Genomic DNA, 47,226 nt, shown 5'->3' with positions numbered 1-47,226 from the left:
CCCGGGTTTTCTTGCATAAACGAAGTTTTCACTGGTGCTGTCATTCAACAATGACGACCCATGTTCAAATTTGAACATGGCTAGCTGTAGATTGATGTATATAGTCCCTCTCTCAAAAAATGCATTCCCAACCAAACCGATACGACCACAAGATTCGAGGGAATTAATCTTCTTGATCGCATCTTCCGGGATAGTCACATTCCGGTAAATTGATCCGACTTGCAGGGAAACGGTTACTAATTTGCCGCCCAATTTAAATTCTCTCGTAAGTCCAAACGCATAATTTGCGCCGGTATCAAGCTGTACATAGCAGTCAATATTATTTAATTTTGCGGGTAAATTAATCGCTGCATGACTAAATACATATCCTGAGCTTGTAAAGTCCTCCCAAACAAACGGCTCCCATCCTTCAGGCATTTCTGCGGCTTTGACTGGACTTGTCAGCGACATACAAATAACGAGGAAATTAAATAATTTTTTCAAAACCATATCCCATGGGGGTGACGTAAATTTCAAACAAAGTTATTTGGATGTGAATCTTATTTGCTGAAAATTACGTACATTAAGAAACTCACTTTTTTTCAATCTTACCAAGTGAATTTGAGCATTATTATGGAACAAGGGCACAGCCTATTTTGTCTGATGAGTTCGTGGAAGCATTTTGATATTTTAGTAACAAACCGAAAAGCGGGTCAATCTGTTGCAGCGATCACACCAAAAATTTTCCGCATATATACTATTTTTTTAAATTTCTTTCGTAACCGCGCAGCGCGTGTAGAGAGGGCATCCTATGAGCATTACTTTTAAAATTGGCGATATTGTCCAACTCCGTGATGGTGGGGAGTTGATGACGATTGAGGCTATTCTTGGTAATAAACATGATCTGGCTGAGTGTACTTGGGGAGCTGGCGCGCAGTCGCAACTGAAGGTATTTACGCTGGACTCGCTTGTGCATGTGACGCCTGCCGATGCTCATAAATCCAATCAAGCCGTTTCAAGATATGAGGAAGGTTTAGACCCTAATGATCTAACGGTACAGCTATCTGAATTGTTGGTTGCGACTGCGGATACGTCGGATGAGTTGATTCATCACTCGGTTCAGGAAGTCTTAAAAATTGTGCTGGAAAAACTTAAGATGGATGTTGTGTTTGTGTCTGAATTTGTGGATGGCATGCGGGTGATACGACAAGTTGAATGTCGCGACAATGCGCCGATTTTGAGTGCCGGCCAAGCCGATCCTTTGGAGGCGACATGGTGCCAGCGGATTGTGGATGGACGCTTGCCACAAATTATTAATGACGCGCAGAAGCTAGCCCAAGAGATAGAAATACCGAAGACGCATCTGAAGATAGGCTCTTATCTTGCCACGCCGATTATTCTGTCTGATGGCAATGTATATGGCACATTTTGCTGCTTTAGCTCTAAGGCAGACGACAAATTGGTAGAGCGGGATTTGAAAAATCTGCAGCTGGCAGCGAAGTACGCGGCAGAAAAACTTCAGCTTAGCTAGCTTGAAAATTACCTGAAAACGCGATTAAAAATTAGAACAAAGAACAGAGTGGGGTCCGGTCAACTGGCGTGATTAAGGTGATCTACTCTGCTCCGATTGTCGCTAGCTACGAATGCCTTACCCGCGGCTAGCGACATAGTCGATTTACTTCACTTCAGTCACAAACTTGTCGGTTGGGCGACGGACTTTTTTCAGGTTAACTAACCAGTCTTTGTCTTCTTCGCGATAGCCCAACGGCAAAATCACAACGCTGCGCAAACCGTGTGCTTTGAGTCCAAGGATTTCGTCAACTGCGGCAGGGTCAAAACCTTCCATCGGTGTGCTGTCAACTTCTTCAAATGCGGCGGCGATCAGTGCTGATCCCAGACCGATGTAGGCCTGACGTGCTGCATGTTGATAATTGACTTCGGCATCGCGTTTTGGGTAGGTGTTGAGCAGCATTTGGCGATAATTTTCCCAGCCTTCGTTTTTAAAATTACGAATATCGTTGGTCAGATCAAACATCATGTTGATGCGTTCTACGGTGTAGTTGTCCCATGCAGCGAACACTAACAGGTGTGAACAATCGGTGATCTGGCCTTGGTTCCAAGCGACTGGTTTGATTTTTTCACGGACTTCTGGATTGGTAACGACGAAGATTTCGTAAGGTTGCAAACCGCTGGAAGTCGCGGTCAGGCGCGCTGCTTCCAGAATACGGTCAACTTTTTCTTGCGGAACCGCTTTGGCAGGGTTCATCTTTTTTGCGGCATAACGCCATTCCAGCTTTTGAATTAAATCGGACATGTGAATAACTTTCGGGTTGAGATTAATGTTTGCTAATAATGATTCTTAAGGGGCTCACTAAGAGCAAACAGAGTTTTAATGACTTGTTACTTTGCCTAGTGTAACCGTGATCGAAATTAGCTGCACTGGCGTACTATTGTTCAGCTTATGGACATTCGACGGGCATTGTTTGATCCGTCATCGACACGATGATGGAGATAGCCATTGCCCGTTTATTCGCTGCGACCAGACGTCTGACTGATATGGGTCATCGCTGGCATTTGACAAGGCTCTGCGCCCGGTTTATCTGAATCCGCCCGGCTTAGTTGAAAGCGCGTGGGAATTCCCTCGCAAGAATAATACATAAGCTAACGCATAGGCCATATATATACTCTGGGTATGTATATTTAAGTTGTCCATATAATTACTGGACAATACGCCATATTTTTTAAAAATAAGGGGGAGTATATTTATTTAAGACCTAACTAAACCAGTAAATCGTAAGTATTTACCCGCCCGATATCACCGTTTTAAACGATAACGTCTATGGATTTAACTTTGGCAAGGACGCCATCAGATCGGCAAAACGCTGGCCCTGAATCATGATGTGACCTCTGAGCAACTCTGCTGTTAAATCGCCATTACCAGCGAGAATCGCCTGCACCACGCCGTCGTGCTCAGAAAACGATGCGCCGACCCTGTCCCTCACCCGCAGTTGCAAACGCCGGTAATGTCGCAGGCGGCGATGTAAGGCGAGTGCCTGCTCAGCCAGAAAAGCATTGTGACTGCCTTTGTAGATAATCTGATGGAAGGTTTCATTGCAGTAGAAATAATCGTCAGAGTTTTGCGCCAAGCTGGCGTCCTTGCATGCCTGATGTGCTGCCAGCAGATTCTGATGCTCTGCTTCGGTCATACGTCTGGCTGCCAGTCTGCCGCACATTGCCTCAAACTCTGCCATGACTTCAAACATTTCTACCAATTGCTGCGGCCCCAGCTCTGCCACGACCGCACCGCGCCTGGGGCGAATAACAACGATCCCCATTGATGCGAGCTGAATCAGGGTTTCTCTGATCGGCGTGCGTGATACGCCAAACTGCGTCGCTAGCTCGGTCTCATCCAGATGCTGCCCAGGAAGCAGCGTCCCTACAGCGATCATTTCTTCAATCGATTCGCGCAAGGATTCCGAGCGATTTTTATTATCGGCCTTATCACTGAGCTTATCGCTGCTTTTGTTACCGATTTTATTAATAGTGTCGACGATAGACAAACGGTTTCCTTAGTAGATTTTTTCTTATTATAAAAAACAATTTGTACTTGCATTGCATTTATTAAGTATATATCTTGTATACATAAAAAGAAACCTTGCATGCAAATGGATCAAAAATCATTGTAATGCTTTTACCTTTACTATCCAGCAGGAGACAGAATGTCCACATTATCCAAACGCAGAGCCGTCCTCGGTGCTATGGCATCCATTGCCGCCAGCCCGCTACTTTCTATGCAAACAGCCTGGGCGCAAACGTCCACTTTAAAAATATCGCATCAGTTCCCTGGCGGCACAGTGACTGAAGGCGATTTTAGAGACCGCTTGTGCCGTATGTTTGCAGCCGAGGTCGAAAAACGCTCCAAAGGTAGCCTGAAGTTTGAGATTTATCCTGGATCGTCCCTAATGAAAACCAATGCCCAGTTCTCTTCCATGCGCAAAGGCGCATTGGATTTGTCGCTGGTGCCGCTGTCCTATGCCGGTGGAGAAGTGCCAGAGGTCAATATCGGACTAATGCCTGGTCTGGTGACTTCGTATGAGCAGGGCTACGGCTGGAAAAACGCCGATGTCGGTAAAGAGTTAAATCGCATTTTGCTGGACAAAGGCATTGTTGTGGTTAGCTGGATCTGGCAAGCGGGCGGTGTTGCTTCCCGTGGTAAACCGATTATCGATCCGGATGATGCGAAGGGAATGAAGATACGCGGAGGCTCCCGCGAGATGGATTTGATTTTGAAAGCAGCCGGTGCGGCGGTGGTGTCCCTGCCCTCCAATGAGATCTATGCCGCGATGCAAACCGGTGCGATGGATGCGGCACTAACCTCGTCCACTTCACTAATTTCGTTTCGCTTGGAGGAGGTATCTAAAGCATTGACCACTGGTCGTGCAGGCGCTTACTGGTTTATGTTTGAGCCGCTGATGATGTCGAAAGCTATCTTTGACAAACTCAGCAAAGAACAGCAAACGACGATCATGGCAGTCGGCGCAGAGATGGAAGCCTTCGCCCGTAAATCTGCGCAGCTAGATGATTCGCTGGTCGCTGCGGTGTACCAAAAAGCAGGAGCAAAAGTGGCTGATCTCAACCCGGCAGCTTTAAAGAAATGGCAATCAATCGCTCGCACGACCGCGTGGAAAGATTATGGCGAGAAGAATGAGAACTGCGCCAAATTGCTGAAGCTGGCGGAGAAAACTCTATGAGCCACGGCTTTGAGTTGGAGCCTGCTAAAGGACCGGCAGTGCCGGATAATAAGATCGTTGCGGGCATATCTTGGGCAATGGATAAATTCAATATGTTACTCATGAATTTATCCTTGCTAGCATTGGTATTAACTGCCTGCGTACTCACCTATTCGGTGGTCAGCCGGTATTTTTTTAACGCACCGACCGATTGGCAGGATGAAGCATCGGTGTTTATGCTGGTCGGTGTTACTTTTTTCTGTACCGCTTATGTACAGTCATTTCGCGGACATATCGGGATTGAAGCGCTGTCTTCATTGCTGCCAGCGCGGGTCAATGCATTTCGTATGTTGCTCGTAGACGTCTTGTCGTTTTTGTTTTGCTTATTCTTCTCATGGAAATCCTGGACTCTGTGGCATGAAGCCTTTGTCGATGGCCAGACCACCACCTCCACTTTTGCACCACCGCTATGGATACCTTACGGAATGATGGCGTTTGGTATGAGCTTACTGACGTTACAGATTTTTGTGCAGGTATTAGCGCGAGTGACTAACGCATCGCCAGCAAAACGGAGCGACATATGAGCCCGCTAACATTAGGCGCTTTATATGGCGCAGTGACGCTGGTCGTGATGTTTTCCGGCATGCCGATTGCATTTGCGCTAGGCATCGTCGCTACCAGTTTTATGTATTTTTTTATGCCTTCAACCTCGCTCGATACCGTGACCCAAAACGTGTATGAAGAAATGGCATCCATCACCTTGTTGTCGATCCCGCTATTCATCTTAAAAGGTGCGGCCATCGGCAAATCCCCGGCAGGTAAAGACCTCTATTCTGCAATCCACACCTGGTTGCACAAAGTGCCTGGCGGTCTTGGTATCGCCAACGTGGTTGCATGCGCTTTATTTGCGGCAATGGCTGGCTCATCACCTGCAACTTGTTCTGCAATTGGCTCTGCGGGGATTCCTGAAATGCGCAGACGTGGTTATTCGCCTGGCTTTGCAGCAGGCATCATTGCGGCGGGTGGCACCTTGGGTATTTTATTACCGCCATCGATCACGATGATTTTGTATGCGGTCGCTGCGGAACAATCTTTGGGCCGCTTGTTTTTAGCAGGCGTCGGTCCTGGTGTGTTGCTGGTATTTTTATTTGCTGGTTATGCGGTGTATCGGGCACGCAAAGAATATCGTATGGCATTAGCGGTATTCAATCAGACCGGGACTGGATCTGCCTATCTTGAAAAAGAGCATTTCACGCTGGCGCAAAAAGTAGAAATGCTGCCACGTGTATTGCCCTTCGTTATTTTGCTGATTGGTGTGATGGTTGCGCTGTATGGTGGCTTTGCGACACCATCAGAAACCGCAGGTCTGGGCGCGTTATTAGCGCTGGCTTTAATCGCCATTGTGTACGGTGTATGGCGGCCAAAAGATTTACGTCCGATTCTGACATCAACCGTCAAAGAATCCACCATGCTGCTACTGATCATTGGCATGTCCTTACTCTATTCCTATGTGATGAGCTATTTACATATCAGCCAGTCTGCGGCGCAATGGGTTGTTGATATGCATTTATCAAAATGGGTGTTACTGGCCGTGATACTCACGATGGTGATTGTGTTTGGCTTTTTCTTACCGCCGGTATCGATTATTTTGATGACCGCTCCGATTATTTTGCCGCCGCTAAAAGCAGCAGGTTTTGATCTGATCTGGTTTGGGATTGTCATGACAGTGGTGATGGAAATGGGACTAATCCATCCACCCGTTGGTTTAAATATTTTTGTCATTAAAAACATCGCACCGGACATTCCGTTGAAGGACGTAATCTGGGGCGTGATGCCGTTTGTCGCGCTGATGTTTTTGGCAGTGCTGTTGTTGTGCTTGTTTCCAGGGATTTCAACGGGCTTGCCTACCATGATTATGGGAGCGAAATGAGTCAATTTTCTGATGCTCATATAAGTGAACGATCAAGTGCGCGACCCACTGTGTGGAACAGCTTACAAGACAATCGAAGTCAGCGTCTGCAGCGCGCCCGGTCGTACTTGGATGAGGCCTTAAACGGTAAAGTTTTACCGGCTTCGCGTATCGCTGATTTACTGCATCAGGTATTGGAATGCGGTGATCGGGTCTGCCTTGAAGGAAACAATCAGAAACAAGCTGACTTTTTAGGCAAAGCGCTGGCAACGCTTGACCCTACAAAAATCAATCAACTCCACATGCTGCAGTCCGTCATTGCCTTGCCTGAGCATCTGGATGTATTCGACCGCGGTATTGCATCAAAGTTGGACTTTTCTTTTTCAGGCCCACAGGCCGGACGAGTCGCCAAACTGGTCAGCTCAGGCAAGTTAAACATCGGTGCGATCCATACTTATCTCGAATTATTTGGTCGCTACTTTATCGATCTGACACCACGCGTCTGTCTGATCGCAGCGGAGGCGGCAGATCGTCACGGTAATTTGTACACGGGACCCAATACAGAAGATACACCCGCCATCGTCGAAGCTACCGCATTTAAAAATGGCATCGTGATTGTGCAAGTGAATCAGATTGTCGATGTACTGCAGCGAGTAGATATTCCGGGCGACTGGGTTGATTTTGTCGTGCAAGCACCTAATCCATATTACATAGAACCTTTATTCACACGTGACCCGGCGCAGATTTCAGAGATACAAGTCCTGATGGCGATGATGGCGATCAAAGGTATCTACGCCGAGTATGGTGTACAAAGGCTCAATCACGGTATCGGCTTCGATACCGCTGCCATCGAATTATTGTTACCAACTTATGCAGAGTCACTTGGACTCAGAGGCAAAATCGGACGTCATTGGGCGCTCAATCCGCACCCTGCTTTAATCCCCGCGATTGAGGCTGGCTTTGTCGAATCCGTGTATTCGTTTGGATCAGAACTAGGCATGGAAGACTATATCCGTGCCAGGCCTGATGTGTTCTTTGTCGGACCTGACGGCTCCATGCGTAGTAATCGCGCCCTATGCCAGGCAGCGGGACAATATGCCTGCGATATGTTCATCGGTTCGACGTTGCAAATTGATTTACAAGGCAATTCCTCCACCGCGACCTTGGGACGAATCGCGGGCTTTGGCGGTGCGCCGAATATGGGCGCAGATGCACGTGGCAGACGACACGCCAGCCCGGCATGGTTAAAGGCCGGACAGCAAGCGCGGGAAGGGAAAAATCTGATCCCGCGCGGACAAAAATTAGTGGTGCAAATTGTCGAAACCTTTCGCGAACATATGCAACCCGCCTTCGTCGAAAAACTCGATGCATGGGAACTGGCGGAACAAGCCAAGATGGCGATTCCACCTGTCATGATTTATGGCGATGACGTGACACATATTTTGACGGAAGAAGGCATCGCCAATCTCTTATTGTGCCGCACGGATGAAGAGCGCGAACAGGCGATCCGTGGTGTGGCAGGCTATACCGCCGTTGGCATCGCACGCGACAAGCGTATGGTAGAAAATTTACGCGATCGTGGCATCATTCAGCGCGCCGAGGACATTGGCATTGATAAACGTCAGGCCACCCGTAGTTTGCTCGCCGCCAAATCGATGAAAGATCTGGTACGCGCCTCTGGCGGTTTGTATAACCCACCGAAGCGTTTTAGAAATTGGTAGGCAGGTAGTAGAAAAGAATAATAGAAGTGAATAGTTGAAAAGAAAGCCGCAATGGAAACCTTAAATTATCGATTCGAACATGGCAACCGTCATTTAAATAATCCAGCTGAACTGGTAGGCGTTGTCAGCTCCGGCAATCTGGAGGTGCTGATTGAAAGCATTCCACAAAACGGTGCCTGCACAATCGAAATCAAAACAGCCGCCACCGGTTTTGGTGCAATCTGGCAAGCGGTTATGCAAGATTTCCACAACCGCTGGCAGCTTACCGAAACCCGCATCACAATTAACGATATGGGCGCGACGCCTGCGGTCGTGAGTCTGCGCCTGGATCAAGCGGTTGAGACTATGCTGGGAAAAACTGCCGGAGAAGTCTCATGAGTTATCTGGAATCCAATGCGCGTGAACGAGTGCATGCCTTATTTGATGCGAATAGTTTTGAAGAGTTTTTACGGCCTTCGGCACGTGTCATCAGCCCCCATTTAGGACAACTCAACGCTCCCGTGTCCTTCGATGACGGAGTGGTGATTGGTAGCGCAAAACTGGCAGGAAAAATCGTCTTTGTCGCTGCACAAGAAGGTGGCTTTATGGGTGGTGCAGTAGGTGAAGTCCATGGCGCAAAACTCGTCGGGATGTTACGTCGTGCCGTTGCAGAACATGCGCATGCAGTCGTGTTATTGCTTGAATCAGGTGGCGTACGTTTGCATGAGGCCAATGCGGGTCTAATCGCTGTATCAGAAGTCATGCGGGCGGTGTTGGATACGCGTGCTGCTGGCGTCCCGGTGGTCGTATTAATCGGCGGCTCGAATGGTTGTTTTGGCGGCATGGGCATCGTTGCCCGCTGTGCAAATATCATCGTCATGTCAGAAGAAGCACGTCTTGCGATGTCCGGTCCGGAAGTGATTGAAACAGCCAATGGGGTAGAAGAATTTGATTCGCGTGACAGAGCGCTGGTATGGCGCACGACAGGTGGTAAGCATCGATTTTTATTAGGTGATTGTCAGATGATCGTTGCTGATTCTGTCCCAGCATTCCGCGATGCTGCGATTGCGGCAATCGATACTTGCAACCAGCAAGAGGTCGCGTTGTCATTGACGGCGTTAGAGCAAGAGCAACACTTACTGACACAACGTATCAGTCAATTTGGTACGCTGACTGACCCGGTAGATATCTGGAAAAAACTCGGCGTCCCAGAACCAGAATTGCTACCGCTATTAGAGGTGGATCAGTTCATTACAACGGTTGATCATCTACGTTTGGGAGTGCGGTAATGGTGCAGCCTGTCAATCCCGTAACGAATTTAACTACGCCAACATTACATTGGCAAACGATCGCATCTAAGCTATTTCCGCTCGGCCATTCGATTACAGAACTAGATCATTTCTTATCCGGTAGCGCCCAGACCAGCATCGGTACTATTGCCGTCGTCGGCACTTGCGAGCACGAACCAATTGGTGTTGAAATCGCGCTGGCACAGGCCCACTTTATTCTCAATACGGTACGCGAACATCCGCAGCGTCCGATCTTGATTATGGTCGATACACAAGGACAACGCTTACGTCATCGCGATGAGATGTTGGGAATTAATAGCTACATGGCACATTTAGGAAAATGCGTCGATCTAGCTCGGCGTCAAGGCCATCCCATACTTGGTCTCGTATATGACCAAGCCTTATCAGGTGGATTTATCACCAGCGGTTTGATGGCGGACGCTTGTTATGCTTTGCCGGATTCCACAATCCGGGTCATGGGCTTGCCCGCTATGGCGAGGATCACTAAAGTGCCGGAAGAACGATTGATTGCACTCGCCAGTAGCAATCCGGTTTTTGCACCAGGTCCAGAAAATTATTTACGTATGGGTGGCATTGAGGCGATCTGGCAAGATGATTTATCTACTCAATTAGAACTGGCGTTACAAGAACAAGTGGATGGTAATCGAGGCGGCGATCGGCGTAGTGGTTTAGGGTTGGCACGCGGCGGCCGTAAGCTGGCGCAGCCTGTGATTGATGCGATACTCGCCGGCAAAAATAGTCTGGCGTCATGATGTCACGGCATGATCTGGTCTGGCTATCTGATCGGGGCTGGCAGCAGCTTATTGACCAGCTTAGTGGTCAACGTAGTAGTCAGCTTATTGTTCAACCGAGTATGACTGCGACCGACGATCAGCTAGAAGCCATCAAGCTTTGGCAAAACCAAGACTGGCCGCTGATCGTCACACGTCGTGATGCAGATGTAGATGTCAACACAGATCAAGTCTGCCTTGGATTAGCCATGCCACCGCATCCGTTAACTGGTGAGAAAAGACGAATCGCTTTGCGTTGCGCCGTCACAGATATCAAAAAAACGACACCAGCACTGCCGTTATCATCCGTCATCGGCGCTGCGCCTGGCGAATGGCAGCAAGGCTTAGCCAAGCTAGCCTTGCAAGCAAATAATTTACGCCTTCATGTCTTCGGATCACTCGCTTTACAAACACTGACCAAGCAGATTTATCTCACTACGACATCAGATATTGATGTCTTGTTTTATCCTGACAATATCGAGCAATTGCAGACTGGATTATTGCTATTGTCAGAATCTGCCAAAATCCTGCCGCTCGACGGAGAAATTATTTTTCCGGGCGACCGCGCCGTATCATGGAAAGAATGGCTTAGCGCATTGGACCGGCAAGCGCATGTATTGGTAAAAGAAATGCATACGGTACGTTTAGTATCCACGGCCTCATTACTAAGCAGTCTGGAAAAAAAGTCATGCGTCAAATCAGTATAGAGATAGTGCCGAAGATGCCGGCATTGATGTCGCAAGCGTATCGCGACGACGCTGAGAAAATCAGTGTTGATGTTGCTCACCGAGACTTTGCGGAATTACTTGCGCGCCTAGCTGTGCGCTGTTTATACACAGAATTATCGCTATACCCCAAACCGGGCTTAGTGTCGTTAGTAGATAACGGCAGTCATGAAGATATGACCGCCAGCACCTTTATGCGCAGCCTATTTTCTTTACGTGGTTACTATAAAGAAATTAGCTTAGCAGGCATGACTGGGACGTCTTTTAATTCACTAAAAAAGCTGGGCATATCTGCCGAAAAAAAGATGATGCTCGCCACCGCCGGAATCAACACCCATCGTGGCGCAATCTTTAGCCTAGGCTTACTTTGCGCCGCTATCGGGCATGCTAAAGTTCAACGACAGTCACTATCACCAGCCAATATCCGGCATACTTTATTAACCTGCTGGGGTGATGAATTACGGACGCATATGCAAGTTCTGCCGAGCAAGTTAGGTTCTCCCTCTAACGGAGTTAAGGTGGGTGTACTACACGGTGCAAGCGGTGCGCGTGAAGAGGCGGCTCTTGGTTTGCCGTCGGTATTTGAAATTGGTGTACCCGCATTACAAGCGACTCTCGCTGCCGGGCGGAGCATGTACCATGCAAAAATTGATGCCCTGTTTGCCTTAATGGCGTATATCAGCGACACCAACGTCTACCACCGTGGCGGCGCAGAAGGTGCGGCCATCGTCAAACATCAGGCGCAACATTTTATAGCTCAAGGTGGAACCGCTCATCCAGATTGGTATGAACATGCCCTAGCTTGTCATCGTATATTCATCGCTAAAAAATTATCACCCGGAGGCGCTGCGGATTTACTTGCTGCGAGCTGCCTGGTGCATGCAATAAGTTCAGATGCAATCACTGCTAATAGAATGCGCGCTAACGATAGTGAGAACAAATTAGGACTTACACAAAATTGTCGCTGCAACGCCGCTGAGGCAGTTTTGGATAAGTCGAAAAAATGACGGATCGGCTGCTCATTCTGTGCTCGGGGCAAGGTAATCAGACATCGGCGATGTTTGATCTGGCGCGCACAAACGACAAGGCCCGAGCCTTGATCGACAGCTTTGATCTTCCCTTTGATGCCATCGAATCGACGCCGCAGCTCTTATTCGCTAACCGTATCGCGCAGCCGATGATTGTTGCCAGCGCTATCAGTATTTGGGAAGCGATCAAACAGCGCATACCTACACCGAGTCTGGTTGCCGGTTACAGCATAGGCGAGCTAGCAGCGTACAGCGTAGCGGGCATGCTCGGCGCTAAACAAGCGGTGGACTTAGCGAGAACCCGAGCGAGCTTAATGGATACCTGTCTGGCAGAATCGCCGCAACAGACTCTGGCAGCGATCAGCGGTTTATCAGTTGAGCGAATTCAGCAGTTGATTCATCCATTCGATTTTGATCTAGCCATCGTTACTGGCGAAGATAGCTGCATTGTAGGAGGACAACAATCGGCATTACCGTCGATCTGCCAGGCAGTAAAAGCAGCGGGCGGAAAAATACAGTCATTACCTGTTGATATCGCATCCCACACATCCAAGATGGTACATGCGGTTTCTCCTTTTTTCACTGCGCTAGAAGACACCAATTTTAAGCTAGCTAGCTGTCCCGTCTTATCCGGTATAGAAGCTATTCCCATCACAGACAAAACAATCGCCATCACGCATTTATCACGTCAGTTAGCAGAACCTATCCAATGGAGTGATTGCATGGATGCCTGTGCTGAAGCTGGCGTAACCGTCGCGCTAGAATTAGGACCCGGCTCTGCTTTATCACGCATGCTACAAACACGGCATCCACAGATTGCATGCCGCTCGGTCGCTGATTTCCGTAGTATCGATGGCATCGTCACATGGTTAAAGCGTCAGTTTGATTGAGAGCCTATTCGAACAAGAAACGTAAAATAAGTCATGCATTTCAAACGGAAATTTCACCCAAAAAGTAAGCTACTAATCCACCCACCGTCTGAGGAGACAACATGAAAAATAAAATTGCATCCGGTATCACATCCGGTATCACATCCGGCATAGCAGCAGGCTTAATTGCCAGCGCAGCATACGCGACCGACCGTCTGCCAACGATCCCGCCAGATCAATACACACCGGAACAAAAACAAGCGGCCGAAGATTTTTTAGCCACCCGCAAAGTACCTGTTTTTGGTCCATTTGAGCCATTAATGCACAGCCCGCAAGTCATGACGCAAGCACGGGCTATGGGCGACTATTTGCGCTATCACTCTGCAATCGGCAATACCTTAAGTGAGCTGGCAATCCTGATCACCGCACGCGAATGGACGCAAGATTTTGAATGGTATGTCCATTATCCAATCGCGTTAAAAGCTGGCATCAAACCAGCTATCGCCGATGCAATCGCCGACGGTATCCGTCCGGTGGGCATGAGCGAGGACGAGGAAATCGTCTACGACTTCTCGACTGAACTACACAAAAACAAGCGCGTCTCCGACCGCACTTTCCAGCGTGCAGATAAACGATTCGGTAAAAAGGGTGTGGTCGATCTGACCGGAATTAACTCTTACTATGCCTTGCTAGCGATGCAAATGAATGTCGCACAATATCAAATACCGAAGGATGCAAAACGTTTGACCCGTTTCCCTGAATGATATTTTGGCCGATACCAGATGCCATAGGTGCGATTGCGCGATGCGATCGCACCTGTTAGGACTCGGCAAATAATCAGGCTAATGTCAAAGTGGTAGGCATAAAAAATTACAGACGCCCGAAAGCGTCTGCATTAGTCAAAATCAATATACTCCCTCATAAACTATAGAAATATGCCTTATTGTCCAATGGTTATATGGACAATAAAATATACTAATCAGGAGTATATATACAATCGCTATACATAAAAGATCATCAACGAGGCGACGACAAATAGATTTCGCCGCCCATTGATCGTATCAGGCATGGCCGTGATCGCCGCCGCCGAGGTAAGCTGCTTTGACTGCCGGATCGTTCTTCAAGCTCTCAGCAGGGCCGTGTACCGAGATTCTGCCGTTCTCTAAAACGTAGCCATAATCTGCCACGTTTAATGCGGCAGCAGCAAATTGCTCTACTAGCAGCATAGTGACGCCCTGCTCTTTTAGCCGCAGAATAATTCTGAAAACTTCATCCACCAGAATCGGCGCTAAGCCCATTGATGGTTCATCTAGCAAAATCACTTCCGGATTCAACATGACCGCACGCGCCATGGCGAGCATTTGTTGTTCTCCTCCGGACAAAGTCCCAGCGAGTTGGTGCTGACGTTCTTTGAGGCGGGGGAATAACTCCAGCGCTTTTTCCAGATCAGCTGCGACGTCGCCGCGAGGACGTGAGCGGGTGAAGCGCGGGAATGCGCCTAACAATAAATTGTCTGTCACGCTCATGGTGGAGAAAACCCGCCGTCCTTCTGGCGAATGTGCCAGACCTGCTCGTGCAATTTTGTGCGACTCCAGACCAGTCACATCTTTACCGGCCAGTTTGACACTGCCCGTTTTAGGTTTAAGCATGCCGGAGATGGCGCGCATGGTCGTTGTTTTACCAGCGCCATTGGAGCCAATCAATGTAACGACTTTGCCTTTAGGTACTTCCAGAGAAATACCGTGCAGCACTTGCACCTTGCCATAGCCGGCGTGTAAATCAGAGATAGATAACATATCAGTTCCTTGTCTGCTAACTATGGCTAACAGTAGATGAAGTCGATTCCGAAGAATTCTCGATGGCGGTTTCTGGCGATGCTTCATCACCGATAGATCCGCCAAGATAAGCCTCGATCACTTTTGGATCGGCCTGTACTTCGGCTGGCTTACCTTCTGCAATCTTCTGACCAAAATCCAGTACGGTGACGGTATCGCAAATCGACATTACGACATCCATGTGATGCTCGATCAGGATAATCGTGATTCCATGCTGGCGAATTTTTCGGATGATAGCGATCAGCTCTTTGATATCGGGTGCAGTCAAGCCAGCGGCTGGTTCATCAAGCAATAACAATTGCGGGTTGAGTCCCAGCGCACGACCAATTTCCAGCATACGTTGTTTGCCGTATGGCAGATTACGCGCTTCTTCCACACTTAGATCAGCCAAGCCCATAAATTGTAAAATCGCTGCAGCACGGATTCTGGCGTCTTGTTCTTCCCGGCGATATCGAGGCGTATTCAGCATCACATCCAGCACATTACTTTTGAATGTGTGATGCAAACCTACCAGAATATTTTCGGTCGCGGTCATCTCAACAAACAATTGCACATTCTGAAAAGTTCTTGCAACACCGCCTAAAGCAATCTCGGAAGGTGTCGTACCTGAGATGACTTTGCCGTTAAATTCCACATTGCCATCGGTCGGTTTATAAATGCCCGTCAAGACATTCATCATCGTACTTTTGCCGGAGCCATTGGGTCCGATCAGACCGTGTACCGTGCCTTTAGCGATATTCAGATCAACCTGGTTCAAAGCTTTTAAGCCACCGAACTGCATCAACACTTGCTTAGCTTTTAGCAAATGACCGCTGATCGCCGCGCTATGATCGACCAGACTCCATGCTTTGCTTTCATCTGCAACAACCATGTTTTGATCGGCAGATGCCGAGCGGGTACCGACCAGTCCGCGTAAAAATCCGATGATGCCATCCTGTAGGTAATACACCACAAACAAAGTCATCAAACCAAAAATCGTCAGACGCCAGTCGGTAATATTTTCTAAGCGGTAGGAGAATATCGCCATGCCTATCGTCGCAACCAACGGCACGATAATATTACGGATGGTGGTACGCTTTTTCATCAACAAGAAAGCACTCGCAACAACGCCAATCACCGCAGCGGCAGTAGCGATCTTGCGGAACAGATCAATATCCGCCAACAAGCTTGGCAACATCACGACAATCAGTGCGCCTAACAAAGCACCACTGCGGGTTTTGCGGCCGCCCATAATAATGGCCAGCAAAAACATGATCGTGAGTTCAAAGTTGTAGGTATTTGGCGAGATATATTCTTCTGAATAAGAATACAAACTCCCTGCCAGACCCGCCAATGCCGCACTGATCACGAAGGCATAGACTTTATAGCGATACACCGATACGCCCATGCAATCTGATGCAATCGGACTGTCACGCAAGGCCTGAAATGCGCGACCTAAATGCGACTTTAATATCCGGTGTACGACGATGAGGGACAAGACCATCATCACCGCGACCAGATAAAAGAAACCGACTTCGCTGATCTTGGTACCGAAGAACATCGGCTTAGCAACTTTCAAACCCATCGGCCCCTCTGTCAGGAAGGTCATCTCATTAATCAGAATCTGGATAATCGTGCCGAAGGCCAAGGTCACCATCGCCAAATATGGTCCGGTCACACGTAATGCTGGCAGTGCCAACAAGGCACCAAACAAGGCCGTCACGGCAATACTGGCAGGCATGGCGAGTAAGAATGGCAAGCCGAACTTAAAATACAGCACACCCGTGGTGTACGAACCAATACCAAATAAACCGGCATGACCGAGCGACACCTGACCGGTATATCCGACCACAATATCCAGACCAAACAATAAGATCGCATAGATCAAAATCGTTTCTGCCAGATGTATGTAATAAGGGTTATGCGCAACAATCGGGAAGACCGCTAGCGCCACCAGTCCAACGATAGAAATCAATAAGGTCTTCTTATCTGTAATCAAACTCATGATCAAACCTTCTTAATCGCAGTTTTGCCAAACAAACCGGCTGGCTTGATCGCTAATACCAAGAGCAACAAAACCAGACCTGGGACTTCTTTGTAACCTGTAGAGATATAGAAGCCCGTCAGCGTTTCAGCCACGCCCAAAATCAGGCCGCCGACAATCGCACCCATGCCGGAAGTCAGGCCACCGATAATCGCCACGGAGAAGGCTTTTAAACCCAGCGCCGTACCCATAGTGGCACCCGTCAAAGTTAATGGCGCGACCAGCACGCCTGCAAACGCTGCAGTGGCTGACGACAACGCATAAGAAAATGTAATCACCATGCTGGTATTGATACCCATCAGACCAGCAGCGTCACGATCATTGGATGTGGCGACAACTGCTTTACCATAAATCGATTTGCGATTGAATAATTCGACCGCCAGCATCATCGCCAAAGCACCAAGCACAACCACGATTTGCATTGGTTGAATGTTTGCGCCAAATACCTGGAACGGTGTTGCGGACAAAGGCGTAGGGAAAGTCAGATCATCTTTGCCCCAGATATTTTCGGCGACGTTTTTAAAAATAATCGCGAGTGCAATGGTGGACATGATCCAGCCGAATTCTGATTTAATTTTAATCGCGGGGCGGACACCAATCCACTCCACGACCATACCTTGCAAAGCGCCAAACGCAATCACGATGGGGATCATCAACCAGTAGTTGAGATACGGCCCGCCGTGAATATTGCCGACCAGACTGAGGCCAACCAAAGCGCCGAGCATCAGCGCTTCACCCTGACCAAAATTGAGTGTGCCGGACGTGGCAAAAGTAAGTTGATAGCCGAACGCAATGACGGCGTAAATCATGCCCAGCGCAATACCGCTGAACACTAATTGAAGGACAATATCCATGATAATCCTGAGCGCAAAACGCTAGTGAAGAATAAGAAACATCCCACGATCTGTAAGGTGTACGAATCGTGGGATGTTAGATTTTATAGACAGAAGCGAGACCTGAATGCTTATTGAACTTGTACGATGTGACCTTCTTTGACAGCGCCCATGACTGGCATACCCGCCTTGATGGCTTCGTGATCAGTTTTGGTAAATGGCTTGTCGTAAGTCGTGACCAGACCATCGACTTTAACTTGCAGATTTTCTAAAGCCTCACGTACTTTGGAACCATCCGTCGTACCAGCTTGCTTGATCGCGGCAGCTAACAAGTAAATGGAATCGTAGCCCTGTGCTGCGGATACAGGAGATGGAATACGACCACCTGGCGGGTTGTAGGCTTTGACATAGGCATCGATAAATGCTTTACGTTTTGGTGTATTTGGCTGCTGAATAAAGGTTTGCGGCATCATGACGCCTTCACCATTTTTACCCGCATTGTCGATGAAATTACCCATAGACAGTGTCCAGCTACCGATCATTGGTACTTTCCAGTTCAGCTTTTCCATACCATTAGCAATTTGTGCCAGCTCTGGACCAATACCGTAAGTCAAAATCGCTTGTGCGCCGGCTTGCTTGGCTTTTAACAACTGTGCTGTCATGTCCACATCTTTGATGTTGAACTTTTCAACTGCAACTGGCTTCAGGCCCTTTTTGTCCAGAGTTTTTTCCAAGTCCTCACGACCTAACTGACCGTAGTTAGTAGAATCAGCCAGAATTGCCAGTTTGGTCAGCTTGCGCTTAGTGACCGCCTCGTCAACGATCATGGCAGACTGGATCGTATCGTAAGCCGCATTACGGAAGATATAGTTTTCTGGCTGATCAGCAAACTGCTTGGTCACCACACTACCCGTTGCCACATTATTCATGACCGGTATTTTGGCTTCTTGGTAGAAGCGTTGTGCAGCAAGGGCGACGCCAGTATTCGCAAAGCCGACTGTGGAAACAACTTTTTCTTTATTAATCAATTCTTGCGCGACTTGCACACCGCGCTCATTTTTAGCTTCATCATCACGTTCTACGATCTGAAATTGACGACCCAACACACCGCCGCTGGCATTGATCTCAGCCACGGCGAGTTTGACGCCATCACGCATAGACACGCCCATCGGTGCAGAACCACCGGTGAAGGGACCGGATACACCGATTTTGATTGGGTCAGCAGCGATTGCTGATAATGACAAACTTGTAAGGGCTGCCGCAACAGCAATTGTGATGATTTTCTTGAATTTGTATGACATGTCGTCCTCCGTTTATATTGTTTTAGTGCTGTGATCAGCACTTACTTTGGTCCATCTAGTACTTATTTTAGTACTTCTAATTTACAGCAGAAAAGCCAAACTAAAAAAACTATTTACTGCAAAAAAAACCACTTGCGAGCAATGTAAACCATGTTATCCACGATCAGCGATCTGAAAAAAATGCATCAGGTTTGGACTAAATTTAAACTAATTCAAAGCGATACAACTACCGTGATCATAGACAAAGCTAGTTTAAGTGAACAATTTTTAGCAAAAAGATTTTGGCATAGAGAAATTTAATCCAAAGTGAAAAGAAATTAAAGAGTTGGTGAAAAATTTGCATGCATAAATCTGTCAACTACGCATTACTACTTATAAACATGATGTTATTTCGCTGTATCGCGCATTAATACCGAAACGCTATTAAGTGATGCTGAAATCACGCGGCAATTGAGCAGTAATTCAGCTGCAATTCAGCCGCAACGAAGCCGCAATAAAACTGAAAGACTGCTGATTTTTTGATCACTTTTTATGCTCTGGCCTCTAAAAAATTATTTCCACCCTTGATGCCATAAACTACTGTCGGTGAGTTCTCGCCAGGCCAGTCTGATGACATTCTTGGAGTAAACCGCCTCTAGCTCAATCAATTCTACCGGCGCATTGGACAAACCGGAATGATCCAAATCATCAGACAAAACTAATTTGGTCACCATGAAATGCTTTTCTTTATTACGTGGCGATACCGCAGTCCATTTACTGAGTAATAATTTTTTTGGGCTCAGACGACGAACCGGCTGCGTCATTTTTTTAGACGCCTCAACAATATTCTCGTTGGCGTTTAAATGAGTGGCGGTCATCGTACTATTTTCCTGTTGATTTTTCATTCAACAATCCGGCTTATGTGGGAGTTAAGATAGGTTGACGATAAGTTCATCTCCATTGTGATAAATTGCCTGTAAAACAAATTACCTATCAATAGGAGACACATACATGCAATCAATGCACAAGAACATTAGGGTACTCGCATTCGACATATTCGGCACGGTGGTCGATTGGCATGGCAGCATCGTCAAAGAAATGCAGCGGATCGCACCGCAAGTTGATGGTGATCGCTTTGCCTTAGCCTGGCGGTCTGGCTATGTTCCGGCGATGCAAAAGGTGATGTCAGGTAGCTTGCCGTGGATGAAAATTGATGCTCTGCACCGTTTGATTCTGGACGATATCTTGCCGCAGTTTGGGCTTGGTCATTTAGATGAATCACAACGGCAAGACCTGAACAAAATCTGGCACAAATTAGACCCGTGGCCAGAGAGCGTTACAGCTCTGAGTCAGTTGAAATCGCGCTATACGATTTGTACTTTATCCAATGGCAATGTGAACTTGCTGACCAATATGGCGAAGCATGGCGGCTTGCCTTGGGATTGTATTTTGTCGGCAGAAATTTTTAAGAAATACAAACCAGATCCGGCAACCTATCTGGGCGTGGCAGAATTGTTTGACGTGGCACCCGCGCAAGTGATGCTCGTCGCCGCACACCAGAGTGATCTGGCGGCGGCGCGTGCCTCTGGATTGCAGACCGCGTTTATAGAAAGACCGATGGAGTACGGTGCTAAGCAATCCAATGATATTTCGCCGGTTGCGGAAAATACCTTTCATGCCACAGACCTACTCCATCTGGCAGATCAGTTACTCGATCATTGAGAGATGCCTAACTGATGTAAGACAAATCCGTACTCTTCTGCAGTCTCATGCTGGCGCACAAAGCGGCCTGATTTTCCGCCGTGCCCTGCTTCCATATTGACTTTGAATAGCAGCGGGTTTTGATCGGTTTTTGCTGCACGTAATTTCGCTACCCATTTAGTCGGCTCGTAATATTGCACTTGCGAGTCGTACAGACCCGTAGTGACCAATAAAGGCGGATAATTTTTATGCGCTATGTTGTCGTAAGGTGAGTAAGACAGCATGTAATCGTATGAGGTCTTTTGCTTAGGATTGCCCCACTCATCAAACTCGTTGGTGGTGAGTGGAATACTTTCGTCCAGCATCGTCGTGACCACATCGACAAACGGCACATGCGCAATCATTCCGGCATATTTCTCACCCGCCAGATTCGCCACCGCTCCCATTAGCAAGCCACCGGCACTGCCTCCCATCGCAAACACTTTATCTTTTGCGGCGTAGTGCTGAGCGACTAAATAATCGGTTACGTCAATAAAATCCGTAAACGTGTTTTTCTTTTTGAGTAGCTTACCGTTCTCATACCAGTCGCGCCCCATCTCCTGACCACCACGGATATGCGCAATCGCGTAGACAAATCCACGATCCAACAAAGAAATTACACCCGGGCGAAATACGGGATCAGTAGATGCGCCATAAGAGCCATAGGCATATTGGTACAAAGGCGCAGTGCCGTCTTTTTTAAACCCTTTGCGGTAGACCAATGAGACCGGAATAGACGTACCGTCTTTTGCAGTTGCCCAAACGCGCTCAGTGACGTAGTCTGATTTTTTGAATCCACCAAGAACTGGCTGCTCTTTCAAGAGTTTGCGTACACCGGTTTTCATATTCACTGCATAGACACTGGCAGGTGTCGTCAGCGAGCTATAACTGTAGCGCAGCTCGTCCGTATTTTGTTCTGCATTGATGCCAAAACTCTCGGCATACGCAGGCTCATCTGACTTGATAAAAGTTGATTTACCTGATGCGCCCCAAGGCATGATGCGGATACGCAATAAACCTTCCGAACGTTCATTGATGGCAATATAGTTTTTAAACAGGGCAAAATTCTGGATAAATACCGCCTTGTTATGTGGCACCAGTTCTTGCCATTTACTGCGATCACCGATTTGATCATCGACCACCGACATCAGACGATAATTAGGTGCTTGCCAGTCGGTAGAAATAATCCAGCGACCATTGATATGGTCTGCATTATATTTAACGCCAGTGGTACGTGCAGCCATGACGACAGGTGCTGCATCTGGATTTTTTGCATCGACAATCCGGGTTTCAGTGGTCTCGGTACTGCGCAGTTCTATCGCAATATAACGATCATCGCCGGTACTGCCTATGCCCATGTAATAGCTGTGATCTTCTTCGGTATAGACCACCACATCTTTGCTGACATCAGTACCGATCACATGTTTTTTAACCCTTGTGGTCAACAGTGTGACCGGATCATTTTCGATATAAAACACGGTCTTATTATCCGCCGCCCAGGCGACTTGCGGAGCGAGGCCGGTGATTTGATCCGGGAGCTTTTTACCGGTTTTCAGATCGATAAATTTTAAAGTGTACTGACGGCGACCACTGTCATCTTCCAGATACGCCAATAGTTGCTCGTTGCTGCTGACGGCCCGCTGGCCGATATCGAAGTAACTCTTTTTCTCTGCCTCCAGATTGCCGTCAATCATGATCTGCTCGGCACCGCCAGAGGCTGGTTTGCGCGCAAAAATCGGATATTCGCCACCTTTGGCAAAGCGCGTGTAGTACTGATAATGTCCTTTTTTAAACGGCACGGTACTGTCATCTTGTTTGATGCGGCCAACGATCTCTTGGTACAACTTTTCAGTTAAGCCTTGATATGCCGCTGACTGGCTGGTGAAGTAAGCATTTTCTGCGGCGAGATACGCCAGCACATCTGGCGACTCCCGCTTATCGTCGCGTATCCAATAATAGGGGTCATTACGCGAGCCGTTTGGTGACTCAACCTGATACGGACGTTGCGCAGCAACTGGTGGTGTCGTAGTTTGCATAGTCGAAGGTGTTAAGGATACGGAGGGCGGCGCTGCCGGTGCCGGGGTGGTTGCAAAAGAAACGGGCATCAATACAAACGCAGAGAGCGATACGGCCGCAGCACGGTAGTACATCGGAGCAAAACAACGGGAAACAAGACCACGAAAAACAAGACGACGGGAAGCAAGACGACGCATGGTAAAACCTCGATGGAAGTTGGATCAAGATTAGTCAAAATGAGCACGGCGAGAAAGCCGGACACTGCTCAAGAAATACAGCAAGTATATTAACAAGAAGTCAAAGAATAAGCGTGTTTAAGCCAGATTTATCAAACAAACGTAGCCGCAGACTAATCAAATACGTCAATGGTTTTGGTACTAAGTTTGACCAAAACAGCACTAGCTAATCAATATACTCCCCCTAATTTTTTAGAAATATGCCTTGTTGCCCAATGATTATCTGGACAACTAAGATATACCTGCAGGGAGTATTATTTATTAAAGATGGAATTCACCGTCGCTATTGCAGCGGCAAATGTAGCGATGAATATAGCCATGACCGTCGCAGTGAATGATAGCGATTGGTCATTTCAGAGAAAGGTGGATTAGCGGCTGTGCGACGTTAGTCTGGCTAATGGTGATGCACTAGCACTTGCTTTACTACCGATGGCATCACCACGCCCCCCGCGTGGCGAAATCGCTTTCTTCACCAGGACAGAACTGGTTTCGTCCAGTCGTTCATTGGCTTCTCCACCTAGCAAGCTGCCGCCGTCCGGATTGCGGCGCATCGCAACGCCGACTGCCAGCATATCAATCACCAGCAAATGCAAAATCCGGCTGACCATCGGCAAATGCGTAGAGACGTCTTCAACATGATCAACAATCAAAGCGACATCTGCTTTGCGCACCAGCGGCGATTGGCTGGCTGCAATGGCAATCACGGTCGCACCGCGCTCATGCGCTTTTTCTGCGACCTCTAATAACTCCGGCAAACGTCCGCTGCTGCTGCTGATAACGACGACATCGCCCGCCTTGAGCACGCTGGCCGCCAGCAATTGCAAGCGCGAATCGGTCTGGGCAACACAGGGAATCCCTAAGCGCAGAAATTTAAACTGCGCATCTTGCGCCACCACACCGTAATGACCAATCGCATAAAACTCGACCCGATTTGCATGGACGATCATTTCAATCGCGCGGTCTATCATGTCGCGATTCAACTGGCTACGCACTTGCAAAATGGCGGACGCGGTATTACCCAGTACTTTGGCACCCAACTCCAAGGCGGAATCATCATTGGTCACCTGCACATGCGTGACTGGCACGGTACCGGTCAAACCGGAGGCAAGGCGTAACTTAAAATCAGATAAACCCTCGCACCCCAGCGAGCGACAAAACCGGATCACCGTCGGCTGACTGACATCGGCAGCACGGGCAATTTCTGCAATCGGATCATTCAGGACTGAACGTGGATGCGCTAATACATGCTCTGCAACGCGTAGTTCTGCAGGCGACAACTCATCCCGCGCACGACGGATTTGACCCAAAATGGCAGAACCGGGGTCTGCTTTCAACGTGCGTAATTGCGCATCTAAAATGGCGGAGGCACCGATAAACGTCGCCTGCTCAGCCGTGATGACATAAGTGGGAATCGATCCGACATAGCGACTGAATCGCCCTTTTTCTTCGAAGCGGGAACGAAAACGTGACGCATCAAAATAACTTCCCAGTCGCGGCACTATCCCCCCGCCGATATAGATGCCGCCAAATGCGCCTAACGTCACGGCCAAGTTGGCCGCCGCCGTACCAAGCAGAGCGCAAAATACATCTAGCGTATCCATGCAAACCGCATCGGTTTTATCCAACGCACGTTGCGTAATATCAGGTGCCGCCAGCGCCAGCGGCGCAACGCCTGCCAGATCGGCCAACGCACGATAAATTAGTTCCAATCCAGGACCTGACACCAGGCGCTCGAAAGACACATGTTCGTACTGCTTCCAGACATAGCGCAGCACGGCAATTTCACGCTCATCTCGCGGCGCAAAACTGGTGTGTCCGCCTTCAGACCCGAGCGAAATCCAACCATCTCCGGACGGAATCAAACCAGATACGCCCAAGCCACTGCCTGGCCCTAGCAAACCGATCACACTTTTCTGCACTGGCTCGCCATCGCCAATCTGACGCACATCACTTGCATCCAGTCGGGGCAATGCCATTGCCAGAGCGGTAAAGTCATTCACAATGACCAGTGTGTCTAAACCCAATCTCAAGCGCATTTCTTCAATCGAAAATTGCCAGTGATAATTGGTCATACTGACTTGATCGCCATCCACCGGATTGGCAATCGCTACGGCAGCATGTTCTACATGAATAGCCGGATTCGTTGCCACAACAGTTGCAAGATACGCTGATACGGTTGCCTGAAAATCAGGGTAATCAGCGCAGCGCAAAGAGTTGATGTATTGAAAATCGCCCTTTGCCATCTCCAGCGCAAAACGGGCATAGGTTCCGCCAATATCGGCGATTAAGCGTGGACTATCGAAAGCTTGCACGAATGGCTGCATGAGATCTCTTTATTATTTATTGTGAGCCCGCCTAACCTAAATTGAGGCAAGCACTAGTGATTCTGAATCTAATCTTATTATTGTAGTCCGGTGCGCTTGCAAACGATAGTTGTTGGCGTGTAGTAGCGATATTTGACGATAAAAATACTGAAAAGCAACAAAATCGAACGATATCTGTAGCTAAGCTACAAATATAAAATGCAAGCAGTTTTCATAACTGACCATCGCTTCACTCTACAATCGTTTTTTTGCAGTAATACCTATTTTGACAAACTAGCTAAAATTTCATTAAAGCATAACAAATGCATAACGAGCTGCTTAGTTTAAAACTTTTCTTTCAACTTCTTGCGATTTTTTTGTAGTTTTGCTACATTACGCCAACATTCAGCTTTTTGTGACCTCTTTTTCTCTAGTGTGATGACTTCAACTTCAAACAATAAACTCTCTGATAATCATTTCCCTTGGCTGGTCGCGGACATCGGTGGCAGCAATGCGCGTTTTGGCTGGATAGCTGACAAAAATGCCGGGGTTGAGCATGTGCACACCCTGCCCGTTAAAGATTATGTCGATCCTATCGCAGCAACCAAAGCGTATTTGAGTTTGATCGCCAATAAGCTGGATGAGGATTATCAGCCACCACGCTGTGCTGCATTTGCCGTCGCTACTGCGGTAGCGAGCGACAGAGTTGCGTTCACCAATAGTCACTGGAGTTTTTCTCAAGCAGCTGTTAAAGCAGCATTGCAACTAGATAGCTTTCTGGTGCTGAATGACTTTGAAGCTCTGGCGCTGTCCTTGCCGCGACTGAAACCTTCTCAATTAAAAACTAACGGAGCGCTACCTACCCAACATGGCACATTGGCGGTGATCGGGCCGGGTACGGGTTTGGGTGTGGCCAGTGTCGTGGAGACGAAAAGCGGTTGGGTTGCCATCCCTGGCGAAGGCGGCCACGTCACATTAGCAGCGGTCGATGAATTTGAAAGCGCGGTATTGCACCATGTCCGCCAACAGTATCCGCATGTCTCAGCAGAACGCTTATTGTCGGGCATAGGCTTACCTGTATTGCATAGTGCGGTTGGCAAAGTGATGCAGATTGAATCAGCACATACTACTTCTGAAGCGATCGTAGAACATGGACTGTCTGGCGGCGATATTGTTTGCAGCAAAACCTTAGCCGTGTTCTGCGCCATGTTGGGCGGTTTCGCCGGTAACGTGGCCTTGATACTCGGCGCACGCGGCGGCGTGTATATCGGCGGCGGCATCGTACCGCGCCTGGGTGATTATTTCTTTACCTCGGATTTTCGTGAGCGCTTTGAAGCAAAAGGTCGTTTGCGCAGCTATCTCGAAGGTATTCCTACCGTATTAATTATTGATACGCTAGCAGCATTGAGCGGCGCTGCCATGGCGATTGAGCAGCATATTGAGTGATGCACTGTAGGAAATCAAAGTACCTCCACAAACACCACCGCAGTCCGCGCCGGGATGGTAAATTCTCCTGATGCCGCAACATATTTGGCAGACGCCGCCGGGCGCGGATCGGCTGCTGACTTGTTGCTCTGCACCGGATGTAATTGATATGTCTTGCCGGCCTGCTCCGCGATCACCAGTGGTTGTGATTCCTTGCTGACGTTAATGAAATACATCAGCGATTTAAATCCTGAATCAGGATAACCAACACCATCGATATGCGCCGCAATCACCACAGGATTTTGTCCTGATCCGGTATTATAAAAATGCAGGCGCTGCCGGATGTCTGCCGCTGTCCGCAACCGGAATAAAGAAGAGCTGGCACGTATCCGTAGCAAATCACGGAACATATCGCGCGCCATCGCAATATTCTTTGGATCAGGTTTGATCGCAATATTTGAGAGTAGAGGACGGATCAATGAATAATCGACCGCATTATCGGGTTTAGGTGGCAGACCAGTACCAAAATAATTATCGGTATAAGTCCAGTCCAGGCGGTTAAACCAGTCGCCCGATTCAAAGCTATTTTTATCCATCGATTTAGATCGCAGCGTATCAATCCCGGCATGGAAGTAAGCGATGCCTTGACTAAATGCGTTGATTGCCGCGCCCAACATCTGTACCCGCACTCTGTCGTCTTTACTGGTAGTGAGCGGTAATTTATAGACGTTGATATCAAACAGAGTCTGGTTATCATGGTTCTCAATATAATTCACGACTTCACTAGGCTGACTGACATATCCGGCTGGCTGATCGCCATAAGGAATCTGCTCCAGATGCAAAGTCGTATCACGTCGCGTCAGCATCGTATAGTCACGAATTGACCCCGCTAGTCCGACCCGCACCATGTCCGCCGCCTCCATTAAATCTGTCGCAGTGACACGATGTTCAGGTTCAGAATTGGGTGCAGAATTGAGCGCATTAGGATCAACAAATAAACCATTGATATAACCTTGTTTACGAATTAGATTATCACCCGATTCGGACGATCCGCCGCCGCGAATTGCATCACGGGCGCGATCACTAAATGTGGCGATACCCGAACCATTTAATGACAGTTGCGACGCCTGTATAAAGCGGGCACCGTTCGCAACCTCACCAAAATTCCAACCCTCGCCTATCAGTTGTACGTCATGCCCCACGCTGGCGAGTAGTTTTGCTTTGAGTTGTTCCATGACTGCACGCGGTTGATGTGCCATCAAATCAAACCGGAATGAGTCGATCTTATACGCATTTGCCCACTGCACTACGGTATCAACCATGAGCTTGCCCATCATCCTGTTTTCAGTCGCAGCATTATCACAACAGGTTGATTGCTCCACTGCACCACGCTCGTTTAAGCGGTGGTAATAACCCGGAACAATTCTGTCCAACACAGACTTTTCTTTTTGCCCGGATGCATAAGTATGGTTATAGACCACGTCCATACCGACGCGTAAACCCGCTTGGTGCAAGGCCAGAACCATCTTGCGCAATTCAAGAATACGCACAGCGCCATCAGCTGCGTCTGTCGCATAACTGCCCTCCGGTGCACCGTAATGCGTCGGGTCATAACCCCAGTTAAAACAATCCTCGGCTGCATGCGCCGTGACTTCGGCTTGAGGTATCTCACTGGCAGGATCAGTCGCATTAAATTTAATCTTCGGGGTGACACAATTCTTTTCAGGGACACTACCAAAATCAAAAACTGGCAGCAAATGAATATCGGTCAGCCCCGCTTGCGCCAACGCTTTTAAGTGACGCATACCATTGGAATTAGCCTCAGTAAACGCCATGTACTTACCACGATATTGTTTGCTGACTGAGGCATCGTTGATGGAGAAGTCACGCACATGTAATTCATACACCACCATATCAGTCTGCGCCGACACTTTTTTACTGATCGCCTGGATTGTCCAACCGTCTGGCTGTAATTGCGGCGACGCGAGATCAGCGATATAGCTGCGCTTGGAATCGGTAGTCAAACTAATGGAATAAGGATCGGTCACACGATTCCGCACCAAGCCAACATGAGGAACGATCACATCCACAAGATAGCGGTAATACTGTCCGGAGAGATTGGTCGGTATCCTTGCATTCCACGCACCCGTTTTTACATCTGCTTGCATGGCGTCTAAGCGATGTGCCGCACCCGCGCCACTATCGTAAGTACAAACCCATACCCGCTGTGCAGTCGGCGCCCACAAAGAAAATCTCGTTTGAGTCTTTGCTTGGGTCTTCGCTTGAGTCCTCATGCGACTGGTACTTTTAGTCAAGCTCACACCAAGCGAAGTCAGCTCGCTTGCCGGTGCATACAGATCATCTAAGACCCCTGCCAATTGCAGCGAGCTTGCGGCCAGCACGATACCATCGACATTCTCTTGTACCAGAAATACTTGCTGTCTCTGCAAAGCCGCGATTTTGCCAAGATCATCTGCTTTGACTCCCAACACCACTCCCTCAGCAAGGTATTTAAAGCGGGTAGCAAGAGGCTCCGGCAAAGCGGCATCAGCGACTGACAAACTGAGCGCACCATCCGCGCCCGTCACTTTTGCGCCAATGCTCGCCGCCAATTGCGCTGTAGCAGAATAGACCAGTTTGAAATGACCAGAAGTAGAGTTAACTCCCGGCCAAGCTATCAACTGACGATTCAACCAGACCGCACGCGCCTCGTTTGTGGCAGCACTGGCGTCAATGCTAGCAGGACGTAAAACCGTCTGAAACTGCTGGCTATTGCAGTCGTCTAATGTGGGATTTATTCTTTGAGATGGTGCGGCTAGATTTACGCTGGCAGTGGCGTCTTGAATCACACCAAAGCTACTAAAAAAAATCAGACAGGTGCATAAGCAAGCAGCTACACAAGTCTGCGCAAAGCGTCCAACATCATTTGATTTTTTTTCATTTTTGAGGTGCATGATTATGGCTAAATTAATTAAAATAAGGGGAGTATTAGCACTTTTATGCATTAATGTCCATACTTTATATGGACAATTTAAAATACTGCATCCCAGTATATAAATTAAAATAAGGATGAAAGAAATGATCTGCCAACTCCCTCGTCCGATGGCGAGAGAGAGTTTTTATCCTCTGCTAAGTTCTGGCAATACCAAACCAAGCGCCGTAGGCAGGTAAACTAACTAAGCTTCCAGCGACATCGCCCGGCAATCCATGCCCTGTCAATGCATCAAAATTGGCGGCGACTGGCAAAGTAAATTCAACCGCATCCCCTCCCAAATTAAACACAGCCAATATCTGAGGGGAATCAGGCAATGTCCGGCTCAAGGCCAATACAGGTTCAGGCGCATCAAAAAATGTAATCTCGCCGCGGGTCAGTTGCGGGAGCTGTTTTCGCCAGCGAATAATGTTACGGGTAAAGTTCAAAGCCGAAGCGGGGTCAGATTCCTGTACAGACGCAGCAACAGCCAGATGTTCTGCTGGCACGGGTAACCACGGAGTGCCCGTCGTAAAACCCGCGTGTGCCTCGGCTTTGTTCCAAGGCATAGGCGTGCGGCAGCCGTCACGACCTTTGGCTTCTGGCCAGAAGGTAATCCCTACCGGATCGCGTAATGACTCAAAGGGAACATCGGCCTCTGTCAATGCCAGCTCATCACCTTGGTAAAGACATGGCGTACCTTTTAAGGCTAGTTGCATGGCGAGGACAACTTTGGCAAAAGCGGGCGTTGCTTGCGCGCCACCCCAGCGCGTCATGACACGTGCAACATCATGATTACCGACCGACCACGACGCACCACCGCCAACCACGCGTGCTTCAAATTCTTCTACCTGAGAGCGGATATAACGTGCAGATTTTTCTGTAGTCAGTAAATTAAAGCTGTATGCCATCTGTAATTTGTCGTTGTCGGCGGTATAGGCCGCCATTACACCCAACGCGTCATCAGAACCAATCTCACCAATCGAGATGGCACCATACTCATTTAATAAAGTACGGACTTTTTGAAAGAAGGCAAGATTTTCTGGCTGCGTATTGTCGTAAATATGCGCCTGCATGCCATACGGATTGGAGGCCGCGACACTAATCGTATTTTGCTTCGCAGCAGGTGGATTGCTGCGCAATTGCTGATCATGAAAATGAAAAATGCAAGCGTCCATGCGAAAACCATCAACACCGCGCTCCAGCCAAAAGCGCATATTGTCCAGATGGGCTTGTTGCACCGCAGGCTGGTGGAAATTCATATCCGGCTGACTGGTCAAAAAATTATGCAGATAGTATTGCAGACGACGCGTATCCCACTGCCATGCAGAGCCACCGAAAATCGAGAGCCAGTTATTCGGCGGAGTACCATCAGCCTGTGGATCTGCCCAGACATACCAATCCTCTTTTGGATTAGTACGGTTCTTGCGACTTTCAGTGAACCACGGGTGATTTTCTGCGGTGTGTGACAGCACCTGATCAATCATAATCTTCAGACCGAGCGCGTGCGCACGTTGTACTAATCGGTCGAAATCAGCCAGAGTTCCAAACAAGGGATCGACATCGCAATAGTCTGCAACATCGTAGCCAAAGTCTTTCATTGGTGAAGTAAAGAAAGGCGAAATCCAAACGATATCGACACCGAGACTCGCAATGTAGTCCAGCTTAGAAGTAATACCGGGTAAGTCACCGACGCCATCACCATTCGTATCCAAAAAACTACGTGGATACACCTGATAAATGATCGCCTCGCGCCACCATTCGGTATTCGTTGCGGAATTCACTACTTTCGACATATAGGACTTAGTTGTTGCAGTCATTTTTTAAATCATTCATAAAACAGGGAACGCTGTGCTATTCAAAGAATCTTCTGATACCTTGATAAAAATCTGCCTTTCGATCAACAGCGACTTAACTATGGCGGCAATCCCTTACCGTATCGCCGGGTAACAGTATCGGCTGCCACAGCACTTGCAATTCTTCAGGAGGTGTTCCGTCTAACAAAGACATCAACATCTCCACCATACGACTCCCCGCCTGATCCGGATTTGGCTGATCTATTGTGGTGACGTTATAGCCCGCCAGGGAATCTTCCATTTTGCTCCAGACGATAATCGATATATCGGCACCAATCTGTATACCCGCATCCAACAACGCCCGTACCGCGCCAACTCCCGACATCTGGTTATCGACGATGACAGCGGTTGGTGGTAACGGGCTGGCAAGTATTTGTTGCATCGCCTGATACCCTCTCCGCCTGTCATTGCTATCGCCGACCAGATGCGCGGGATTAGGTTGCAAACCCGCTTTTTGCATCGACTCGATAAAGCTGTTGTAACGTTGACGTGCAAAGTTCATTTCTAAGGGTGCACTGATCAGACCGACACGTTGATGTCCATGTGAGAGCAAATACTGAACAGCAGTCTGCATACCAGACTCATTGTCATAGTCAAACCAAGCATGTGGCTCATTGACTTGTGTGCGTCCATGTGCCACGAAGGGTAAGCCGTGTCCGGTTAAATAAGCAATCCGCTCGTCGTATAAACGGGTACGGGAAACAATCAAACCGTCTACCCGTCGCTCCTGTACCATGCGCTGATAAGCCCGCAACTCATTGGCTGGCGAGACCGGCGCGATGATCAAATCCATCTGTCTGGACTCCAATGCAGAGGACATCCCATCGACGATAGACATAAACATCGGATCGCCTAAATCGTTCGGTAACAAAGGATGAATCATCCCCACCACATTAGTACGACCGACCGCAAGACTGCGAGCCATCGGATTAGGACGATATCCCGCCGCATTAGCTGCCGCCATCACACGCTGTCGGGTCTTCTCGCTAACCTCTGGGTAGCCGTTCAGAGCGCGGCTCACCGTAGTTTCGGAAATACCCAGATTTTTAGCGAGGCTTTTAAGATTCATTGGTGTCGGTTACTTCAAAAATGAGACTACTTTTAAACTTACTAAAGCTTACTTATTCGCTTACTTATTTGCCAATTTCTGTGCCAAATTAGCTGATGATTTAGCTGACGGCTTTTTATTTCAATTGATCTGCACTACGACGGTCTGCTCTGTTCTTGCTGGTATGTTGACCAAGACTGATAATTGTTTTTTTACCGGATTCCATTTAAATGGCGAAGGTCGGTTTTTTATCTTGACCCAGTTCGGCGCAGCAGCAATGTTATGCATGATCAATTCAATTTTTCTGTCAACAGTCTGATAATTGAAACCCGTTTCCGTCTTCAGCTGTACCGTGATTTTTTGGTGATTATTGTCTACAGCGGTATCGCCAGAAAACTGTAAAAGTTGATATCGACCTTTCTCGAAAGCGGCGGATGTCAAACCATCATCGTCATACAATTGACCGCGACTATGCGGTACAGATGAATCGTAGTAATAATGCAGATCAACTTCTTTAGTCGAATAATCTATGGTGGTTTGAACCAACTTTGCCATAGGGATAAAGGCACCTGCTCTGACAAATACGGGGATGTGCTCAGGCACAATCGCAACTGATCCAGTACTACCAGCGACATATTTTTGATCAGTATAAAAATCAAACCAGTGATTGGTCGCAGGAAAACGAATCGTCTGCTCTTTGACAGCGGCTTTGAGTACGGGCGACACAAAAAAATCATGCCCCCATAAATAACGATCAGATACGCCGCGCATCTCCGGATTGTCCGGCTCTTCATACAACATGGGTCGCATCAGCGGCAGGCCACTCTGATTATTTTCAAACGCTAGCGTGTAGTTATACGGCAGCATACGATAACGTAGTTCGATCGCCGCCTTTGCTAGAGCCTTAGCGGATGTGCTTCTTAAAACCGGTTCTGCGGCGACTTCTTCTTGGGCGTGTGGACGAAAAATCGGCTGGAATACGCCGTACTGCAACCAGCGCGTGTACAGCTCATCATCTAAATTGGCACCCGCGAATCCGCCCAAGTCTGAATGCATATATGCCAAACCTTGCATCCCCATTTGCAGCGCAATCTCCGGCTGACTCTGCAAGCCGCCCCAAGTCCGGTTCACGTCACCCGACCAGGGGATCATGCCAAACCGTTGCGAGCCGGAGTAGCCAGAACGCATCAAAATAAAGGGACGCTCTTCCGGAAATTCTTTTTGATATCCCTCTGCGATCAACCTAGCCCAATCGTGTCCATAAATATTATGTAGCTGATCTGCCGAGCCCGTCTTATGTTGCAGGTCAGATGGATGCACTTCGGGCTCACCTAAATCCCCCCACCAACCCGCAACGCCGTCCTTTTTTAAATTTTTATAAATCGACCAAAACCAGTCCTTTGCTTTAGGATCAAAAATGTCGATTAACCCTGTATGTCCAAAATAAAAATCATAGACAAATGGCGCACCATTTTTATCCGTTGCCAGAATTTTCTTTTCTACCGCCTCATCCCACTTGCTAGAGCTAGTTAAGATAAACGGTTCCGTAATCAGTATCGTTTTTATGCCTTTTTTAGCAAAGTCAGCAATCATCGCCTTAGGATGAGGGAAGTTATCTCTATCAAATTCGAGATTTCCCATGGTGCCTTTGATGTCTTTACCAAACCAGTACAAATCAAAAATGATCGCATCCAGTGGAATTTTTTCAGCCGAAAATTGATCTACGATTTTGCGTGCTTCTGCTTCGCTGTGGTAACCGAAGCGACTAGCGAAGTTGCCGAAAGCCCAGCGTGGCGGCAACGGTTGCTTGCCCGTCAAACTAGTGTAGCTACCAATAATATCGTCCCAGCTATCGCCAGCAATAATCTGATATGTTTTTCTGCCGCTGATGGTTTCATAAGCGAGTACATTCTCTTTTTTACTATCCAGATCTAGATAGCCAATCGGCGCATTATCAAAATGAATACCATATCGTTTAGACGAAAATACCAGAGGAATAGAAAAATTCATCTGGTTAGAACGATCCTCATAACCGTAATGCGCCTTGTTATAGAGCGGCAGACGATTGCCACGGCGGTTCATCCCTAATGCACGCGCACCTGCACCGTACAGCGCTTCCGTTGCATCCAGATTAAAGTCGAGTACTTCAGAGGTATCTTGTTTGCTGTAACCATTTTTTTCAGAAATCAGTTGCTTGCCTTTGTAGGCGTAACTGATTTGAAAAGGCGATTTGGTGATGTGTACCACCATACCGGTCAGACTGGAGCCAACACCGGAGCCGACAGCATAATCGACAGCAACGTCTGTATTGCTAATACTAGTTTTAAGCATGGCGGGTGACAACACAACTGCATGTGACCCGGAGATAAAACTTTGTCCTTTGGGGATAAACGTGGTTTCTATAATCTTGTCAGAATAAGGCTTGATCTGATAAAGACCATCGTTGGTCGTCAGTTCTAAGTAACTACCCTTATCAGCAACGGCCTCAAGTACTCTTCCCCTGTTTTGAGCAAAAGCTGGCTGTGTCAGTTGTATCGCTAGAACAACTAAGGCGGCTACTATGCAGAATACAGTGTTGCCAATGATTGGGCGTTTTAGTTGATTTTTCATCTTAATTTCCATCCGATCTAGCAGGCGGATGTTCATCCTTACCAATCAGCACCATATTATTCTTGCTATCAAACTTCACCATGCCATTAACGACGATGGCACTATGTCCTGAGTAATAGTCTTTCAACTTTTCCCCATCAAGAAAAACGCCCGTAACGGGAATTGCAACACTCTCACCAATCGGTAAATCGAGCGCTACTACCACTTTGTCGTTGATGCCATCATGCTGATAAATCCGTTTAAAAATATACGGTCTATCTGATATTTTTTGATGGACGCCAGCGCCCACTGCGACATGCGCTTGGCGGAACAATCCCAGCTTGCTCCAATGCTGATATACATCTGCGATGTTGTAATGAAATCTCGATTTTTTTTGCGCCAGCTCATCCCAGTTCATCATGGATCGCAAACTGGCATCCCCTTGCGCACCAGCGACTGATAAAGAGCGGGCAGTTTCGTCACCGTAATAAATTTGTGCGGCACCGGGACTCAGTAATAGTCGGGTACCCGCATCAAACGGATCGTTGCGTTCCCGGTCAAACGGACTTAAATCGTCATGCGAACTGATGTAGTTGAGGACGGAATATCCGTGTAAAGGACTATCCGGCATATTGAGTTTTTCTGAATACTCGCTGAACAAGACGTCGATATTTTTCTTAGCATCAGTCTTAAAGCCGAAGTTGATAATACTATCAAAACCATTCTGATAAAAATTCACCTGGCTACCACCGTCCATAGTGAATTGCTGTCCACTGGCGATGGAGTAGCCATACACTTCCGCCGTCATAAAAAAAGGATCGTCACCTAATTTTTTATCAGGATTGTCCCGTTTCCAATCCTCATACGCGGCGCTGGCTACTTGTTTTAGCTCTTTCCAGACACCGGGTTCTACATGCTTGACTGTATCGGCGCGAAAACCGTCGATACCATATTTTCTGACCCAATCGGCATGCCATTTCATCAGGTAATAGCGTGGTGCGAGAGGGAAGCCCGTATGTTTGAAAAACGAATCCAACTCGCTGACTTGCTGCTCGTAGCGTCCTTCAGATTTCCACTTGGCGACTAAGGCTGGTGGTAACGCCACATTGGCATTACTGTCGGTACGAAAATCTGGTAGATTTTTAACCAATACGCAATTGACGGTAGTTACTACATCTTTATAAGTACAAACTGGCGAGGTACGCACCCAGTCATTGGGCCATTGAGGATCTACCTCGGTGACTGGGCCGGTGTGATTCATCACTACATCGAGCAGTATACGGATTCCATTAGCGTGAGCGGTATCAACCAACTGACGCATGTCGGCTTCTGTACCCCAGTTAGCATCTACCTTAGTAAAGTCACGCGCCCAGTAACCGTGGAAACCGTAAGACAAGCCAGTTCCTTCATCAGTCGCGCTGTGAATTTGCTCGACAGGCGGTGTGATCCAGATGACGTTGACGCCTAAGTTTTTAAAATAGCCTTGCTTGATTTTTTCTGTAATGCCTGCCAGATCACCACCTGCAAATCCGCGTAACTTTGCTGCATCATTTTTGCGTCCATAGGCAAGATCATTAGTCGGGTTCGCGTTATAAAACCGATCCGTTAGCAAGAAATATATAGTAGCGTTATTCCATACGAATGCTGCTTTTTTCGATGTTTGCGGCAACTGTTCTTTTGTCGTGGCTGACATGTCTGCCGCACAGGCAAAGCTGTCAAAAACGTTGACAAAAAATAGTGCCAGAGAAAATACGATAGCAAAAAAATTCATGCCAATTCTACTCAGAAAGAATGTCACTACGACTGTTCTGCAACGTCTTTAACAAACATAGTCAATATGCCTGCGAGGATCATGCAAAAGCCACCTAGCATCAGAACTTTGACTGATTGATAATTGAACAAATGCTTCAACATCGCGCCCAATACAAAGCCAGCTACAATTTGCGGAATCACGACAAAAAAGTTAAACAAACCCATGTAATAACCCATGCGATTAGCAGGCAAAGCGCCAGCCAGAATGGCATAAGGCATCGTCAATACGCTTGCCCAGGCAATCCCTAAGCCGACCATAGGCAACAACAACATTTGTTTGGAACTAATAAGAAAGATGCTGACCAGACTGACGCCACCTATCATCAGGCAGATCATATGAACGAATTTACGGCTGGTCATACGCGACAGGATCGGTAAGATAAAAGCAGCTATCGCGGATACGCCGCCATATACACCAAACATAATGCCAACCCAGTTACCACCCTCTTGATAAGCAGCAGATTGAGCATCGGTACTATGGAATACGATTTCGGCAATCGATGGTGTGGTGTAGACCCACATAGAAAACAAAGCGACCCAAGTAAAAAACTGCACCCATGCCAGTTGCACCATGGTTTTTGGCATCTTGAGAAAGCCGCCCAAAATTTCTGCAACAGCTCTTGCAAAACCTTGGTTATTTTTACGTTCCTGGCGAAATTTTTCTAAATCAGTTGGCGGTATTTCTTTCGTCGTGAATACAGTCCACATCACTGACAACGCAAAGATAGCGCCGCCAAAATAGAAGGAATAACGCACCGTATCCGGTATAGCCCCATCAACCGGAACATTGCTGACGCCGAGATAATTGGTCAACAAGCTTGGCAACAGGGAGGCAATCACACCGCCGCATCCGATCAAAAAAGTCTGCATCGCAAAACCGGCCGTTTGCTGCGAAGGATTGAGTTTGTCACCGACAAAAGCGCGGAACGGCTCCATCGAAATATTGATCGCAGAATCCATCATCCACAGAACAGCAATCGCCATCCATAACATGCTGGAGTTAGGCATCAGAAACATCGCAACCGACGCTAGCAAAGCACCGACAAAGAAAAATGGACGACGACGCCCCCAGAATGGATGCCAGGTATTATCACTGAGATAGCCTATCACTGGCTGTACTAGCAAACCCGTGATCGGTGCGGCTAGCCAGAACAAGGCGAGATCATCCGCGTTAGCACCTAAGGTAGAAAAAATCCGGCTGGTATTGGTGTTTTGTAAGGCAAAGCCGAATTGAATGCCGAAGAAACCAAAACTCATATTCCACAACTGCCAGAACGAAAGCCTAGGCTTGTTTGTCGATGATTGCATGCTTGCTTGTTCCTGGTTTTTTTAAGTAACGTCCAACAGAATAACGAGATTAAGACTGATGCAAAATTATTCGCGCAGTTGGTATTAAATTGCTGCTGAAACGATTTAGCCTAAGTCCTAAAAACAAGTCCCCGCAGCTTGGAGTCTGCGAGGACTGTTTTAGTATTACTTAAAACTTGTAGCTGGCGCCTAACAACATGATACGTCCGTATTTTGCATACTCTAATTGACGATCTTTGCTATTTGCGTAGGTTTCATAGGCTGCATTGGTCAGATTATTGACTTGCAACATGATGCCCAGACCTTTGTATGGACCGTCTTCAAACGCGTAACCAATTTGGAAGTCAGTGACATTATCACCAACGACATAACGCAATTGACGATCACCGGCAAAGTTACCGATCTCACCAACGTAGTCAGAGCGACGACGTTGACCGATACGGGCTGAGAAGCCTTTTTTCTCATAGTAAAGCGTGAGATTAGTGACATTCTTAGATAGACCAGGCAATTGAATTTTGCCAATAGTATCGTTCACTTGAGGAATATTAATCGAGCTGTCAGTGATTGTTGTACTAGCAGTAACGCCAAATCCATCAAGCGCTGAGGAGATCAGATTCAACGGTGCTGATGCTGACAATTCCAGACCTTTGAGCGAACCACCTTGGCCGTTGTAAGGAGAATTGTATTGACCAAAATTAGATATCGCTATGGTTCCCGGTGTGAACTGGGAGAAGTCGCGAGTTTGCGAGTAATCATAAATATAGCTCTTCAAGTCTTTATAGAAAAAGGCTGCGGCGAAGTAAGCTTTAGTACCGAAATACTTTTCATATGAAATATCTAATGCAGTAGCGCGCCATGGTTCTAGTTTGGCATTACCACCGCTACCGCTAGGCAATCGGGTAGAGGCATCCACTTTAAAATCAAAGCCAGAATTTAACTGATCCAGACGCGGGCGTGCAACCTGCTTTGCCAATGCAAAACGCAAAGTTTGCTGGTTAGGCAAACCAAATACCAGATTCATACTTGGCAGCACGTCGGTATAAGTTTTTCCGTCGGTATATGGATGAGCAGCCCCACTAGGATCGGAATACAGCGATGCCGAAGACTGGTCAGTATTGATCACTTGTACACCGATATTGCCACGGAGCGAAACACCACCGAGTTGAGAGTCAATATTACCCTTAACAAAAGAGGTCGTGATTTTCTCAGTGACATCCCATGCACGTGAAATGGTATTGCCGTTATTGGTCAAGTTGTAGGTAATTGGGTCAAAGTATTTCGCGATGACACCAGGTACATTCCAGGAAGGAACAATGCCGCTACCAGCAAAACCAAGATTGACCGGGGCATACAACAAATCGCTAGAAATAGTTGGACTACCGCTAGCGGTCAGCGCACCACTTGGTTGACGTTTAGTTTTTGTACGATCACTACGATTGACACCCACATCTACATTGTCAAAAACATTGTCGAGCATCGCTGGCACCGGCATTGTTGCAACCATTTTAAAGCTCTTTAAAACGTCTTTAAGATGTGGTGCGTAGGTACTGCCGTAGCCATAAATCGAGTTACCGGTATACAGCTGAGTCGGATCACTATAATTTAACTTACCCGACAAGGTAGCAAAACTGCCTGGTACCCAGCCGACTGTCAGGGCTGGGTCATTGAGCGGTCCGCCAGATGGATTTCTCAGTTGTAAATTGTTTTCAAGATACAGCTCATCACGCTTAGCTTCAGAGTAATTAACGTCTGCTAATAATGACCATTTGTCGAAAGTAAATTTATTACCCCAGCCAGCAGTATGGATAGAATCTTCGCGGTTATTGTATTGTCCGCGCACCAGTGGGTATGCTCCGGTTGCAACGCCACCGAGCAGAGTATTGTTAACCACATTGACCGAACTGTAATTAAATCCTTGTGGATTGTTGCTACCGTTATAGCCACCTAAGTTGGCTTCAAATTGATTATTGGTATCAACTTGTTTAAAAGTAGAACTGAATATATCCAGCGTACTTCTCCACATTTTTGACGGACGATATTCCAATACACCGATGATGCCAGTGCGCTTTAAGGTACCGCTCTTCGCCAGTGATTTGACACCAGCAGTAACGAATGTGCCAGGAGGAACGCCAGAGACAGAACTTTGACTAAACGGCTCATAAGTACCAGTCTCATTATCCAACACCGGTGACTCCAGATCTGCAATACCGATGGCAATACCAATCGTACGATCGGCAAATTGATCGATGTAACTTGCGCTGATGCGATGGCCAGTATCTTTAATATTAGCAATCGATCCCATGGAATTTTTCTCGCCACGAGCATTTAAAGAAATTGTACGAGTAGAAAAATCCAGCGGACGCACTGTTTGCAAATCGATCGTACCGGACAAACCCTGTCCTACTAGACCAGCGTCTGGGGTTTTGTACACAGTCACGCCGCTCAGCAATTCAGAAGGGTATTGATCAAATTCAACACTGCGGTTGTCGCCGGTGCTAACTTGCTCGCGGCCATTCAGCAATGTAGTAGCAAAATCCGGAGATAAACCGCGAACGCTGATGACCTGGGCACGACCTGCAACACGTTGCGCGGCTAAGCCAGGCAAACGGGCAATGGATTCAGCAATACTGGTATCGGGCAACTTGCCTATGTCTTCAGCAGAAATTGCTTCGACGATGGAATTAGAATTTTTCTTTACTGAAATCGCATCCTCAATACCCTTACGGATACCGGTGACAACAACCACATTACCGTCGTCTGCTTTGGTAGCAGCGGGGGTGCCAGCTTGTTGCGCATAGACCGCAGTGGATGTGGATAGCAGCAATGCACAAGCTGCAGCGATAGGGGTTACGTTAAATACGAAGCGATTGAAGGCAACACTCCCGCCTCGCTTTTTTTGAAAGCTAGTCATTACTCGTCTCCTTGGTTTTTTATTATAAAACTACGATTCCAACAGCAAAATCTTGGCAGCTCAAACGCTCTAATTAAAATCCGGAATTTGATGCCCCGAACGTGATTCTGTACTAATACTAAATTACATGTCAAATAAAATAATTGATATTTCGTCGAATATATTGCGCTAAGAATGAAAATATCACTCTTAACCGTTGCTAATCACCCACAAGCCCAGCAACTTTATGTAGTCATACTACATAAATAATTAAAAATTTCTGTTTTTTATCAAAGCGCATTGAATATTAACAACAAAAAATCCAAAGCGCATTGGATATTTATTTCTTGCCTGCAATGGATTTTGAAGAAATCACAATAATTCCTGCGAATCACAAACGGGTAAAATCAGGCGTTTATATAACTCTTAAAAGCCATGGCTCGCCTGACACTCCATTTCCCGGAAGACCAGTACTACTACTCCACCCTGCTTACAGTACGCGTAACCGACATCAATAGCGCAAACCATCTTGGCAACGATTCGATGATTTCCATGATCTCTGAGGCAAGAGCCAGGTTTATGTTTGAATTTGGGATTGGCGAAACCAAATGCGTCGGCCCGGGCACCATCATCACCGACCTGGCGACCACCTACAAATCCGAAGCGCACGCACGCGATCAGTTGTTGTTTGAAGTTGGCGTCATGGATTTCAATAAATATGGCGGCGACATCACTTTCCGCATCACCCGCCCCAGCGACCAGCGTCTGATTGCGATGGCAAAATCAGGATTTATTTTTTATGACTATGCCAAAGCAGAAGTCACCAGCATGCCGGAGTATGTAAGGGAGAAATTTCCAAAAGTGAATTGGCTGGCTTGATTATTCGTAGTCAGCTTCAATCAACATAAGCAGAAAATAGTATTAGGACGAATTGAATAAAGATATACCCTATGCAGTATATTTTGATTGTCCATAGAAAAATTGGACATCTACGGTTTTTTATCAAAAAAGTAGGGGAGTATATCTAATCACGCCTCTTACAAAGCAGGCAATCATCAAACGACTTACCGCATTCTCGCTGTACAAATTGAATAGCAAATTAAAGGAATTCCATGCTGATCGACTTTTCATCTATAGCACCAAGACTCGCTTATTTTTGGATGGGCTCTACCATTACGCCGCGTCCGGTTGCATGGGTTTCCTCTAAAGGGAAAAATGGCCTGACGAATCTCGCGCCGTTTAGTTTTTTTCAGATGATTACGGCATCGCCGCCGACCTTGATGATTTCACCTTTGGTCAATAGCGACGGCGGTATGAAAGACACCGTGCGCAATATTCAGGAGACTGGCGAATTTGTCGTCAACCTGGTGTCATTCCCCATGGTGCAATTGATGAACGAAACCTCATTTGGTTACGACGCAGAAACCAGTGAGTTTGAACAATGCAATGTGAAGTCTCTGCCGTCACAATTTATTGGCGTACCCAGAGTGGACGGCGCGCCTGTCAGTTTTGAATGCAGACTGGCAAAGCTGATGCCCTACCCAGAACATGCGCCAACTTGCTATGTGGTCTTTGGTGAAGTCGTCGCAGCACATGTGGATGACAGTATTGTCACCGCAGATGGCCAAATTGATCCGGTCAAATTAGATCTGGTGTCGCGCATGGGTGCGGACTGGTACGGCAGGACGAACGCGACAGAAAATTTTACGCTGGCACGTCCGGCTGGCTGGGCTAAATAAAAACCTAAGGAATAATCCTAGAAACGACAGTTGACCGCTTGTCAGTGTAAATAAGTACTTGATTAAATTGACTCATGTCCGTGTTTTCACCATCACCGTTTTGGTGAGAACGCTACGAATCTGATCGCACACTTTTTCGGCTCCCCAGCGGCGTTGCTCCTCGTTGCAACGTGAAGCTTGCGCCTCGTCTCGCCTTGCTGGGAAACCGAAAAAATGCACACTCAGACTCGTCCAGCTGCCGTTTCTAGGATAATTCAGTTTGGTGCGCGGGTAGAGATGGATGTCACCAACGCGCCAAAGAATAATTCATCGATTTTGAAAGCCTCTTTAATCCGCTGCTGTCCTTCTTTATCATTGGGTAATTGCAGCACGACGGTTAAGTATTTTGGCTGAGTTGTGGGTTCCGATGGACTGGATAATTGAGGCGAGCTGACCTTGGCAGATTGGCTTGATGCAAAACTGCCTGGAGCCGTCATCTCTGCAATGACGTCCTCTTTATCTTGCACATCTTCTAATAACAAACTCAGCGCATGTTCAATCTCTGAGATAGAAACGACGACAGTCGTATGCGGCTCTGGCCATTTTTTGTAGCCACCGCTACCAATCGCGTATCCGCCAGTGCAGACATACTCTGTATCAGAAATTTTCTCGTAATGAAACGGTGCCCAACCTGCACTATCAGAGCCAGCATCAGCATCAGCGCTATGTTTTCGCACTGCTGCCATTTCTATCGCTTGTCCATAAGTGCCTGCATTGGCAATCATGCCGACGGGTAGAAAAGCGGCGCTATCGTTAGTGTTTTCTTTGTAGGTCATTATGTGCTCCAAAATTCTTTTTTAAGTACGCATCTTGCAAATGATGGCACACTTGCTAAGTACGGTGACTACTATATTCATGATGCCGAACTAAGCCAATTTTCAAAAAAATAAATCCCGCAATATGGCTACACATGATCAACTTCTTGCTATTGCGTTTAAAGCAGAACTAGCGAAAAGCCAGCGCTTAGCAAGAGCCAACATCACTGAATCGCAAAGCCTGGAACAGGCACAAGAGCACGCATTAGAAAAAATCCTGTTCAACATAGCAGGTGAAAAAGGCTTAGAAAATCTTATTGCTATACGATTATTGGAGCAGGAAAAAATTCGTGCTCGCCATATCGTACGTCAACAACTACAGGCTGAAAAATTAGCCCAACATAAGCAAAGTAATAAGCAAAGCAACTGCGCTGTCAACGGACTGGGTGCTGATACCTGGCAGGCTTATTTTGATGGTTCAGCACATCCTAATCCGGGCAAAATTGGTATCGGTGGCGTCGTAATCAGCCCATCAGGAATAAAGATAGAAATCAGCCGGGCGATGGGCTACGGTGATAGTAACGAGGCAGAATTCTATGCGCTAAACGCAGTATTAGCCTGCGCGTTAGAACAGCTCCCTGCCAAACTTGTTGTGTTTGGTGACAGCCGCACCGTAATAGACAGCGTCAACGCCGACCGCACCCACAGCAAGAAAAACACCGTGCGCTTACCCGCATGTTCAACACTGCAAGAACAGTGCGAACAAGCCAAGCAATTGATAGCGAAATTCACTGATATTCGTTTGATCTGGATTCCCCGCAAAAAAAATGCAGAAGCCGATGCGCTGTCACAAAACGCAGTGACACTATTTTAAAGATCGCGGCTATGGAATAAGGAATTGAATTCAAATTCAAATTCAAATTCAAATCAGAATTGCGCTTTTTTCCGTGACAAAAAATACGCCGCCAGTAGACTCAAGATGATAAGAGCAAGAATACCTGCATTGCCCCAACGCACATACGGCGTCAGGCCGCTGGTACCTTGTACTTTGGCACGCAAGATATCCTTGGTTAAAGGCTTTAACTGAGCAGTCACAATCCCCTGCGCATCAATCACCGCCGTCGCACCGGTGTTGGTAGAACGCAGCATAGGCCGCCCGGTTTCTAGCACCCGCATTTGCGATATCTGTAAATGCTGCGGGATAGAAATCGAATCACCGTACCAAGCAATATTAGATACATTTAATAATATGGATGGGCTGTACGACGCTGCTGACAATTGGTGCGCGATTTCTTCACCAAACAAATCTTCATAACAAATATTTGGCAACACCCATTGATCTTTTACCTGCATGGCTTCTTGCAAAACATTGCCAGCAAAAAAATCACCCAGCGGAATCTGCATCAGGTTCACAAACCATTTAAAACCAAACGGGACAAACTCGCCAAACGGCACTAGATGATGCTTGTCATAACGATAGCCGCGTACCGCATGCTGGCGCGACAAACCTAAAACGCTATTGGTATATTTATCGCCGCCGTCATAGACCCCCAAACCAATGACCAAATGACTGTTAGTGTCTTGTGCAAAGGCATTTAACATTGGCAAATAATCCGGTGGTAATTGGCTGGACAATACCGGCAAGGCGGTCTCTGGTGTCGCTACCAAATCGGCTGGCGCGGTCAATATCATGTCGTGATACAAGCGCAGCGAGTCATTCACATGTTCCGGATCAAATTTGATATCTTGCGCTACATTACCTTGTAATAAACTGACGCTGATCTGGTTGCCGGATGGCTGTGTCCATGCCACGACTCGCAAACCGATGCCGACTAAAAATAGGCAGGCAACGCCAGCAAGCAATACAGGCCACCAGGATTTTTTAAGCATCAATAAAACCACGGCGCCTGCGATTAAAGCATTCAACCATCCCAATCCATACACGCCCAAGACGGCAGCATAGCCAGCCAAGGGGCTCGCGGTATGTGCGTAGCCCGACACCAGCCACGGGAAGCCGGTAAATATCCAGCCGCGTAGCAACTCCGACAAACTCCAAAGCGATGGCAGCACGAATAGCAAGGATGCGACCAATGATAGCTGCCAACGCTTGCGTAGGTAATGAGCCAGCGACAAAGCCAGACCGGCATACAAAGCCAGATAAGCGGCAAACAAAGCGACTGCCGCCAATGCCAGCAACCACGGCATACCGCCCGCATCAGTCATCGCCACCATCAACCAGCGCACACCCCAAAACATCCAGGAAAAACTATATGCCCAACCCAGCATCCACTGGCGTCGCAAAGTCCATGCACTGGGGGAATAGCTCAAGCAAAAAATCAGTGCGAGACTGATGATCTGAAGTGGCCACAAATGATAGGGAGCAAAAGAAAATACGTTCAAACCACCTGCCAGCAAAGCCAGCAAGATGGATGAACGAAATGGAGGGGAATGAAATGAAAACAAGATCAGAGAATCTGCAAATGAGTACGAGCTGGGCGACAGAAAACAATTCTATGAATCCAACGATCAACTATGGATTCAATCATCATCAGTCTGCACCAAAGACCGTTTTTCCACTAACAACATCTGCACCTGACGGGCATCGGCGCGCAAGACTTCAAAATGCAGATTGCCAATATTAAATTCTTCACCCTTGTGCGGTACCCGTTCCAGATGATTGGTGACCAAGCCGCCGATGGTATCGACTACTTTGTCTGAAAAATCGGTACCCAACGCGGTATTAAACTGTTCAATCTCGGTCAAACCTTTCACACGCCAGCGCACGCCGTCGCCGTTATTATCGAGGACGATGATATTGTCTTCTTCTTCATTGAAGTCATACTCGTCTTCAATATCGCCGACAATTTGCTCCAGCACATCCTCAATCGTAATCAGACCTGCAACGCCACCGTATTCATCCACCACCATTGCCATGTGATTGCGATTAGCGCGAAAATCCCGCAACAAAATATTCAGGCGCTTGGATTCCGGGATATACACTACCGGGCGCAACATCACACGCACATCAAAAGACTCTTCTGCGTAGTACCGCAACAAATCTTTTGCCAATAGCACGCCCACCACTTTATCTCTATCGCCTTCCACCGCAGGGAAGCGGGAATGCGCCGTCGATAAGACTTCGGGCATCCATTCTGCTATGGGTTTGGAAATATCAATCACGTCCATCTGGGAACGCGGCACCATGATGTCGCGTGCAGCCAGATCAGACACCTGGAACACACCTTCGATCATTGCCAGTGCATCGGCATCAATCAGGTTACGTTCTTGCGCGTCATGCAGAACTTCCAGCAATTCAGCGCGGTTCTCAGGTTCGGGGGAAATCAGTGCGGTCAAACGTTCAAATAATGACCTGTGGGGTTTAACGTCAGATGGTCTGACGCTACTAGAGTGCTCTTGCATAGTGGGCTTAAAGCCGTTGTTTCAATACTATAGGATACAGCAAATATAGATCAGTCCCAAACTTCGATGCCAGTTCAGACCAAATTTA

The 47,226-nt window shown here is 47.6% G+C and carries 37 protein-coding genes; 17 read left to right on the top strand and 20 right to left on the bottom strand.

All coding sequences use genetic code 11. The features are described 5' to 3' along the window. A partial coding sequence (locus QN395_RS05440) for a hypothetical protein (protein ID WP_323493096.1) occupies window positions 1-483 on the bottom strand: 483 nt, incomplete at its 3' end. Between the two features lie 307 nt (window positions 484-790). Between QN395_RS05440 and QN395_RS05435 the strand changes: the two genes are divergently transcribed. Further along, the gene (locus QN395_RS05435; RefSeq protein WP_323492460.1) at window positions 791-1,510 is read left to right on the top strand and encodes a DUF2158 domain-containing protein; all 720 of its coding nucleotides are present in this window, start codon (window positions 791-793) and stop codon (window positions 1,508-1,510) included. Between the two features lie 144 nt (window positions 1,511-1,654). Here the strand turns inward: QN395_RS05435 and QN395_RS05430 are convergent, their stop codons facing one another. Together QN395_RS05430 and QN395_RS05425 are read right to left on the bottom strand one after the other, a co-directional pair. Beyond that, on the bottom strand, window positions 1,655-2,293 hold the full coding sequence (locus QN395_RS05430; RefSeq protein ID WP_322119968.1) for an NAD(P)H-dependent oxidoreductase: 639 nt from the start codon (window positions 2,291-2,293) through the stop codon (window positions 1,655-1,657). 523 nt (window positions 2,294-2,816) lie between these two features. Next, window positions 2,817-3,512: a GntR family transcriptional regulator gene (locus QN395_RS05425; RefSeq protein WP_323492461.1), complete on the bottom strand. Its 696-nt coding sequence runs from the start codon at window positions 3,510-3,512 to the stop codon at window positions 2,817-2,819. Between the two features lie 186 nt (window positions 3,513-3,698). Between QN395_RS05425 and dctP the strand changes: the two genes are divergently transcribed. From dctP to QN395_RS05370, 11 genes are all read left to right on the top strand, one after another. After that, complete coding sequence (gene dctP, locus QN395_RS05420) at window positions 3,699-4,730, top strand: TRAP transporter substrate-binding protein DctP (protein WP_322119969.1); 1,032 nt, start codon at window positions 3,699-3,701, stop codon at window positions 4,728-4,730. Beyond that, the gene (locus tag QN395_RS05415; RefSeq protein ID WP_323492459.1) at window positions 4,727-5,293 is read left to right on the top strand and encodes a TRAP transporter small permease; all 567 of its coding nucleotides are present in this window, start codon (window positions 4,727-4,729) and stop codon (window positions 5,291-5,293) included. Before dctP ends, QN395_RS05415 begins: the two co-directional genes overlap by 4 nt. Next, the gene (locus tag QN395_RS05410) at window positions 5,290-6,639 is read left to right on the top strand and encodes a TRAP transporter large permease (protein ID WP_323492458.1); all 1,350 of its coding nucleotides are present in this window, start codon (window positions 5,290-5,292) and stop codon (window positions 6,637-6,639) included. The genes QN395_RS05415 and QN395_RS05410 overlap by 4 nt, the downstream gene beginning before the upstream one ends. Then, the gene (gene mdcA, locus QN395_RS05405) at window positions 6,636-8,339 is read left to right on the top strand and encodes a malonate decarboxylase subunit alpha (protein WP_323492457.1); all 1,704 of its coding nucleotides are present in this window, start codon (window positions 6,636-6,638) and stop codon (window positions 8,337-8,339) included. Before QN395_RS05410 ends, mdcA begins: the two co-directional genes overlap by 4 nt. Before the next feature lie 51 nt (window positions 8,340-8,390). Then, window positions 8,391-8,717: a malonate decarboxylase acyl carrier protein gene (gene mdcC / locus QN395_RS05400; protein WP_323492456.1), complete on the top strand. Its 327-nt coding sequence runs from the start codon at window positions 8,391-8,393 to the stop codon at window positions 8,715-8,717. After that, a complete protein-coding gene (locus tag QN395_RS05395) occupies window positions 8,714-9,607 on the top strand; it encodes a biotin-independent malonate decarboxylase subunit beta (protein ID WP_323492455.1) in 894 nt (297 codons plus the stop codon). The genes mdcC and QN395_RS05395 overlap by 4 nt, the downstream gene beginning before the upstream one ends. Then, complete coding sequence (locus QN395_RS05390; RefSeq protein WP_323492454.1) at window positions 9,607-10,380, top strand: biotin-independent malonate decarboxylase subunit gamma; 774 nt, start codon at window positions 9,607-9,609, stop codon at window positions 10,378-10,380. Before QN395_RS05395 ends, QN395_RS05390 begins: the two co-directional genes overlap by 1 nt. Next, complete coding sequence (mdcG, locus tag QN395_RS05385; RefSeq protein WP_323492453.1) at window positions 10,377-11,105, top strand: malonate decarboxylase holo-[acyl-carrier-protein] synthase; 729 nt, start codon at window positions 10,377-10,379, stop codon at window positions 11,103-11,105. Before QN395_RS05390 ends, mdcG begins: the two co-directional genes overlap by 4 nt. Further along, window positions 11,087-12,130, top strand: coding sequence for a triphosphoribosyl-dephospho-CoA synthase MdcB (gene mdcB, locus QN395_RS05380; RefSeq protein ID WP_323492452.1), 1,044 nt, complete (start codon window positions 11,087-11,089; stop codon window positions 12,128-12,130). The genes mdcG and mdcB overlap by 19 nt, the downstream gene beginning before the upstream one ends. Then, window positions 12,127-13,041 carry an ACP S-malonyltransferase gene (locus QN395_RS05375; RefSeq protein ID WP_323492451.1) on the top strand — a complete coding sequence of 305 codons (915 nt, stop codon included), beginning with the start codon at window positions 12,127-12,129 and terminating at the stop codon, window positions 13,039-13,041. The genes mdcB and QN395_RS05375 overlap by 4 nt, the downstream gene beginning before the upstream one ends. Before the next feature lie 101 nt (window positions 13,042-13,142). Next, complete coding sequence (locus QN395_RS05370; protein WP_323492450.1) at window positions 13,143-13,784, top strand: carboxymuconolactone decarboxylase family protein; 642 nt, start codon at window positions 13,143-13,145, stop codon at window positions 13,782-13,784. Window positions 13,785-14,081: 297 nt separating this feature from the next. Here QN395_RS05370 and QN395_RS05365 read toward each other — a convergent pair whose 3' ends face one another. From QN395_RS05365 to QN395_RS05345, 5 genes are all read right to left on the bottom strand, one after another. Beyond that, window positions 14,082-14,816, bottom strand: coding sequence for an ABC transporter ATP-binding protein (locus tag QN395_RS05365; protein ID WP_323492449.1), 735 nt, complete (start codon window positions 14,814-14,816; stop codon window positions 14,082-14,084). Between the two features lie 16 nt (window positions 14,817-14,832). Further along, complete coding sequence (locus QN395_RS05360) at window positions 14,833-16,839, bottom strand: branched-chain amino acid ABC transporter ATP-binding protein/permease (protein WP_323492448.1); 2,007 nt, start codon at window positions 16,837-16,839, stop codon at window positions 14,833-14,835. 2 nt (window positions 16,840-16,841) lie between these two features. Beyond that, window positions 16,842-17,732, bottom strand: coding sequence for a branched-chain amino acid ABC transporter permease (locus QN395_RS05355; protein ID WP_322119982.1), 891 nt, complete (start codon window positions 17,730-17,732; stop codon window positions 16,842-16,844). 110 nt (window positions 17,733-17,842) lie between these two features. Further along, window positions 17,843-19,012: an ABC transporter substrate-binding protein gene (locus QN395_RS05350; protein ID WP_322119983.1), complete on the bottom strand. Its 1,170-nt coding sequence runs from the start codon at window positions 19,010-19,012 to the stop codon at window positions 17,843-17,845. Window positions 19,013-19,563: 551 nt separating this feature from the next. Then, a complete protein-coding gene (locus QN395_RS05345; protein ID WP_323492447.1) occupies window positions 19,564-19,896 on the bottom strand; it encodes a TIGR02450 family Trp-rich protein in 333 nt (110 codons plus the stop codon). A 106-nt stretch (window positions 19,897-20,002) separates the two neighbouring features. Here QN395_RS05345 and QN395_RS05340 point away from each other — a divergent pair, with 106 nt between their 5' ends. Beyond that, window positions 20,003-20,713 (top strand): haloacid dehalogenase type II, encoded by a 711-nt coding sequence (locus tag QN395_RS05340; RefSeq protein ID WP_323492446.1) that lies wholly within the window; start codon window positions 20,003-20,005, stop codon window positions 20,711-20,713. On the opposite strand, the gene QN395_RS05335 is transcribed toward QN395_RS05340, so the two are convergent. Both QN395_RS05335 and QN395_RS05330 read right to left on the bottom strand, forming a co-directional pair. Continuing rightward, the gene (locus QN395_RS05335; protein ID WP_323492445.1) at window positions 20,707-22,944 is read right to left on the bottom strand and encodes a S9 family peptidase; all 2,238 of its coding nucleotides are present in this window, start codon (window positions 22,942-22,944) and stop codon (window positions 20,707-20,709) included. The genes QN395_RS05340 and QN395_RS05335 overlap by 7 nt on opposite strands. Before the next feature lie 407 nt (window positions 22,945-23,351). After that, window positions 23,352-25,307: a glucokinase gene (locus QN395_RS05330; RefSeq protein ID WP_323492444.1), complete on the bottom strand. Its 1,956-nt coding sequence runs from the start codon at window positions 25,305-25,307 to the stop codon at window positions 23,352-23,354. 417 nt (window positions 25,308-25,724) lie between these two features. On the opposite strand from QN395_RS05330, the gene glk reads away from it, so the two are divergent. Beyond that, on the top strand, window positions 25,725-26,732 hold the full coding sequence (glk, locus tag QN395_RS05325; RefSeq protein WP_323492443.1) for a glucokinase: 1,008 nt from the start codon (window positions 25,725-25,727) through the stop codon (window positions 26,730-26,732). A gap of 14 nt (window positions 26,733-26,746) precedes the next feature. On the opposite strand, the gene pulA is transcribed toward glk, so the two are convergent. The 7 genes from pulA to QN395_RS05290 all read right to left on the bottom strand — a co-directional run bounded on the left by pulA (window position 26,747) and on the right by QN395_RS05290 (window position 41,206). Continuing rightward, window positions 26,747-29,665, bottom strand: coding sequence for a pullulanase-type alpha-1,6-glucosidase (gene pulA / locus QN395_RS05320; protein ID WP_323492442.1), 2,919 nt, complete (start codon window positions 29,663-29,665; stop codon window positions 26,747-26,749). Between the two features lie 175 nt (window positions 29,666-29,840). Further along, window positions 29,841-31,502, bottom strand: coding sequence for an alpha-glucosidase (locus QN395_RS05315; protein WP_323492441.1), 1,662 nt, complete (start codon window positions 31,500-31,502; stop codon window positions 29,841-29,843). A 91-nt stretch (window positions 31,503-31,593) separates the two neighbouring features. Continuing rightward, window positions 31,594-32,607 carry a substrate-binding domain-containing protein gene (locus QN395_RS05310; protein ID WP_323492440.1) on the bottom strand — a complete coding sequence of 338 codons (1,014 nt, stop codon included), beginning with the start codon at window positions 32,605-32,607 and terminating at the stop codon, window positions 31,594-31,596. Between the two features lie 120 nt (window positions 32,608-32,727). Then, complete coding sequence (locus QN395_RS05305; RefSeq protein WP_323492439.1) at window positions 32,728-35,196, bottom strand: TIM-barrel domain-containing protein; 2,469 nt, start codon at window positions 35,194-35,196, stop codon at window positions 32,728-32,730. Window position 35,197: 1 nt separating this feature from the next. Continuing rightward, window positions 35,198-36,946 (bottom strand): alpha-amylase family glycosyl hydrolase, encoded by a 1,749-nt coding sequence (locus tag QN395_RS05300; protein WP_323492438.1) that lies wholly within the window; start codon window positions 36,944-36,946, stop codon window positions 35,198-35,200. Between the two features lie 26 nt (window positions 36,947-36,972). After that, window positions 36,973-38,295: an MFS transporter gene (locus QN395_RS05295; RefSeq protein ID WP_323492437.1), complete on the bottom strand. Its 1,323-nt coding sequence runs from the start codon at window positions 38,293-38,295 to the stop codon at window positions 36,973-36,975. 169 nt (window positions 38,296-38,464) lie between these two features. Then, window positions 38,465-41,206, bottom strand: coding sequence for a TonB-dependent receptor (locus QN395_RS05290; RefSeq protein ID WP_323492436.1), 2,742 nt, complete (start codon window positions 41,204-41,206; stop codon window positions 38,465-38,467). Between the two features lie 414 nt (window positions 41,207-41,620). Here QN395_RS05290 and QN395_RS05285 point away from each other — a divergent pair, with 414 nt between their 5' ends. After that, the gene (locus QN395_RS05285; RefSeq protein WP_323492632.1) at window positions 41,621-42,064 is read left to right on the top strand and encodes a thioesterase family protein; all 444 of its coding nucleotides are present in this window, start codon (window positions 41,621-41,623) and stop codon (window positions 42,062-42,064) included. 233 nt (window positions 42,065-42,297) lie between these two features. Further along, window positions 42,298-42,924, top strand: coding sequence for a flavin reductase family protein (locus QN395_RS05280; RefSeq protein ID WP_323492633.1), 627 nt, complete (start codon window positions 42,298-42,300; stop codon window positions 42,922-42,924). Window positions 42,925-43,178: 254 nt separating this feature from the next. Here QN395_RS05280 and QN395_RS05275 read toward each other — a convergent pair whose 3' ends face one another. After that, the gene (locus QN395_RS05275; RefSeq protein ID WP_323492634.1) at window positions 43,179-43,739 is read right to left on the bottom strand and encodes a hypothetical protein; all 561 of its coding nucleotides are present in this window, start codon (window positions 43,737-43,739) and stop codon (window positions 43,179-43,181) included. 124 nt (window positions 43,740-43,863) lie between these two features. On the opposite strand from QN395_RS05275, the gene QN395_RS05270 reads away from it, so the two are divergent. Continuing rightward, window positions 43,864-44,592, top strand: coding sequence for a ribonuclease HI family protein (locus QN395_RS05270; protein WP_323492635.1), 729 nt, complete (start codon window positions 43,864-43,866; stop codon window positions 44,590-44,592). 53 nt (window positions 44,593-44,645) lie between these two features. Here QN395_RS05270 and lnt read toward each other — a convergent pair whose 3' ends face one another. Together lnt and QN395_RS05260 are read right to left on the bottom strand one after the other, a co-directional pair. After that, window positions 44,646-46,181: an apolipoprotein N-acyltransferase gene (lnt, locus tag QN395_RS05265; protein ID WP_323492636.1), complete on the bottom strand. Its 1,536-nt coding sequence runs from the start codon at window positions 46,179-46,181 to the stop codon at window positions 44,646-44,648. Between the two features lie 75 nt (window positions 46,182-46,256). Next, window positions 46,257-47,138 carry an HlyC/CorC family transporter gene (locus QN395_RS05260; protein ID WP_322120001.1) on the bottom strand — a complete coding sequence of 294 codons (882 nt, stop codon included), beginning with the start codon at window positions 47,136-47,138 and terminating at the stop codon, window positions 46,257-46,259. Window positions 47,139-47,226: the final 88 nt, after the last annotated feature.

Origin of the sequence: Undibacterium sp. RTI2.2, assembly GCF_035018705.1 — a bacterium.
Classification (GTDB): Bacteria; Pseudomonadota; Gammaproteobacteria; order Burkholderiales; family Burkholderiaceae_D; genus Undibacterium.
The sequence above is the reverse complement of the archived record's forward strand: the minus strand, read 5'-3'. Positions and strand labels throughout refer to the sequence as shown.

Coding starts and splice junctions, on each gene's coding strand:
- mdcB (WP_323492452.1), top strand. CDS start 11,087: ATGCGTCAAATCAGTATAGAGATAGTGCCGAAGATGCCGGCATTGATG.
- QN395_RS05355 (WP_322119982.1), bottom strand. CDS start 17,732: ATGGATATTGTCCTTCAATTAGTGTTCAGCGGTATTGCGCTGGGCATG.
- QN395_RS05290 (WP_323492436.1), bottom strand. CDS start 41,206: ATGACTAGCTTTCAAAAAAAGCGAGGCGGGAGTGTTGCCTTCAATCGC.
- mdcA (WP_323492457.1), top strand. CDS start 6,636: ATGAGTCAATTTTCTGATGCTCATATAAGTGAACGATCAAGTGCGCGA.
- QN395_RS05430 (WP_322119968.1), bottom strand. CDS start 2,293: ATGTCCGATTTAATTCAAAAGCTGGAATGGCGTTATGCCGCAAAAAAG.
- QN395_RS05390 (WP_323492454.1), top strand. CDS start 9,607: ATGGTGCAGCCTGTCAATCCCGTAACGAATTTAACTACGCCAACATTA.
- QN395_RS05275 (WP_323492634.1), bottom strand. CDS start 43,739: ATGACCTACAAAGAAAACACTAACGATAGCGCCGCTTTTCTACCCGTC.
- QN395_RS05415 (WP_323492459.1), top strand. CDS start 4,727: ATGAGCCACGGCTTTGAGTTGGAGCCTGCTAAAGGACCGGCAGTGCCG.
- QN395_RS05435 (WP_323492460.1), top strand. CDS start 791: ATGAGCATTACTTTTAAAATTGGCGATATTGTCCAACTCCGTGATGGT.
- QN395_RS05410 (WP_323492458.1), top strand. CDS start 5,290: ATGAGCCCGCTAACATTAGGCGCTTTATATGGCGCAGTGACGCTGGTC.
- QN395_RS05335 (WP_323492445.1), bottom strand. CDS start 22,944: ATGCGTCGTCTTGCTTCCCGTCGTCTTGTTTTTCGTGGTCTTGTTTCC.
- QN395_RS05395 (WP_323492455.1), top strand. CDS start 8,714: ATGAGTTATCTGGAATCCAATGCGCGTGAACGAGTGCATGCCTTATTT.
- QN395_RS05360 (WP_323492448.1), bottom strand. CDS start 16,839: ATGAGTTTGATTACAGATAAGAAGACCTTATTGATTTCTATCGTTGGA.
- QN395_RS05295 (WP_323492437.1), bottom strand. CDS start 38,295: ATGCAATCATCGACAAACAAGCCTAGGCTTTCGTTCTGGCAGTTGTGG.
- QN395_RS05350 (WP_322119983.1), bottom strand. CDS start 19,012: ATGTCATACAAATTCAAGAAAATCATCACAATTGCTGTTGCGGCAGCC.
- dctP (WP_322119969.1), top strand. CDS start 3,699: ATGTCCACATTATCCAAACGCAGAGCCGTCCTCGGTGCTATGGCATCC.
- pulA (WP_323492442.1), bottom strand. CDS start 29,665: ATGCACCTCAAAAATGAAAAAAAATCAAATGATGTTGGACGCTTTGCG.
- QN395_RS05340 (WP_323492446.1), top strand. CDS start 20,003: ATGCAATCAATGCACAAGAACATTAGGGTACTCGCATTCGACATATTC.
- QN395_RS05260 (WP_322120001.1), bottom strand. CDS start 47,138: ATGCAAGAGCACTCTAGTAGCGTCAGACCATCTGACGTTAAACCCCAC.
- QN395_RS05330 (WP_323492444.1), bottom strand. CDS start 25,307: ATGCAGCCATTCGTGCAAGCTTTCGATAGTCCACGCTTAATCGCCGAT.
- QN395_RS05375 (WP_323492451.1), top strand. CDS start 12,127: ATGACGGATCGGCTGCTCATTCTGTGCTCGGGGCAAGGTAATCAGACA.
- QN395_RS05310 (WP_323492440.1), bottom strand. CDS start 32,607: ATGAATCTTAAAAGCCTCGCTAAAAATCTGGGTATTTCCGAAACTACG.
- QN395_RS05300 (WP_323492438.1), bottom strand. CDS start 36,946: ATGAATTTTTTTGCTATCGTATTTTCTCTGGCACTATTTTTTGTCAAC.
- QN395_RS05280 (WP_323492633.1), top strand. CDS start 42,298: ATGCTGATCGACTTTTCATCTATAGCACCAAGACTCGCTTATTTTTGG.
- QN395_RS05370 (WP_323492450.1), top strand. CDS start 13,143: ATGAAAAATAAAATTGCATCCGGTATCACATCCGGTATCACATCCGGC.
- QN395_RS05285 (WP_323492632.1), top strand. CDS start 41,621: ATGGCTCGCCTGACACTCCATTTCCCGGAAGACCAGTACTACTACTCC.
- mdcC (WP_323492456.1), top strand. CDS start 8,391: ATGGAAACCTTAAATTATCGATTCGAACATGGCAACCGTCATTTAAAT.
- QN395_RS05305 (WP_323492439.1), bottom strand. CDS start 35,196: ATGAAAAATCAACTAAAACGCCCAATCATTGGCAACACTGTATTCTGC.
- QN395_RS05270 (WP_323492635.1), top strand. CDS start 43,864: ATGGCTACACATGATCAACTTCTTGCTATTGCGTTTAAAGCAGAACTA.
- QN395_RS05365 (WP_323492449.1), bottom strand. CDS start 14,816: ATGTTATCTATCTCTGATTTACACGCCGGCTATGGCAAGGTGCAAGTG.
- QN395_RS05345 (WP_323492447.1), bottom strand. CDS start 19,896: ATGAAAAATCAACAGGAAAATAGTACGATGACCGCCACTCATTTAAAC.
- glk (WP_323492443.1), top strand. CDS start 25,725: ATGACTTCAACTTCAAACAATAAACTCTCTGATAATCATTTCCCTTGG.
- QN395_RS05315 (WP_323492441.1), bottom strand. CDS start 31,502: ATGACTGCAACAACTAAGTCCTATATGTCGAAAGTAGTGAATTCCGCA.
- mdcG (WP_323492453.1), top strand. CDS start 10,377: ATGATGTCACGGCATGATCTGGTCTGGCTATCTGATCGGGGCTGGCAG.